Origin of the sequence: Tomitella fengzijianii, assembly GCF_007559025.1 — a bacterium.
GTDB lineage: Bacteria > Actinomycetota > Actinomycetes > Mycobacteriales > Mycobacteriaceae > Tomitella > Tomitella fengzijianii.
Map to the genome: position 1 here is coordinate 1 of NZ_CP041765.1, position 57508 is coordinate 57508.

Sequence of the window (57508 nt, forward strand, 5' to 3'; positions counted from 1 at the left end):
ATGTCGGCGATCGTCGGACGCAGTCGTTGCGCACCCCAGTGCGACGAGCGCGTTCTTCCTGGTCACCGCCGCGCAATGACCGCTGAAGGACATCAAGGATGCCAGGGGAGGACGAGGTTCTGTGGAGCAAGACCCGAACGCTCTGTCACGGGTGTGGCCGATCGTCGTCTCCGAGCTCACCTCCGCAGCCCGTGACGAGGGTTCGCCTGCCATGCCCGGCCTGCCGCTGAGCCGGCAGCAACGCGCGTGGCTGCTTCTCGCCAAGCCGATCACGCTCGCCGGAGGTTTCGCACTCCTGTCGGCACCGTCGAGCTTCGCGCGCGACGCCATCGAGCGCGTCCTGCGTCAGCCCATATCCGACGCCCTCGAACGCCACCTGGGCGACCCGGTGGAGATCGCCGTCCGCATCGACACCGCTCCCGACGACGATCCGGGGGCGGACCGGCCGCGCGAGGATCCCTCGCACGCGGCCGCCGAGATGCCCGCACCGTCGGACGGTGCGGGCATGTGGGCGGCGAATCCCGCCGAACCGCACTACACCGACACCGCCACGCTGCTGCAGGGACGCCGCGATGAACTCACCGCGGAAGCGGAGGAGGACCTGATCGCGGAGGAGCAGGAGGCAAGGGAAAGCTTGGACCGCACCTGGCCGTCGCACTTCAACACGCCGGCCCCCGAGGCCGCCGGCAGTGCCCGCGAGGCGGGACTGAACCCCAAGTACACCTTCGACACTTTCGTCACGGGCCCGTCCAACCGCTTCTCGCACGCGGCCGCCGTGGCCATCGCGGAGGCGCCCGCCCGCGCGTACAACCCGCTGTTCATCTGGGGCGAGTCCGGACTGGGCAAGACGCACCTACTGCACGCGGCCGGCCACTACGCCAAGCGGCTGTTCCCCGGGCTACGCGTGCGCTACGTGTCCACCGAAGAGTTCACCAACGACTTCATCAACAGCATCCGCGACGACCGCAAGGTCGCCTTCAAACGGCGCTACCGCGAAACCGACGTGCTGCTGGTGGACGACATCCAGTTCATCGAGAACAAAGAGGGCATCCAGGAGGAGTTCTTCTACACCTTCGAGGCCCTGCACAACGCGAACAAGCAGATCGTCATCACCTCGGATCGGCCGCCGAAGCAGATGGCCACCCTCGAGGACCGGCTGCGCACCCGCTTCGAATGGGGACTGATCGCGGACGTCCAGCCCCCGGACCTCGAGACGCGCATCGCCATCCTGTCCAAGAAGGCCCAGATGGACTCCATCGAGGTGCCCGACGACGTCCTCGGTCTCATCGCCGGCCGCATCGAGCGAAACATCCGCGAGCTCGAAGGCGCGCTGATCCGGGTGACGGCGTTCGCGTCGCTCAACAAGCAGCCTCTCGATATCCGCCTGGCCGAGGTGGTGCTGCGCGACCTCGCCCCCGAGACCGCCACCGTCGAGATCACGGCGGCCACCATCATGGCGGTGACGGCCGAGTACTTCGACACCACGATCGACGAGCTGTGCGGTCCACGCAGGGCCCGACAGATCGCCTCCGCTCGGCAGATCGCGCTGTATCTGAGCCGGGAGTTGACCGACCTGTCGTTGCCCAAGATCGGCCAGGCTTTCGGACGCGACCACACCACGGTCATGTACGCGGAGAAGAAGATCCGCGGCGAGATGGCCGAGCGTCGGAAGGTCTACGACCAGGTCCAGGAACTCACTGCGCGAATCAAGCAGCGCTCCAAGCTCTGAGGCCCACCGCCGGTCCACGCCGCCGCGCGCGCCCGTGCGGTCCAGGGGCGCCGCGTACAGGCGCGCCACCGCGCCGCGCACACACGACGCCCCGTACGCCCCGTACGTCCTGCGCCACGGGCAACGCGGCCCGGCCCCCTGACCGCCGCCCGATCCGTGATTCACACCACGAACACCCGTCGCGGCACGCCCCGGAATGGTGAATCAGGGGCTCGTGTGACTCCGGTGACGAGTTTGCACACCTGTGGACAACCATGGGGATAAGTCTCCAAGCCTGGGGAAAACTTGGGGACCGGACTGGAACAACTTTTCTCCGTCCACAGCCGCCCCCCTTCGTCCACAACTCCGTCCACCGCGCGGTACACACCGCCGGAACCGCTCCCAACAGGTATCGAGCAGGGTTGTGCACAAGACTCACAGGACCTACTACTACTGCTTAGATCTCTTTCAAGGGGGAAACTACAAAACAGCCTGTGTGGAAACTCCACCCCGGCGACCCTTCAGCCGGTTCCGGTGGCGGCCGGTGCCCGCGCTTTACGGCAGACCCCGGACGACCTACGGTGGAGTTCCCGGACCGGCTCTCGGCGCCAGCGCCATCGGCTAATCTGGGTTCGAGAACAGGTGTGCCCGGCGCACCCTCAAGAAGCCCGAACCGCCCCGCGCCAACGCTCTGCGCCGTACCCGTCGCGGGGTCGAACGCACCACCGAGCTGGACCACCGAACGATCACCGCGCAACATCAGCGGTGGCAGTACGCACCACGACTGACGCGCAACACCGCCGGCCTCGGCCGCCACACTGGAAGGATTCCCGGGTCTGATGGAGCTAGCCGGCATGAAATTCCGGGTCACCCGAGATGACTTCCAGGACGCCGTCACCTGGGTCGCGCGCAGCCTGCCTGCCCGCCCCACGGTTCCGGTACTGCGCGGGATCCTGCTCGAAGCCACCGAGCAGGGCGTGACCGTCTCCGGGTACGACTATGAGACCTCCGCGCGCATGCAGGTCCCCGCCGAGGTGTCCGAACCGGGCACGGTCCTCGTCTCCGGCCGACTGCTCGCGGACATCACCAAAGCGCTACCGAGCAAGCCCGTCGACGTCGCCTTCGACGGCACGCACCTCACCATCGTGGCCGGTCGGGCCACGTTCTCGTTGCCGATCATCCCCGTCGAGGACTACCCGCAGCTGCCCACGCCGCCGGCGCACACCGGTGCGGTCCCGTCCGAAGAGTTCGCGCAGGCCGTGGGCCAGGTCGCGGTCGCCGCAGGCAAGGACGACACCCTGCCGATGCTCACCGGCATCCGCGTGGAGATCGAGGGCGACAAGGTGGTCATGGCCGCCACCGACCGTTTCCGGCTCGCGGTGCGCGAGTTCGAGTGGAAACCGGCGACCCCGGAACTCGAGGCCGCGGTCCTAGTGCCCGCGCGCACGCTGGCCGAGGCAGCGAAGACCATGACCGCCTCCGCGTCCGCCGACATCGAGATCGAGATGGGTGACGGAAGCTCGGTCGGGGCCGAGGGGATGCTGGGCGTCACCTCGGGGCCACGCCAGACCACCGCGCGGCTCCTCGACGCGGAGTTCCCCAAGTTCCGTCAGCTGCTGCCCGCCACGCACACCGCGGTAGCGGCGGTGGAGGTGGCGCCGCTCACCGAGGCCATCAAGCGTGTCGCCCTCGTGGCCGAGCGCGGCGCGCAGGTGCGCATGCAGTTCTCCGAGGACGGGCTGGTCCTGGCCGCCGGCGGGGACGATTCCAGCAGCGCCGAGGAGTCCTTGCCCGCCGAGTTCGCGGGCGAGCCGCTGACCATCGCGTTCAACCCCGGCTACCTGCAGGAGGGGCTCGGTGCAGTGGGTACCGAGCATGTGCATCTGGGATTCACCAGTCCCAGCCGGCCCGCCGTGCTGTGTCCGGCGGCGGAGGAGTTTCCCCAGGCGGACGATTCGGGCGCGTTCCCCGCATCGAGCGGCAGCTACACCTACCTGCTGATGCCAGTGCGTCTGCCGGGCTGACCGCGGCGGTGTTCGTCCGTCACCTGCGGCTGCAGGATTTCCGCTCCTGGGAGTCGCTCGACCTCGAGCTCGACCGCGGCGTCACCGTCTTCGTCGGTGCCAATGGCCGGGGCAAGACGAACATCCTCGAGGCCGTCCAGTACCTGTCGACGCTGTCATCGCACCGGGTGTCGTCGGACCAGCCCCTCATCCGGGCCGGCGCCGAGTCCTCGTTGATCGCCGCGACGGCCATCAACGAGGGCAGGGAACTCTCCGTGGATCTCACGATCCACGCGGGTCGTGCGAACAAGGCGCGCCTGCGCCAGAGCCCGGTGCGCCGGACCCGCGAGATCCTGGGCGTGGTCCAGTCGGTGCTCTTCGCGCCGGAGGATCTGGCGCTGGTGCGCGGTGATCCTGGCGAGCGACGGCGCTTCCTGGACGAGCTGATGACGGTCCGCCGGCCGCGGCTGGCGGGAGTGCGGGCCGATTACGAGAAGGTGTTGCGGCAGCGATCGGCCCTGCTGAAATCGGCGGGTCCCGCCATGCGGGCCGCCGGCCGCGGCTCCGGCGGGGAGAGCGCATTGGCGACCCTCGAGGTGTGGGACGGTCACCTGGCCGCGTATGGCGCCGAGATCATCGCCGCCAGACTGGAATTGGTCCGCGAACTCGCACCGCATCTGACCGGGTCTTATGCGTCGATCGCGCCGGAATCCCAGGCTGCGTCGCTCGGCTATCGCTGTAGTCTGGCCGAGGACATGCCCCCCGCGCAGCCGTCCGCACCGCTCTCCGATGCCGCGGCCGGATTGGAGAAGGCGATGCATGAGGCGCTGGCGCGGGTGCGCGAGCGGGAGATCGCGCGCGGGGTGTGCCTGGTGGGCCCCCACCGCGACGATCTCGAGTTGAGGTTGGGCGAGCATCCGGTCAAGGGCTACGCGAGCCATGGTGAATCGTGGTCCTTCGCGCTGGCGATGCGCTTGTCCGCGTTCCAGCTTCTGCGGCAGGACGGCACCGAGCCGATCCTCATCCTTGACGACGTGTTCGCCGAGCTCGATCGGCGGCGGCGCAACGCACTCGCCGCGGTGGCCCGGCAGACCGAGCAGGTGCTGGTAACCGCCGCTGTCGCCGAGGACGTTCCCGATGAGCTGCGCGGTCGCCGGTACGTCGTGTCGATCCGGGACCGCGGGGATCTCGGGCGCACGTCGACGATCTCGGCGTCGGCGGGCGACGGCGACGCCGCGGCCGGGAACGGATCGCCCGATGCCGACGAGACGGAGGAGACCGGTCATGACGGCTGACTCGGAGGGCAACGGCCTGTCCGCCGGCGACGACGGGCCGCCGCGCGGTGCCGATCTGGCGCGACGCGCGCTGGAAGAGGCGCGCGCGCGGGCGGCGGCGCAGGGTAAATCCGTGGGCAAGGGCATGGCCTCCCCCCAGAGGCGCCAACAACGCAAGCCATCACGCCGCCGCTGGTCCGGGCCGGCGGCCGACCCCCGTGACCCGCAACCGCTGGGGGCTCTCGCGGCATCCCTTGCCCGACGTCGGGGATGGAACCGGCACGTGGCGGAGGGGCGGGTCCTCGGGTGCTGGGACGAGGTCGTGGGTGCGGAGATCGCCGACCACGCGGCGCCTACGTCGCTGAGCGACGGGATCCTGCACGTCACGGCCGAATCGACGGCCTGGGCTACACAGCTCAGGATGGTGCAGGCGCAGATCCTCTCGAAGATCGCCCGGGCGGTGGGCGACGGCGTGGTGACGAAGCTGGAGATCCGTGGACCGAGCGCGCCGAGCTGGCGGCACGGCGCCCGGCACGTCAGCGGGCGGGGGCCGCGTGACACCTACGGCTGAGGCGTCGCCGACCGCGTGCGGTGCCCAGAGTGGTCTGCCCGGGCGGGGCCGTATCCGGTCGCATCGATGATCACGTTCGTGCCGCAGTGGCGGCATCAGGGGTGTGTGAGTGGCCTCGCAGGGCGGCCGAGGCAGTAGACTGGAGGGGTAATGGTGCCGTCATGTCCACCACCCACAGCCGGGCGCCCTTCGCGGGGTGCGATCGGGGCCCGGGATCTCCGGCCTCCGAGCGCGGCCGGGACGGCGCCGCCACGGCGGCGTCCCGTGCGGGTGGTGGACGTGTGTGTGCGGCTCGACCAGAAGGAGTGCTAGCGACCAGTGGTTGCCAACGATTCAGACACGGCGTCATCCAACGGCTCGGCGGGCGATTACAACGCCTCCTCCATCACCATCCTCGAAGGGCTCGAGGCGGTCCGGAAGCGTCCGGGCATGTACATCGGGTCCACGGGTGAGCGCGGGCTCCACCACCTGGTCTGGGAGGTGGTGGACAACTCCGTCGACGAGGCGATGGCCGGCTATGCGTCTACCGTCAACGTGACGCTGTTGGCCGACGGCGGCGTCGAGGTGACCGACGACGGCCGCGGGATCCCGGTGGACATGCACTCCAGCGGCGAACCCACCGTGCAGGTCGTGCTCACCCAGCTGCACGCGGGTGGCAAGTTCGACTCCGATTCGTACGCGGTCTCCGGCGGCCTGCACGGCGTGGGCGTGTCCGTGGTGAACGCGCTGTCGAGGGTGCTCGAGGTGGAGATCGACTACGACGGGTTCCACTGGGACCAGCAGTACAACAAGTCGATTCCTGGGCCGCTGAACAAGGGCGAGGCGACCTCCCGGACCGGCACCACCGTGCGGTACTGGGCCGATCCCGACATCTTCGAGACCACGGTCTACGACTTCGAGACGGTCTCGCGCCGACTGCAGGAGATGGCGTTCCTCAATAAGGGGCTGACGATCGTCCTCACCGACGAGCGTGTCGCGGAGGAAGAGGTCACCGACGAGGTCGTCGGCGACGTCGCCGACGCGCCCAAGAACGCGGCCGAGGAAGCGGAGGAGGCCGAGGAGAAGGCGGTCGCGCCCAAGGTCAAGCGCCGGATCTTCCACTACCCCGGCGGGCTGATCGACTACGTCAAGCACATCAACCGCACCAAGCAGTCCATCCACCAGTCGGTGCTGGCCTTCACGGCCGCCGGCGACGGGCACGAGCTCGAGGTGGCGATGCAGTGGAACTCAGGCTATTCGGAGTCGGTGCACACCTTCGCCAACACCATCAACACCGCGGAGGGCGGCACCCACGAGGAGGGGTTCCGTTCGGCGCTGACCTCTACGGTCAACCGGTACGCGAAGGACCACAAGCTTCTCAAGGACAAGGACCCGAATCTCTCCGGCGATGACATCCGCGAGGGCCTTGCGGCCGTGATCTCGGTGAAGGTGACCGAGCCGCAGTTCGAGGGACAGACCAAGACGAAGCTCGGCAACACCGAGGTGCGGTCGTTCGTGCAGAAGGCGTGCAACGAGCACCTGGAGTACTGGTTCGAATCCAACCCCGCCGAGGCGAAAGTCATCGTCAACAAGGCCGTCTCCTCGGCGCAGGCCCGGATGGCCGCCCGCAAGGCGCGTGAGCTGGTGCGGCGCAAGACCGCGACAGACATCGGCGGACTGCCCGGCAAGCTGGCGGACTGCCGCTCCAAGGACCCCAGCAAGTGCGAGGTCTACATCGTGGAGGGCGACTCGGCCGGCGGTTCGGCCAAGTCGGGCCGCGACTCGATGTACCAGGCGATCCTGCCGCTGCGCGGCAAGATCATCAATGTCGAGAAGGCCCGCATCGACCGGGTGCTCAAGAACGCCGAGGTGCAGACCATCATCACGGCGCTCGGCACCGGTATTCACGACGAGTTCGACATTGCAAAACTCCGGTATCACAAGGTCGTGCTCATGGCGGACGCCGACGTGGACGGCCAGCACATCTCGACGCTGCTGATGACGCTGCTGTTCCGGTTCATGCGTCCGCTGATCGAGCACGGGCATGTCTACCTGGCGCAGCCACCGTTGTACAAGCTCAAGTGGCAGCGCGGCGTCGCGCCGGACTTCGCCTACTCCGACCGCGAACGCGACGGGCTGCTGGAGGCCGGCCTGGCGGCGGGCAAGAAGATCAACAAGGACGACGGCATCCAGCGATACAAGGGCCTGGGCGAGATGGACGCCAAGGAATTGTGGGAGACCACGATGGACCCGTCGGTCCGCGTGCTCCGGCAGGTGACGCTGGACGACGCCGCCGCGGCCGACGAGTTGTTCAGCATTCTGATGGGTGAGGACGTCGCGGCGCGGCGCAGCTTCATCACCCGCAACGCCAAGGACGTTCGATTCCTCGACGTGTAGCGAACTGGCCCCCACACAGCGACCCCGGCTCGCCGGAATGCGAGCCGGGGTCGCTGTGTATGTAGGTAGGGCTTCTGATCGTCACGTGACGAACGGGCCCCGGATGCCTGCTATAGGTGGCATCCGGGGCCCGATCGTGGGGAGGTGTTCGATCAGCTGGCGGACAGCGCGCCGAGGGAGCCGAAGAGGTCGAGCGAGCCGAGCAGACCGCCGCCGGCCTGCGCGAAGGTCAGCGTGCCGTCGTTGTCGACGACGGTGAAGCTCTGCTGCGCCCCGAGAAGTCCGTCCTCGTAGTTGAAGCAGGCGGACACGATGGAGTAGTCGCCCGCGGTAAGGTCCGCTGCGTTGAGAACGCTGGAGTCGGTGTCCGCTCCGGCGTTCGTGTCGAGCTGGAGGACGTCGTTCTCGTCGACGTCGTTCTCGCCGTCGTATCCCATTCCCTGCGAGATCATCAGCTTCATCTCGTGGTCGTCGACGCCCTCGAGCGCGTCGTTCGGCACGACGTAGGCGCGGCACAGGACGTCGTTGACCGCTTCGCCGCCGCTCTGCGTCAGCGTGATCTTGTTGGTCGCGCCGTCTTCGCTCACCTCGGTGGTGACCGTGCCGGCCACGCCCTCGTAGGCGCTTCCGCCGAGGCTGCCGAGCACGTCCAGGCTGCCCAGTGAACCGCCGCCGAGCGCGGGGAGGTCGATCGCGGCAGCGGCGCCCGCAGCGGGGATGGCGAGCGCGACGGCAGCGACGAGCGCGGCGCCGGAACCGGCGATGCGGCGAATCTTGTGGGGCATAGGTGATCTCCGTTCGGTAGAGCAGACCGGCAGGACCCTCGCATCACCGTGCGCACTTGCACGGCGGACAGGAGCTTGTGACCGATCACACTTCGTGGCTTCTACTCGAATGTAAACGAGAGTTCAGTGGCTTTCATAATTGGATGAGGGAAATGATCCCGATTGAATGACATCAGATTGGAGGTATCGCAAGGGCTGCGCGGGGTCGGCGGGCGGCGGGACACCGGGGCGTGTGCAGCGTCCCCCTGTATTGTGACCACGCGAAACGGCGCCGCGCGCATAGGGTGTCAGTCATGACAGACAGCTGGCAGACCGCGTCCATCGGCGTCCGCGACTTCGCAAATCCCGTGTCGGACAGGTGGCTCGAGGACTATGTCTCCGGTGACGTGTTCGAGTACGGGTCGATCACCGTCACCGAGGCCGACATCCTGGAGTTCGCGCACCGGTACGACCCGCAGTCCATCCACATCGATGAGGACGCGGCGCGCGAGGGGCCGTTCGGCGGGTTGATCGCCAGCGGGTGGCAGACCGCGTCGGTGTTCATGCGGATGTTCGCGGACAACTTCCTCACCGCGGTGGGGAGCCTGTCCTCGCCGGGTATCGACGAACTGCGCTGGACCGCCCCGGTGCGCCCCGGCGACACGCTGCGGATCCGGGTGACGGTGGACGAGTCGCGCCGCTCCCGGTCGAAGCCCGACCGGGGGATCATCCACACCACGGGCGAGATGTTCAACCAGGACGGCACGGTGGTGCTCACGCTGCGCGCGATGAACCTCATCGCGGCGCGTCCCGTGTGAGGGCGCGGCGCTGTTTCACGTGAAACGGTTTCACGTGAAACAGCGCCCGGCGCCGCGCGGGACGGCGACTGGCCAGTGAGACTCGCATCACTGCGCTGCGGCGTGCGACGCACAATGTGACGAAGCGCAGCCGCTGGGGCCGCGTGGACGTCTTACAAGGGGGTTCCTCCCGATGGAACGCACACATGTGGTCTCCGCCGTCGACGGTCTGACGTTGCAGGCCTATCGGTGGCCGGCGGAGAAGCCCAAGGCCACAGTCCAGTTGGCTCACGGGCTCGCGGAGCACGCGCAGCGCTACGACCGGCTCGCTCGAGTCCTCGTTGCGGCCGGATACGACGTGTGGGCGCACGATCACCGCGGACATGGGTCCTCGGTGAGCGACGCGGTGCCGCACGGTGGTTTCGGTGAGGCCGGATGGGCCGGATTGGTTGCGGATCTGGTTCAGGTCAGCGGCATGATCGCCGATGCGGTGCCCGGGGTGCCGCACTTCCTCGTCGGCCATTCGATGGGTTCATTCGCGTCGCAGTTCGTGCTGCTCGACCATTCCGCCGACTACGTCGGTGTGGCGCTGAGCGGCACCACCGCGCTGGACATCGCCGCCGCCGCGATGCCGGAGCCGGGATCCGAGGCCGCGGAGGACGCGAATCTCGATGCCTACAACGCGGGCTTCGAGGGGGACACAGGCTACGAGTGGCTCAGCCGTGACGCCGACGAGGTGGCGAAGTACGTCGCGGATCCGCTGTGCGGGTTCGACGTGCGGCCGGACCTGCTGCCGGGCATCTTCGGGGCGAGCGTTCTGACGGGCGACCAGGAGGTGCTGGCGAAGATCAGCCCGGACGTCGCGATCCTGGTCCTCAGCGGCGAGGACGACCCGCTCGCCGGCAAGGGCTACATGCCGACGACGGTGGCGGACCGATACCGCGCCGCCGGGGTCAAGGACGTGGAGTTGGAGATCTACCCGGGCGCACGGCACGAGATCTTCAATGAGACCAATCGTGACGAAGTCACCACCCGCCTCATCGGATGGCTCGACGCGCACGTGTGAACGGCTGCCGACGGTCACCGGAACATTGCCGGGCCTCGGCCGCCGGCACTGCGATCGCGCGCATCCTGTGCACGATGAGCCGCGCGAGCGCCGGGTGGTCTCCGATGGGATCGGCGACGACGTCGGCCCCGCAATCGGTGATCCGAGAGTGGAAGAGACCCTCGGATAACAGGTAGGGCGAGACGGCGACGCGTCGTGCACCCGCCGACCGCAGCCTCTCGACGGCGGCCTCGATGGCCTTCGATCCGTCCGCGCACAGTGCAGTGCTGACGGGGACGTCCAACGCGTCGGACAGCAGGCGCCCGGCGCGGCGGACGTCCGCGCGGGCACGTGGATCGGACGAACCGACGGCCGCCATGAGGACGGCGTCCGCCTCCGCCCGTCCGGCCTCGCGCAGGCGCAATGCCTGGACCGCGGCGAGAACCGGATCGGGTCCTATCGCCCCCGCAATGCGAAGGGTGCGGCGCGGCCCGGCCGCGGCGGCCTGCCGCGGGAGGTCCGTGCGCACATGAAACCCGGATGCGAGGAAGGCCGGGACCACGATGGCGTCCGCGGCGGGGGCGGCGTCCAGAACGTCCGCCAGCGTCGGAGATGCGACGTCGGCGAAGGCGAGGCGCACCGCCGCCGGAGCGGCGGCCGCCACTTGGTCGGCGAGCGCGGCCATCGTGGCGAGCCCCCGCAGGTCCCGTGTGCCGTGCGCCGCGATGATGAGCGACGGTGCGGTCATGGCGTTCACCGGGCCCGTGCGTCTACGTCGGCCCGGGTCGCCGGGCCCACGTGCACCACACCGTCGACCACGCGGACCGGGTGGACGGGAAGACCGGGCCGGGCGTCGTCCAAACGCCGGCCGTCGACCAGCGAGTACACGTCTTTGAGCAACGGCGATGCGACAGTCGGCTCACCGCCGCGGTCCCCGACGATCCCGCGCGACATCACGGCCGCCCGCCCGACGGGGTCGATGTTGCCGACGGCGTGCACGCTCCCGTCGGCCAACAGGAACAGCGCCGCCTGCGTGCCGCCGCGCAGCAGCACGGCCACGCCGCGACCGGGCAGGAGCCGGTGCACCGCGCATGCCGGGGTCCAGCCGCCGGCGTTGCGAGGCACGGACGGGCCTGGGGTCCGCGCGGCCCCGGCGACTGGGCGGGCCGGCGCATCCAGCACCGCAGTTGGTGCGAAATCGGTGGTGCGAGTGGAGATCATCGTCTGCTCCCTGCTTCCGCTCGGGCCTGCGCGGCCCCACGATCTGTTGCGACTCCCACGCTATGGACCGGCCGTTTCGTCCCGGTTACGCGCGCGTTGGGTTGCGGTAAGCATTTCCTCGGTGCGGCAGAAGGATTCACGTGCGTGCAACAGGGAAGTCGGGCATGCCCACGAGCACCGGCACCTTGCGCGGGCCCGATTCGTCGAACGCGACGGTGGGATCCGGCTCGCCGGGCGCGTTGACGAAGGACACGAATCGCTCGAGGGTGCCGGGGTCGTCGAGCACGGCGGCCCACTCGTCGCGGTACCCGGCGACGTGCGCCTCCATCGCCGCCTCCAGCCCCGCGGCGATCCCCAGGGCGTCCTCGCACACCACTTGCCGCACGTGCTCCAGGCCGCCGTCGATCTCGTCGAGCCAGCGGGCGGTGCGCTGGAGCCGGTCCGCCGTGCGGATGTAGAACATCAGGAAGCGGTCGATGCAGCGGACCAGCGCGTCGTCGTCGAGTCCGCCGGCGAGCTGCTGCGCGTGGGCCGGCGTCTGCCCGCCGTTGCCGCCCACGTAGAGGTTCCATCCGTTCTCCGTGGCGATCACCCCCACGTCCTTTGATCGGGCCTCCGCGCATTCGCGCGCGCACCCGGATACCCCCAGCTTGAGCTTGTGCGGCGATCGCAGTCCCCGATACCGCAGTTCCAGGCGCACGGCCATCGACATGGAATCCTGTACGCCGTACCGGCACCAGGAGGATCCCACGCAGCTCTTGGCGGTGCGCAGCGACTTGCCGTAGGCGTGGCCGGACTCCATCCCGGCGTCTACCAGCCGGCGCCAGATCTGTGGGAGCTGCTCCACCCGTGCGCCGAAGAGGTCGATGCGCTGGCCGCCGGTCACCTTGGTGTACAGGTCGAAATCGCGGGCCACTTCGCCGATGACGATCAGCTGTTCGGGCGTGCACTCGCCGCCCGGCATGCGCGGGACGACGGAGTACGTGCCGTTCTTCTGCAGGTTCGCCAGGAAGTGGTCGTTCGTGTCCTGCAACGCCGCCTGCTCCGCGTCGAGGATGTGGTCGGAGGAGGTGGAGGCCAGGATCGACGCCACGACCGGCTTGCAGATCTCGCATCCGGCGCCGCGGCCGTACCGTGCTAGCAGTGCGGAGAATGTTCGCGTGCGAGTGGCTCGGACGATCTCGAACAGCTCGGCGCGAGAGATGTCGAAGTGCTCGCACAGCGCCTTCGGCAGTGCGACGCCGGACGACGTGAGGAGCTGCTTGACCGCGGGAAGGCAGCCGCCGCAGGTCGACCCCGCCCCCGTGCGTGCAGTGACCGCGGCAAGGTCGCAGGCGCCGTCCGCGATGGCCGCGGAGATGCGCCCTTTGGTCACGGCGTTGCACGAGCAGATCTCGGCGTCGTCCGGGAGCGAGCCCGCCCCCGCCGTCGACGCGGCCGGCGAGATCAGCGCGGCCGCGTCGTCGGGAAGCGGCGATCCGACCAGTGGGCGGAGGGTGGTGTAGGCGGTGGCGTCGCCGACGAGGATTCCGCCGAGCAGGGTCGACGCGTCGTCCGAGACCACCAGCTTGGCGTAGGTGCGCTTGGCCGCATCGGACAGCACCACCTCGAGCGCCCCGTCGCCGATGCCGTGCGCGTCGCCGAAGCTCGCCACGTCGACCCCCAGCAGCTTGAGCTTGGTCGAGGTGTCCGCCCCCGGGAACACGCCGTCGCCGCCGAGGAGCCGGTCGACCACCACGTCGGCGGTGGCGTAACCGGGCGCGACGAGGCCGTAGCAGGTGCCCTCGACCGCCGCGCATTCGCCGACGGCGTACACCCCGGGGGCGCTCGTCCGCATCGCGAGGTCGGTCTCGATGCCCCCGCGTGGCGCGAGGGTGAGTCCGGCCTCGCCGGCCAGCGCGTCCCGCGGCCGGATTCCGGTGGCGAACACCACCAGAGTGGCGTCGAGCACAGTGCCGCCGGACAGGTGCACCGCCAGCCGGCCGCCGGCGGGCTCGATCTCCTCGGTGCCCAGGCCGGTGTGCGCGTGCAGGCCGAGCTCGGAGACGAGACGGCCCAGCAGCGCGCCGCCGCCGGCATCGACCTGCGCGGATAGTAGCCGATCGCCCCGTTCGACGATGTGCGGGACGAGGCCGAGCGAGCGAAGCGCATCGGCCGCCTCCAGGCCCAGCAGGCCGCCGCCCACGACCACCGCCTGCTCGCCGCCGTGGCCCTCGGTGGCGGCGCGGATCGCGTCGAGGTCGTCGATTGTGCGGTAGACGAAGCAGCCGGGCAGGTCGTTGCCGGGGATCGGCGGACGGAACGCGTGCGACCCGGTGGCGAACACCAGCGCGTCGTACGTGTGGATAGCCCCGGACGCGGAGCGCACCGAGCGGGCGGCGGTGTCGACGGTGGTGGCGGCGTCGCCCACGTGCAGGTCCACCAGGGGGTCGTCGGCGAAGTCGTTGCCCTCGAGCGCCAGCGGGCCCGGGTCCCACCCGCCGACGTAGGACGACAGGCCGACGCGGTCGTAGGCGGCCCACGGCTCCTCGCAGAGCACGGTCACCGACCAGGCTCCAGCCTCGTCCCGCCGGCGCAGGTTCTGGACCAGTCGGTGCCCCACCATCCCGTGGCCGATCACGACCAGTGTCTTCGCGCTCATGCGGCGTCTCCCTCCGTTGCGTTTCCGTTCCGTCTGTCCGGAGCGCCTTCATCCGCCGGACCTGTCCGCCCGCGCGTGTTCCAGAGCCCGCACAGGCCGGCGACCGCATCGCGGCATCCGCCGCACCCGGTCCCGGCGCGGGTTGAACGTGCGATCGCTTCGCTCGTCGTGGCCCCACCCCGCCACGCCTCGGCGATCCGGCCGCGGGTCACCGAATTGCAGCGGCACACCACCGCTCCGGGGCCCGCGTCCTCCGGAAGCGCGGCGCCCCCGGCGGGCGCGCGTCCGACGAGCAATGACATCCGGTCGGACGGAACCGGACCGCGCGAGTCGAACAGCTGCGTGAACGCCCCGGCCACGCCGGGATTGCCGAGCGAGAGGGCACCGACGAGCCGCCCGGCGCGGACGACGGCCTTGGCGTAGCGCCCGCGCGCCGGATCCGCGAGAGTGAGCACCTCGTGCAGTTCGTCGTGGCCGGAGACGTCGACGCGGCCCATGGCGACGAGGTCGATGTCGTGCGCCTTGAGCCGCGTGACCTGCGCGCTGCCGGAGTAGCGGGCGCCGCCGGCGCCGCACAGCCGCCCGGCGAGAACGGAGGTCTGTTCCCACGCCGGTTGGACCAGCCCGTAGACCACTCCGCGGTGCTCGCAGCAGTCGCCCGCCGCCGACACGTGCGGCGCGCTGGTGCGCATGGCGTCGTCGACGATGATCCCGTCCGCTACGTCGATGCCGGCGGTGCGAGCGAGATCGGTGCGGGGACCGGTGCCGGCGGCGAGGATCAGCAGATCGGTGGCGATGCGCGACCCGTCGTCGAGTACGAGCTCCGCGCCGGTATTCGCGCCGGGCCGGCGGAACTCGGCGGCGCGCCGGCCGACGACCAGGCGGGCGCCGAGCCCCCGGACCGAACGGGCGAGGACGGCGCCCCCGTCGGGATCGAGCTGGCGGTCCATCGGGTAGTCCTGCGGGTGCACCAGCGTCACGGACGCGCCGCGCATCAGCGCGCCGCGTGCCGCCTCGATCCCCAGGAGTCCGGCGCCGACGATCGTCACGGACGCCCCCGGGCGCGCGGCAGCGGCGATCGCGTCGCAGTCGTCCAGGGTCCGGAACGCAGCGACGCCCGGCCCCGGTGCGCCGTCGTCGCGATAGGCGCCGTCGATGTGCGGACGCTTCGGAGTGCTTCCCGTCGCCAGGACCAGCTCGTCGTAGGCCACCGGCGGGTGCCCGCCGTCCAGACCGAGGGTCCTGCGGGCGACGTCGATGCCCGTCGCGCGGACTCCGGTGCGCACGGCGACACGATCCCCGGGGCCCCAGGCGCCGGTGCGCATGCGCGTCTGGTCGGCGCCGATGCTGCCGGCGAGCACGTTGGTCAGCAGGATCCGGTTGTACGCGGGATGCGGCTCGTCGCCGATGACGGTGATGCGCACCCGCGCGCCGCGCGGATCGTGGGCGCGGATCTGCTCGACGAGCCGGGTCCCGGCCATGCCGTTGCCCACCACCACGACGTGAATGGGATCCGGATCCCCTACGGCAGTGCGTAATACGGTCATTCGGCGGCCTCCAATCGCACTGCGCACACCTTGAACTCGGGCATGCGGCTGGTCGGATCGAGCAAGGGGTTGGTCAGCAGGTTGGCGCGGCCGCGGCCCGGGAAGTGGAAGGGGACGAACACGGTGTCGGTGCGCATCGCATCGTCGACGCGCACCCGGGCCGTCATGGCGCCGCGGCGGCCGACCACGCGCGCCAGCGCCCCGTCACGCACGCCGCTGCGGTCCGCGGTGTCGGGGTGGACCTGCACGAACGCCTCCCGGGCGACGTCCACGAGCTCGGTGATGCGGCGGGTCTGGGCGCCGGATTGGTACTGGGTGAGGATGCGTCCGGTGGTGGCGTACAGCGGGTGCTCGTCATCGGTGGCCTCGCCCGGGCCCCGGTGGTCCGCGCCGGCGAAGCGCGCGCGCCCGTCGCCGGTGGCGAAGCGGTCGAGGAACAGGCGGGGAGTGCCGGTGTGGTTCTCGGCGGGGCAGGGCCAGTGCAGCGCCTCGCCCCGTTCGAGGCGGGAGTAGCTGATGCCCGCGTAGTCGGCGGCGCCGCCGGAGGAGGCGCGGCGCAGCTCGTCGAACACCGCCCGTGGCTCGGTGGGGAACATCTCCGCAGGCCGGCCCAACCGCACCGCGAGGTCCGCGAGCACCCGCAGCTCGCTGCGGGCGCCGGGCGGCGGGGATACGGCGCGGCGGCGGCGCAGCACCCGGCCCTCGAGGCTGGTCGTGGTGCCGTCCTCCTCGGCCCACTGGAGCACCGGCAGCACGACGTCGGCCATCGCGGCGGTCTCGGACAGGACGAAGTCGCTGACCACCAGCAGGTCCAGCGAGCGCAGGCGCTCGACCACGTGTGCGGACCGGGGGGCGGAAACGGCGGGGTTTGCGCCGTGCACCAGCAGCGCGCGAACGCCACGGTCCATGCCCGCGCGGTCGAACAGCTCGTAAGCGGAGACACCGGGTGCCGGCAGCGACGATGCGGGCACTCCCCACACGCGCGCGACGTGGTCGCGGTCCAGCGCATCGGACAGGCGCCGGTAGCCGGGGAGCTGGTCGGCCTTCTGCCCGTGCTCGCGGCCGCCCTGGCCGTTTCCCTGCCCGGTGACGGTGCCGTAGCCGCGGCCCCGCCGCCCCGGGAGCCCCATGGCCAGGGCGAGGTCGATGACGGCGGACACGGTGTCCGTCCCGTGCGCGTGCTGCTCGGCCCCGCGGCCGGTGAGGACGTAGGCGCCGGTGCCCGCGTCGCGTGAACGGGCGAGGATCCGCACGGCGCGGCGCAGTGCGTCGGCGGACACGCCGGTCACCGTCTCGACGCGGTGGGGCCACCACCGGGCGGCCGCCGACCAGGCGTCGTCGAAGCCGCGGGTGCGCGCGTCGATGAACGCGTGGTCGATGTACCCCTCGGTGACCGCGATGTGGAGCATGCCCAGAGCGAGGGCGGCGTCGGTGCCCGGTGCGAGGGGCAGATGGATTCCGCCGGACTCCTCCGCCGCCGCGGCAGTGGGGGTGCGGCGCGGGTCGACGACGACGAGCCCGCCCGCGGCGGCGGCGCACCGCAGGTGCCCCAGCAGCGGCGGCATCGTCTCGGCGATGTTCGCGCCGAACAGGATGATCGCCCGCGCATCCGTCAGGTCGGACACCGGGAACGGGAGCCCGCGGTCGATCCCGAACGCGCGGGTGGCGGCGGCGGCCGCCGACGACATGCAGAAGCGGCCGTTGTAGTCGATGCTCGCCGTTCCCAGGGCGACGCGGGCGAACTTGCCCAGCATGTACGCCTTCTCGTTGGTGAGCCCGCCGCTGCCGTAGACCGCGACCGCGTCCCGCCCGTGCCGCCGCCGGGTCCGCCAGATGCCCTCGGCGACGGCGTCGAGCGCAATGTTCCAGGTGGCAGGACGCAGAGTGCCCGCGTCGTCCCGGATGAGCGGCGTGCGCAATCTGTCCGGGTGCGCCAGCAACTCCGCGCTGGTCCAGCCCTTCTGGCAGAGCCCGCCGCGGTTGGTCGGGAAGTCTCGGGCGGTGACCGCGGCGCGGCCCGGCACGTCGCCCGAGACCGTCATCGCGCATTGGAGCCCGCAGTACGGACAGTGCGTGGCGGTCATGCCCCGGCTCCGTCCATTGCAAGGTGATGGTGGGAAATGTTGGGAGAGAACGGTTTTGACGGCGTTTGCATGGATCCTCCCGGCTGGTGGCAGGACCTCAAACTAGCGAGCGCGTATTGCGGTGCGGCTGCTCCGATGTGAACTGATCGTTACGGTCTGCCGGTTCGTGTTACGGCTGATCGCCCTCGGATCGCGGCGCGGACCCGGCGGCCGGTCTACCGGGGGTTTCGCAGGTTCGACGGCGAACCGGCTCCGATGAGCGGCACGGGGGACGTGCCGCATCGCCCACTACCAGCGTGGACGGGCGCCCGCCTATAGACTTGAGCGGTTGCGCCAGGTTCACGCATGCCGCGGGACGGCACGGCACGACAGGACCGGGCTGGACAGAAGAGGAGCCAATGACCGACACCACGTTGCCGCCGGAGGGTTCGCACGACCGGGTCGAACCGGTGGACATTCAGCAGGAGATGCAGCGCAGCTACATCGACTACGCCATGAGTGTCATAGTCGGGCGCGCGTTGCCCGAGGTGCGCGACGGTCTCAAGCCCGTGCACCGCCGCGTGCTCTACGCGATGTACGAGTCCGGCTTCCGGCCCGACCGCAGCTACGTGAAGTCGGCGCGCTCGGTGGCCGAGACGATGGGCCACTACCACCCGCACGGCGACTCGGCCATCTACGACACCCTGGTGCGCATGGCCCAGCCGTGGTCGCTGCGGTACCCGCTGGTGGACGGGCAGGGCAACTTCGGCTCCCCGGGCAACGACCCGGCAGCCGCCATGAGGTACTGCGTCACCGCGGACGCGCGCGTGCGGGTGACAACGGGTGCGACAGTGCGGATCGGCGACATCGTCCCCGGGGCACGCCCGCACAGCGACACGCCATTGCGGGATCTCAAGGTCCTCGACCGCCACGGCGGGCCGGTGGCCGCGGACATGCTCTTCCACTCGGGCGACCACGAAACGCAGACCGTCACCACGGCCGAGGGGTACACGCTCTCGGGCACCACCAACCACCCGGTGCTGTGCCTGGTCGATGTCGCCGGGGTGCCGACGCTGCTGTGGAAGCTCTTGTCCGAGATTCGCCGCGGCGACCGTGTCGTCATCCAGCGCACGCCGGCGCAGGAATTCGGGCCGGGCGACTGGCGGGAAACGGCCGCGGCGCTGCTCGCGGGGGCATTCGTCAGCGAGGGGTTCGTCTCGGAGGGCCGGGCCGGGTTCAACAACCTCGACAGGGATTATTTCGGCCTCGTCGTCGGCATGTACGACGCGCTGATCGGCGGACGACGCTACGTGTCGAGCCGTCGTATCGCATCGGGCTCGCTTCTGCATGAGCTCGACATTCAGAATGTCGAGCAGCTCCGGGCATCCGTGTTGGGCGAGATGGTGGGCGTGCGGAGCGCGGAGAAATACATCCCCGAGTTCGTGTGGCGCGCCGGACCCTCCACCAAGCGGACGTTCCTCGAAGCGCTGTTCACCGGTGACGGCTCCTGCTCGGAGATCCCGCGCAACACGGTGCAGATCTCCTACTCTACGTACAGCGCCCGGCTGGCCCGTGAGGTGCAGCAACTGCTCCTCGAGTTCGGGGTGATCAGCAAGCGCTACCGGCATGCCACCGGCGAATTCAAGGTGGCCGTCACCAACCGCCGCGACGCGGAGCTGTTCGCGCGGCACATCGGCTTCGGCGGCGACAAGCAGACCAAGCTCCGGGCGATCCTCGATGCAGCGGAGCAGGGCAGCCCCGCCGCCACGTCCCGGTCGCTGAGCCACGATCACGTCCCGGGGCTCGGTCGGTTCCTTCGTGAACACGGCGCCGCCGACCGGCGCAATCGTGACTGGTTGCGCCGCCACAACGTCGACCGCATCGCCCGGTGGGAACACCGGCGTGACGAGATCGAATCGCACATCACGGAGCCGGACGCCCTCGCCATCGCGCGTGAGCTCACCGACGGCCGCTTCTACTTCGCCGAGGTCGCGGACGTCGCGGACAACGGCGTGCAACCCGTGTACAGCCTCCGCGTGGATTCCGATGATCACGCGTTCCTCACCAATGGTTTCGTCAGCCACAACACCGAGGCCCGGCTGACTCCGCTGGCGATGGAGATGCTCCGCGAGATCGACGAGGAGACCGTCGACCTCATCCCCAACTACGACGGCAAGACGCAGGAACCCACGGTCCTGCCCAGCCGGTTCCCCAACCTGCTCGCCAACGGCTCCGGCGGCATCGCGGTGGGCATGGCCACCAACATCCCGCCGCACAACCTGCGCGAGCTGGCCGAGGCGGTGTTCTGGTGCCTCGACAACCCGGAGGCGGACGAGGAGTCCACGCTCGCCGCGATGATGGAACGGGTCAAGGGGCCGGACTTCCCGACGTCGGGCCTCATCACCGGCACGCAGGGCATCGAGGACGCCTACCGGACGGGCCGCGGCTCGATCAAGATGCGCGGCGTGGTGGAGATCGAGGAGGAGCCCAAGGGCCCCACGATGATCGTCATCACCGAGTTGCCGTACCAGGTGAACCCGGACAACCTCATCAGCTCGATCGCCGAGCAGGTGCGGGACGGCAAGATCGCCGGCATCTCCAAGATCGAGGACCACACCAACGACCGCATCGGCATGCGCATCGTCGTGACCCTCAAGCGTGACGCCGTCGCCCGCGTGGTGCTCAACAACCTGTACAAGCACAGCCAGCTGCAGACGAGCTTCGGCGCCAACATGCTCTCGATCGTCGAGGGCGTGCCGCGCACCCTGCGCCTGGATCAGATGATCCGGCTCTACGTCACCCACCAGCTCGAGGTCATCGTCCGGCGCACCCGGTACCGCCTGCGCAAGGCCGAGGAGCGCGCTCACATCCTGCGCGGACTCGTCAAGGCGCTCGACGCGCTCGACGAGGTCATCGCGCTGATCCGCGCCTCGCAGACGGTCGACATCGCGCGCGCCGGCCTGATCGAGCTGCTCGACATCGACGAGATCCAGGCCGACGCCATCCTGGCGATGCAGCTGCGACGCCTGGCAGCGCTCGAACGGCAGAAGATCGTCGACGACCTGGCGGAGATCGAACGCGATATCGCCGACCTCAAGGACATCCTGGAGCGGCCCGACCGCCAGCGGCAGATCGTCAAGGACGAGCTGGGCGAGATCGTCGACAAGCACGGAGACGACCGGCGCACCCGGATCGTGCCCGCCGACGGCGACGTCAGCGCCGAGGACCTGATCGCCCGCGAGGACGTCGTGGTCACCATCACCGAGACCGGCTACGCCAAGCGCACCAAGACCGACCTCTACCGCTCCCAGAAGCGCGGCGGCAAGGGCGTGCGCGGGGCCGACCTCAAGCAGGACGACATCGTCGCGCACTTCTTCGTGTGCTCCACGCACGATTGGATCCTGTTCTTCACCACGAAGGGCCGCGTCTACCGGCTCAAGGCGTACGAGCTGCCGGAGACCTCGCGCACCGCGCGTGGCCAGCACGTGGCGAACCTGCTGTCGTTCCAGCCGGAGGAGCGGATCGCGCAGGTCATCCAGATCAAGACCTACGAAGACCAGCCCTACCTGGTGCTGGCCACCAGCGCCGGGCTGGTGAAGAAGTCGCGGCTGAGCGACTTCGATTCCAACCGCAGCGGCGGCCTGGTGGCGATCAATCTGCGCGGCGAGGACGAGGTGGTGGGCGCACGCCTGGTCTCGTCCGAGGACGAGCTGCTGCTGGTGTCCAAGAAGGGCCAGTCCATCCGGTTCTCCGCGGCCGACGACGTGCTGCGCCCCATGGGCCGGGCGACCTCCGGCGTGCAGGGAATGCGGTTCAACGACGACGACGCGCTGCTGTCGATGAGCGCCGTCAGCCGCGGCACGTTCCTGCTGGTGGCCACCTCCGGCGGCTACGCCAAGCGCACCGCGATCGAGGACTATTCGGCGCAGGGACGCGGGGGCAAGGGGGTGCTGACAATCCAGCACGACCCGAAGCGCGGCGACCTGGTGGGCGCGCTGATGGTGGACCTCGACGACGAGGTGTACGCCATCACGTCCAGCGGCGGCGTCATCCGCACCCTCGCCAAGCAGGTCCGCAAGGCCGGACGGCAGACCAAGGGCGTGCGCCTGATGAATCTCGGCGACGGCGACACGCTCCTGGCGATTGCACGCAACGCCGATGAGCCCGAAGATGTTGTGCAGGACGCCACCGAAAACGACGCACCCGAGGAGTCGTAAGTGAGCCCTGACGAGACGCCGGCCCCCCGCCCCGGCTCGGGCGGTACGCCCGAGCGGCCCCGGACTTCCACGACGGATCCCGGCCAGGGGCAGGATCCGGCGCAGCGGGCGCGGGCCGAGGAGGCCGAGCGGATGCGGGAGCGCGTGCATCAGCGTGAGATGTCCGAGGAGCACGCCAAGCCCGCGGGCGAGCCGAAGAGGGACTCGGGCCCGCAGTCCGGTGCGTCGAAGGGGACGCCCGGTGATGCGAAGGGCGCGGGGGCCGGCGCGCCGCGGAAGGGGCGCACCATCGCCTCCGCCAGTGCCAGCGTGCCGCGGCGTACCGAGCAGCAGTCGTCCAAGCGGCCCATCATCTCGGGCACCGCGGCCGCGAAACTGCTGGGCAAGGAGCCGCAGGAGGCCAGGCCCGCGCCGGAGACGACGGACGCACCGACCTCGCGGACATCCGCTTCATCGGCCACCAAGGGCGGTGCTGCGGCGGCCGGTAGATCCGCGAGCGGGATCGACGGCCCCACGAGCCACATCGACCGATCGAGCCTCGCGGCGACGGAGATGCCGGACCTGGGCAATGTGCGGCATCCCGCGCCCGTGGACACGAAGCTCGAGCCCGAGTCGCATCAGCGCACGGCGGTCACCGTGGGCAAGCGGCGCGGGCGCGGCCCCCTGCGCGCCTCCATGCAGCTGCGGTCCATCGACCCCTGGTCGGCCCTCAAGGTGTCGCTGGTGGTCTCCGTGGCGCTGTTCCTGGTATGGATGGTGGCGGTCGCCATCATCTACGTGGTGCTCGACGGCATGGGCGTGTGGGACCGGCTCAACAGCGGTGTGTCCGACATCATCTCCACCGAAGAGAGTAGCTCCGCGCTAGTCGGGCCGGGGCAGGTCTTCGGCGTGGCGGCGATCCTCGGGATCATCAACATCGTGCTGCTGACGGCGCTGAGCACGCTCGGCGCCTTCATCTACAACATGTCCTCGGAGATGGTGGGCGGCGTCGAAGTGACGTTGGCCGACCGGGACTGAGCGGGTGTGTGACCTGCGCGAACGCGGGATGCCGGCCACCGATTTGGGAACCGGCGAAGGCGTACGGTAGTGTCTGGATTCGTTCGAGGGCCTATAGCTCAGGCGGTTAGAGCGCTTCGCTGATAACGAAGAGGTCGGAGGTTCAAGTCCTCCTAGGCCCACCCTCGGCGCCGACGAAGGGACACCGGTCGTGCGGTTTCTCCTCCCCGCCGGTGCTGTGGTCGCAGCCGTCGTCGGCTACGTCGTGTTCCTCCGCGATCGACGGGAAACCTGGCACCGGCTGTAGACTGTGCCGGATCACGTGACGGCACACCCACGGGGACTTAGCTCAGTTGGTAGAGCGGTAGCTTTGCAAGCTTCAGGTCAGGGGTTCGATTCCCCTAGTCTCCACCACGGCACTGCACGGAATGGTGCCCTGCGGTTCGGCGCTGAGCGCCACGCTCGTCGGCGGCTCGAGCAGTTCGACGGGCGGGCTTCCCTTCGCTGATGGATCGAGTCGGCCGGCGCCCGGGGTCCCCGGGTCATCTGCCAGCCTGCTGCGAGTAGAACTCTGCGAGGTGGCGGCTGCCCGCTGGGGTGCCGACGCAATCATGGAGCATGCTCCAGGTGGCGAAGGCCGCGGAGTCGGCGAGGCGCGAATTGAACACGCCTGCCAGCCGCAGTACGGGCGGGACGATTTGCGGCGGTATCCGCACGGTCCTCGTCTTCTTGCCAAGGGCCGTGAACGCGGCCTCTGCCAGGCCGGCCCAGGTGAAGACGTCGGGCCCACCCACGTCCCACGTGCCGTTCTCTCCCGCTTCGGCGCGGTCGACTATGTAGGACGCCAGGTCTGCGCCATGGATCGGATTGATCCGCCCCGCAGGGCGCAGGATCGGTACGACGCCGCGGCGCGCCGCCGAGAACATCTCCATCATGTCGGAGAAGTACCCGGTGGGGTTGATGCGCTGCGACACGATGGGGGCGAGGTCGAGGGTCTGCGCGAATGCGGTCTTCGCCCTCGTGATGCGAGCGGGGCACTGCTCGCCGTCGATCACATTCACGTAACTGAACGATGTTGCGCCGTGCTTGATCGCGGAGCGCAGGACGGCGAGATTGGCGAGGTTGTCGACGGTCCACGGGTCGGCGTTCTGCCGCGTCACGCCGAGGGCGGAGATGACGTGGTCTGTGCCCTCGGCGATGCCGTCGGTGATCACAGGGTCGGTGATTTCGCCGACGATGAGTTCGGTCGTCGATCCCCCAAGCGGGGGAGCATCCCAGGGCCCGGGCCTTTCCGCACGGTAGCGATCGCGGGTGATGGCCCGCACATGGTGTCCGCGTGCCTGGAGCTCGGCAACGATATGGCGGCCGAGGTATCCCGTGGCGCCAATGACGAGTGTGGTGGCCATCGAGACTGTTCCCTCCGCCGCGGATGCGCCCGTCGACGCCGCAGATCGCGCCAGTGTAGGGCCTCTGACGCCTGCCCACAGGCGTTTCCCGGAGTTTCGCCTGCTGACGCGGCTGCTGCAGCTTCGCCACCGCAGCGGTTGCGGGTGCGCCGCACCGCGGCCACGCCGCCGGGCAGACGGAGGAACACCTCGGACAATTGCGTCCGGAATACGTACGTATTAGTCTGATCACACTGGAGTTGGCCGACGGCACCCGGAGTTCGGTTCCGAGGCAACGACAGTGCGACCGGAGTTCGCCGAGTCACCGTGACCGCACCGGCCATCGACGACAATGACGACAGGATGGGTTCCCATGAGCGAGAGCGTCACCACAGCCGACACGGGGCGTGTTGCCAGCGCGTCAGAGCGACATCCCCGCGGAGAGCGGAATCCCCACCGCATCACCGTGCGCCCGGTGGACTGGCATGCACGCGCCTATGCCGGCGAACTCGTGCTCGCCGACAGCACGGGATGCGTCGTGGTGCAGGAGTCCGGCCATCCCGACCGGCTCTACTTCCCTCGAGATGACGTGCACTGGGATCGCCTGACGAGCAGTGATACCGAAACGTCCTGCAAGTTCAAAGGCGCAGCGGAGTACTTCACGGTCTCCGCCGGCCGGACGGCGGACGCGATCACGGACGCGGCATGGGGATACCCGGTGCCGGTGGAGGGCATGGATGCGCTCGCGTCGCGAGTGGCCTTCTATCACGAGAAGATCCGTGTGGTCGTGGTCGAGCAGTGGCCGGACGGTTCGATCGTCGAGACGGACTTCCCGATCTGGGGCGACGTGCGCACAGTGCTGGGGATGATGGCGGTCGAACCGTCCGGGCGGCACCGGTTCGCGGTTCCTGTCGGCCCGGAGACCGAGCGCGACGTCGTCGAGGGTGGGCAGTCGCTGGGTGCATTCCTCGTCGCTGCGGCGAAGACGGAACCGGACAAGCGGATCATCTCGGCCACAGCACATTTCATGCGCCCTGTGTCTTTCGTCAAGGAGACTGCCATTGAGACGCGGTTCGTGCAGCGTGGGAAGTCGTTCAGCACCGTCGCCGTGGATCTGGCGCAGGACGGCGACGCCAAAGTCACCGGTCTGGTTCTCCTCGACGGCGGCGCCGATCCGATCATCGCCCATGATGCGCCGATGCCGGCGGTGCCCGGGCCCGCAGAGTCCGTGCCCTGCGATTTCGGTCTGACCGGTCGGGAGATCCGTGCTGTCCACGGCGCATACCTCGCGGACCGCGACGAGGTCGGCGACCCGGAGATCTGCGCGTGGATCCGGTACCGCGACCTTCCGTCGAGCGAAGCGTTGCGACTCGCGATGCTGGTCCAGCCGGTGACGCACTGGACGATCGCGGCATCGATGCGCCCGCACGCCGGCGTGGGCGAGACGTTGGCCCACGAGGACCTGTCGACCGGCGTGATGACGACGACGATCAACATCCATGCGGACTACGATCCGCGCAAATGGCATCTGTACGTGAATCCCAGCGTCTACGCGGGCCGGGGCCTGGTGGGCGGTCGCGGCCTCATCTTCAGTGAAGACGGCAACGTGGTGGGTTCCTATCTGGTCCACGCCATGGTGCGGGGGCGGACGATCGATCCCCGCAGGCTCGATGGGGGCCGGGAGAACGCATTCATGTGATCTCGGCCTGACCTCGGTGCGGGCGACGGCGGTGTCGCAGCGATCGCTCAGCGCAGAAACGACCGCATGAGGACCGTGATGAGGTCCGACGCGTGGTTCCGAAGATTCTCGGCGAACTCCGGCGACTCGCGATTCGGGGAGAACGCCCAGTGCATGTTCATACTTCCCAACACGATGTCGGGGAGGAGCGTGGCAGGCAGATCCGGATGAACCTCACCGCGGTCGATCGCACGGCGCGTGACCGCGCGAACGGCTTTGCCGCGGGGAGCGATGACGATCTCGTCGTAGAGGCGGGCCAACTCCGGATTGCTCGCGCAATCGGCGGGAAAACGGCTGCCGGCCTGCGGCAGGAACGGCGTCGCGTACCAGGTGAGCCACTGTTCGACGAAGTCGCGGACGTCGTCCTCGAACGATCCGAGGTCGCGGGCGGTAGGAAAGTGGGTCCGGTTGAAGGCGGTGACCAGAAGCAATTCGCGCGTCGCCCAGCGCCGATAGATCGCCGGTTTGCCCACGTTGGCGACGCGGGCGACCTTGTCGAACGTGAAACCCCGCCAACCTTCGCGCGCATACACTTCGATGGCGCCGGAGAGCAGACGGGGGTCGAGGCTCGGGTCCCGCCGTCGTCCTGCACGCCGGGCTTCACCTGTACTCACGCCGGCCATTCTCGCAGACCGCGGCGCGTAGTCTCACCGCTTGCGATGCAAGTCGGATACGACGCCGGCCATGAGCCGGTCGTGCGCGGGATCGGAGGGTAGCGCGAGGGTGGCCCCTACGGCGATGCCGACGTCGCGGATCGGGGCGAGTCGAGCGGTGATGGTCTCCGCAAGCCGGTCATAGCGTGCCGTCGGGATGACCGCGTCGAGCACCCCGTCGGTGACGACATGGGGGAGTCTGCCCCAATCCTCCGCGCGGACCAGCGACGCGAGCTGCTCCTGGAGCCCCACGAGCCCGCACCGTTCGAGGGCGCCGCGGTAGGCGGGTGTGGAGTAGAGGAACGCGAACAGACGGCGGCGGCGCTCGCGCTCAGCCGCCACGTCCGTGTCGGTTGCTCCGGTGATCACCTGCAGCCCGGCGACGAGCTCGAAATCGCCTGTCGACCGGCCGGTCTCCGCGGCGCCGGTGTGCAGCGCGGGCAGGCAGACGTCGGCGAGGAAGCGCGGGTCGGAGTTGGTCGGGTGGGTGACCAGTCCGTCCGCGACGGCACCGGCGACGGTCAGCATGCGCCGGCCGACACCGCCGAGGTAGATCGGCGGCGCCGGGGTGTCGTCGTCGGGCCCGGGGTTGAAGTACGGCTGCATCCGGGTGAACCGGTAGTGCTCGCCTTGATACGAGTGCAGCTCGCCGGTGTGGAAGGTGTCGAACGCCGCCCGGAGCACTCCGATGTACTCGCGCATCCTGTCTGCGGGCGCCGACCACGGCATTCCGTAGCGTTCCTCGACGTTCTGGCGGACCTGGCTGCCGAGCCCGAGGTGGAAGCGGCCGCCGGAGATCTTCGCCAGATCCCACGCGGTGTATGCGGTGAGCAGGGGGCTTCGGACGAATGCGAGCGCCACGGAGGTCCGCACGACGATCCGCTCGGTCGCCTGCAGCGCGGCGTGGGCGAGAAGGAACGGGTCGTGGATGGTTTCGGAGACGTGGATGCCGTCGTAGCCTGCCGCCTCGGCGCGGCGGGCGAGCGCGGCCACCGCAGTGGGGGGCAGTGCTGCGTCTGTCCCGGTGTAGACCTTCATGGGGTGGTTCTATCCGCCGGGCAGGCCCAGGTGTCCACCGCTGATCGCAGGGTGGGAGGACCAGCAGCGGCCCGCCGATGACCGTCGAGCGGCGCGGCTATCTCCCCGCCGACCAGGGCGAGGTGGTGCTCGTCCGGCAACTCCGCCGGTACGGCGCCTCCCGCGAAGCCGGACCCGCCGGGGGATTCAGTGCGCGTCATTCGTTTCCCCGCTGTTGGTGGCGGATGCGTTCCCTGATGCGGCGCAGCAGCTTCTCGTCCAGCACGTCGATGGCGACGGCGTCGTCCGAGGGCGGGGTGGCGGTGCGGACCTCTTGGTGGAGGTGCTCCATCCGGCGGTCCAATTGCGCGGCGACCTCGGCCGCATCCGACAGGTCGGCCGTCAGGTGTGCGGGGACGGCGCCTTCGTACTTGTAGTAGATCTTGTGCTCGAGGCTCGCCCAGAAGTCCATGGCGATCGTGCGGATCTGCACTTCCACGATGGTGGGGACGGGGCCCGTCGTGAGGAACACGGGGATCTCGAGGATGGCGTGCAGGCTCTTGTAGCCGTTGGGCTTGGGATCGGCGATGTAGTCCTTGATCGTGACCACCCGCACGTCGGCCTGTGCGGTGAGAGTGTCGAGGATGCGGTAAGTATCGGCGATGAAGCTGCAGGTGATCCGGACCCCGGCGATGTCGGTGATGCCGGCGCGGATGGCTTCGGGGGATAGTTCGATGCCGCGGCGCAGGACCTTGTCGAGGATGCTCGGCGTCGACTTGACGCGGGAGCCGACGTGTTCGATGGGGTTGTACCGGTGCAGGTGGAGGAACTCCCGGCGCAGGATCGAGACCTTGGTGAGAACCTCGTCGACTGCGAACTGATGCTCCATCTGCATCCGGGCGAGCGGATCTCGTATGCGGCGGATGAACTCGATCATCGACGGGTCTGCGAGGCGGTCGGCGTCGTCCATCGGCGCTGGGATGTTCGGGTCCGTCAAGGGGTGCTCCTGGGAGATCGGGTGCATCGGAGTGATCGGCACGCACCCGCCGCGGCTGCGGCGTGAGGCGGTGTGACATTCGGGGTGTCAGTCGGGGATGAAGCCCAGCGGCATCAGGCCCAGAACGGAATGGGTTTCTCCGATGAGCGGCCCGGCTGCCACGCGCATCGCATCGTCGTTCACCCCGCCGAGGAAGACCGTTCCGAGCCCGAGCGAGGCGGCGCACAGGTGGACGTTCTGGGTGACCGCGCCGGTTTCGGCCCAGCAGTACCGCGCACCGCGTCCCGGACCCTGGGCGTGGAACGCCCTGTCGGCTGCGTCGAGGTCCGCTGCCAATACCAGGACGGCTGGGCAGTGCGCGGCCCACCCGGCGTCGAGCGTGGACTGCGCTAAAGCGCGCCGATGGTCCCCGCCGGCGCCAGGTGTGAGCGAGTGTCGGGCGCTGTCGAATCGGTAGGCGCCTGCACGCAGATCGTCGACGCGCCCGACCGCGACGAACACGTTCACCGGGTAGAGGGAATGCGCGGAGGGGTAGCCGCGACTCCCATCCGCGCGTTCGCCGACGGCGGCACTGAGATGCCGGACGAGGAGCGACGCGGGGATCGGCGCGGCGGAGATCGACTTGGTGGACATCCGGGCGGCGAGGAGTGCGTTGACGACTCCGATGCCGGGAGGCGGGCGCACTGGGCCGGTCACCGTGTCGGTCCCGAGCATCGGCGATTGCTGTCAGGCGCGGGCGGTTTCACGTGAAACCGCCGAACTCGGCAGCGCGGACCGCTGGATCCGGCAATGCCGCCGCCGCTGCCGCCGCACGGGGAACGGCGGCGATCATCCCGCCGACCCGGTGGACGGTTGGCCGTGCAGCGCCTGCCGGATCCGCGCGCACACGGCGTCGGGGTCGGTGGACGACACCAGCAGGCGTGACCATTCCGAGTCCTCGAGCGTGATGACCACGCCGGAGGTCCTGTAGACCGCGACGAAGTCTCTGTCTCCGCTTGATCGCCACGTGCCGAGCGCGATCACCCGCGGCAGCCCGGTCCCGGGGGCGCGGAGTCCCCGCAGTTCCCCCCACATGAGGTCGGACGGCGCGATCGACGCCACACAGTGCAGTGGCACCCGCACTGAACGGTGCATGGCACCGGCGACCTCGAGCGGGGAAAGCCGCAATACCAGGTCGTCGCCGATCACCTTGAGATGCGCCATACCGCTTTTCTACCACCGGAACCCGGCGGGATTCAGGTTTCCCGTCGCCAGAGCCCGGGATCGACTCGGCACGGCGTCCGGTCCGATACTGTCGTGCGCAACACGGATGGGAAACCCGATGAGTAACCATGGCGCCGGGCGCGGCGCCGGTGGACCGGAGAGGCGCGGATGGGAAGCGTGAGCGGCAAGGTCGCGGTGGTGACGGGTGCGGCGTCGGGGATCGGGCGCGAGCTGGCGCTGGAACTGGCGCGGCGCGGCGCGAAGCTGGCGCTGGCCGACGTGGACGACCGCGGGCTGGCGCAGACCGAGGGGCAGGTGCGGGCGCTCGGTGCCGAGGCGTCCGGTTCACACCTGGATGTGAGCAGCCGCGCGGATTTCGAGACCTTCGCGCAGGATGTGGTCACCCGATTCGGCGTGGTGCACCAGATCTACAACAACGCCGGCATCTCCGGCGGCAGCCACTCGATCCTGGACTCCGACTACGCGGTGTTCGACCGCGTCCTGGGCATCAACCTGTGGGGCGTCATCCACGGCACCAAGACGTTCCTGCCGCACCTCATCGCGTCGGGCGACGGCCACGTCATCAACATATCCAGCCTCAACGGCATCATGGCGCAGCCGGAGCTGGGGCCGTATTGCACGGCGAAGTTCGGTGTCCGCGGATTCACGGAGACGCTCCGCGCGGAGATGCTCGCCGACCAGCGGCCCGTCGCCGTCACCGTGGTGCACCCCGGCGGCGTCAAGACGAACATCGCGTCCGCGGCCCTCGCGCAGGCCGAGTCGCGCGGCGAGGTGCCGACGGACCGGGACCGGGTCCGGGTGCGCACCTACAACGACAAGCTGCTGAAGTTGCCCGCCGACAAGGCCGCCCGCACGATCGTCGACGGCGTGGAGGACGACCGCGCACGCGTCCTGGTCGGCAACGATGCCAAGGCTCTCGATCTGCTCGTGCGCGCGGCCCCCCGCTTCTACACCGGCCTCATCGCCAAGTACACGGAGAAGATCTTCGGCTGAGGAGGCCGCGCGCGGGAGGCGTCAAGGCGCCGGGTCGATCCGGACGTAGCAGCAACCGGTGCGCGGTTCGAGCAGCGTCGAATGGCATGTTCGACAATGTCCGTATCGTCGGCCATGCACCCTGCGCGTCGCCCCGAGGATCTTCCGGCGACGTCTCCACGTGGTGCGCGCCCATCGACCGTGCGGATGCGAAGCTGGAGCGGGTATGAACAGGTGGCTGGTGCTCGCCGGCGCCATCGGGGCCGAGGTGCTCGGCACCATGTCGCTGCGCGCGGCCACCGAGCACGCGGCGTGGTACGCGCTGGTCGTCGCCGCGTATATCACCGCCTTCGCACTTCTGTCGTGGCTGCTGCGGTCGGGATTGCCGATCGGCGTCGTCTACGGCATCTGGGGTGCAAGCGGCGTCGCCCTCACGGCCGTGCTCGCCACCGTGATCTTCGGCGAGACGCTCAGCGCCGCGGCGATCGCCGGCATCGCGTTGATCATCGTCGGGGTGGTGCTGGTCGAGACGGGGTCGCCCGATTCCGGCCGGGACGCGTCCGAGCGGGTCCCGTGATGGCGGGCGTGTGGCTGGCGGCGGCCATCGCCGCCGAACTGTTCGCGACGTTGTCGCTGCGCGCCTCCCGTGGGCTGGTGAAGAAGGCGTGGCTGGTTCCGGTGGTGTCCGGCTACGTCCTGGCGTTCGGGTTTCTCGGCGGCGCGCTGAGGGCCGGGATGTCGATCGGCGTGGCCTATGGCATCTGGACGGCCGCCGGCATCGCGATGGTGGCACTGCTGGCCCGGGCGATCTGGGGCGATCCGCTGACCAGGCGCATGCTCGTCGGCATCGGGGTGATCGCCGCGGGCGTCGTGCTCGTCGAGGCCGGCTGACGCTGTCGGCCACCGCGAACGACTACCGATCTGCTCCGTTTGCGCAGGTGGTGACGTGTGTCACTCGGATGATCGGATGCATCGGTGCACCGCGTACCCGGCGCGGAGGATGCCGCGCGCCCCGTTATCGTGATACCGACAGGAACAGTAATCTTCGCGTCTGCAGCGCCCGCAGTGCTGCGGACGAGGCGCTCCGCCGGAGCCGGGCCGCGGGCGCGAAGACCGCAGACGGACGACGCGCGGGGGCCAGATAGTGAGTTCGGAATCGTTCACCCTGCTCGAGACGTCCGTCGCGCGCCGCCGGACCCTGGGGGTGGTCCTGATCGCGTTGGTCATCGGGTTCGTGGCGGTGACGGTGTTGCAGTACAACAAGGCGTTCACGACGTATACGAGCATCTATCTGGTGACCGACAGTGCGGGTAATGCGTTGCCCGAGCGTGCGGATGTGAAGGCGCGGGGGGTGATCATGGGGACGGTCGGTTCGACGCAGGCGCACGGGGACAAGGTGGTGCTGCGGTTGGATCTGGATCCGGAGCTGGCGCGTGAGGTGCCGCCGGAGACGACGGCGCGGTTGTTGCCGAAGACGTTGTTCGGCGAGCGGTATGTGGCGTTGCAGGTCCCGAAGGGGTCGTCGGGGCACGTGTCGGAGGGGGACACGATCTATCAGGATGAGTCGGGCAATGCGGTGGAGATCGGGCACATGCTCGATACGGTGTTGCCGATTCTGCAGGCGGTGCCGCCGCAGGATCTGTCGGTGACGTTGACGGCGATCAATCACATGCTCGAGGGGCAGGGGGATGCGATCGGGCGGGGGATCGAGCAGCTCGATGAGATCACCGATCGGGTGGTGGACCGGTTGCCGGATGTGAAGGCGGATATCCGGGGGATCGCGGATTTCGCGCGGACGTATTCGACGGCGGCGCCGGATCTGGTGGATGCGCTCGATAATCTGCGGACCACGAGCAAGACGGTGGTGGATATGCAGGATCGGATCCATGATCTGTTGCTGGCGGGTGCGGATACGGCGCGGGCGGCCTCGGATCTGATCGATCGGACGCGCGGGGATTTCGTGGCGGTGTCGGCGCAGTCGGTGCGGCCGTTGGAGGTGTTCGCGGACGCGTCGCCGGCGTTCGGCTGCACCCTCGAGGAGATGGACAAGCTGCACGACCGCGCCAAGGGCGTCGTGGGTGCCGGCACGGAGAACCCCGGCATCCGGGTGACGCTCGAGCTGGTGAACCCGCGGGGCCGCTACCTGCCGAACCAGGACGAGCCGCGATGGTTCGACTCCCGCACGCCCCGCTGCTACCCGGTGGTGCCCGGCCAGAACTTCCCCGCGCCCATCGACGGCCCGCTCGACGACGGGTCGTATCAGCCGCCGGTGATCAACACGGGCGGGGCGCCCACGCTGTATCCGCCGGATCCGATGTACGCGGCGGAGCCGGCGTCGCAGTACCGGGGTTCGCAGTCCGAGCAGGACGCGTTGGCGCAGGTGTATGCGGCGGCGTCGGGTGCGGATGCGGCGTCGATTCCGGGGTGGACGACGGTGATCGGTGCGCCGTCGCTGCGCGGCAACGAGGTGGCGTTCAAGTGAGGCGCGGGCTTCACGGCGGGGAGTCGGCCCCGACGGCCTCCTCCATGGAGCCGACGCCGCTGTAGCCGAGCACGTCCTCGTCGCGGACGCTGACGTTCCCCTCGCGCACGGCCTGGTCGATGCTCGCGCACAACGCATAGCAGCTGAGGGTGCCCGCCGCCGAGCGTTCACCGGCGGCGCGGGCCACCTGGAACCACTTGCACCGTTCGACGGCGTCGCCGTGCCATTGGACTGCGGTGTGCTGGCTGTTGCGCTTGTGCACGCCCACCCGCGCGCCGCACTCGCCGCAGGCGACCGGTTGCATCGACATCACGCGGACCTTCCTTCGTTCAGCGTTCAGTGTGCGGATTCGGCTTCGCGCTTGGCGAGGTTCTCCGCGATCTGTGCGCGCCAGGCTTCGTTGGCCTTGGTGGGGTCCATCTCGAACTCGAAGCGGTCCGTCATGTCGGCGGTGACGTCGGCGCGGTCCACGTAGAACTGCTCGTACCAGCGGCGCAGCTGGTAGATCGGCCCGTCCTCCTCGCACAGCAGCGGATTGTTGATGCGGGCCTTGCTGCGCCAGATGGCCACGTCCTGTTCGAAGCCCTTGGTGATGAATCCGACGTTGGACGCGGTGATCGCCTCCGCCTGGCCCTCGGGAATGTCGGGGGTCTTGCGCACCGTCGCGCCGTACTGCAGAACGAACTTGTCCGGCGTGACCGGGTAGTGGCAGTTGATCAGCTTGGTCTCCACGTCGTAGCCCGTGTAGTGGTAGCAGAGCTCGTCGACCATGAACGAAGGGCCGTAGTAGGAGGCCACCGAAGAATTTCCCTGGGACACCTTGGCGCGGTCCACGCCCGGCGGCAGCATGTCCTCGCGGCCCTCGCCGTTCATGTACTGCGTGGCGGTGACGCCCTCGAAGACGTTCTTGAAGTACGTGGGCAGTGAGAAGTGGATGTAGAAGAAGTGGGCGAAATCGACGACGTTGTCGACGATCTCGCGGCAGTTGGTGTCGATGATGATCGTCTTCCACTGCCACTCGGTCCACTCGTCGTCGCCGGTGCGGATGACGGGGATGTACTCCTCCGGCTTGCCGCCCTCCGGGTCGTTCCACACGAAGAGCAGCTCGTCCTGCTCCATGGTGGGCCAGGCCTGGGTGCGGGCGCGCATGGGCACACGCTTGGCATAGGGGATCTGCTTGCACTTGCCGTCGCCGCCCCAGCGCCAGTCGTGGAACGGGCAGGCGACCTCGTCACCCTTGATGGTGCCTTGCGACAGGTCCCCACCCATGTGCCGGCAGTACGAGTCGAGGACGTTGAGCTTCCCCTCCGTGTCCTGCCATACGACGAGCTTGCCGCCGAACGCCTCGACGGAGTGGGGTTTGCCGTCGCGGTAGTCCTGGGCCAGGCCCAGGCAGTGCCAGCCGCGGGCGAACCGCTCCGGCGGCGCCTCCTTGTCGATCATGCGCGCACTTGCCGAACCGTCTGCTGAGAGCGTCATTGCACGTGTCCTTCCCGCCGTCACCGAGATCGAACTGTGGTAAGCACCACACTATGCGCATGTGTGTCGTGAACGCACTCGCCGAGACGCGATCTCCCGCCCGACGGGACGGGCGGTGCGCGGCGGGTCACCCGCCGGCGATGGCGCCGACGATGAGGAACGGCTCGCGCCCGTCGGCGACGGGCTCCGGAAGCCGGGTGCCTGGCGGGTCTAGGGAGAAGTCCTGCTCGCAGGCGAAGTAGCGCACGTAGGGGCGGCGCGCGCCGGCGTCGTGGTCGCGGATCGCTCCGCGCAGCACCGGATACGCCTCCTCGACCGCGTCCAGCACCGACCCGATCGTCACCGGTGCGATTGCGGGCAGCGTCAGTTCACCGTCCACGTCGGCCAGCACGCACAGGTGCCCGGGCAGCACCACCCGCACCCGGGTGTCCTCCCGGGTTTCGGCGCCGTCCGCGGTCGGTGGAGTCACGGCAGCGTCTGCACCTCCACGGACAGCACCGCGGGCAGGTCGTGGACCACCGCATCCCACGTGTCGCCGGAATCGCGCGAGGCGTACACCTGGCCGCCGGTGGTGCCGAAGTAGACGCCGCAGGAGTCGAGTGAATCGACCGCCATCGCGTCCCGCAGCACGTTGACGTAGCAGTTCTGTTGCGGCAAACCCGCGGTGAGCGGTTCCCACTCGGTGCCGCCCATGCGTGAGCGGTACACGCGCAACCGGCCGTCGGGCGGCACGTGGAACTCGTCGCTGGTGATCGGCACGACGTACACCGTCTCCGGCTCGTGCGCGTGCACCTGGACGGGGAAGCCGAAGTCCGACGGCAGATCGCCGCTGATCTCGTACCAGTTGTCGCCGGCGTCGTCGGTGCGCATGACGTCCCAGTGCTTCTGCATGAACAGCGTGGACGGGCGGGACGGGTGCATCGCGATCCGGTGCACGCAGTGGCCGATCTCGGCGTCCTGATCGGGAAGGTGGCCGGAGTTCAGCCCGTGGTTCGCCGGAGTCCACGTGGCGCCGGCGTCGTCGGTGCGGAACACGCCCGCCGCCGAGATCGCCACGAACATGCGCGCCGAGTCGGTGGGGTCGAGAACGATGGTGTGCAGCCCCAGGCCGCCGGCCCCCGGCATCCAGTCCGATCCCCGGCACGCACGCAGGGAGGGGGACTCGAGCCAGGTGGCGCCGCCGTCGGCGGAGCTGAACAGCGCCGCGTCCTCCACCCCCGCCCACACGAACTCCGGGTCGGTGGGCGAAGGCTCGAAGTGCCAGACGCGGGTGAACTCCCACGGACGCGGGGTGCCGTCATACCACTGGTGATCCCCGACGGCGCCGGCGTAGGCGAACTCGTTGCCCACCGGGGCCCAGGACGCACCGCCGTCGTCGGAGCGCTGGACCTGCTGGCCGAACCAGCCGGTGGACTGCGAGGCCCACAGCCGGTCGGGATCCGCCGGCGACCCGGCCACGTGGTAGATCTCCCACCCGGCGAAGAGCGGACCGTCGACTTTCCAGTCCGTGCGCGCGCCGTCGGCGGAGAGGATGAACGCGCCCTTGCGCGTGCCCACCAGTACTCGGACGCTGCTCATGAAGGGCCTCCGACCCGTTCGGACCGTCGTCGAGGATGGTGCCGACCCTACCGCTCGTCACGCGCAATGAACAGAGTCGATCGCCCGTCCGCGGGCTCACTCCTCCGGAGGCCGGGTCTCGGTGACGCCGGTCCCCGCGGAGTCGGGGTCTTCGATGGTCCCGACCTTGGCCACGTACCGGGCCTCCTTCTTCGTGGCGACGGTGGGCGTCGCGCCCGGGAGGCGCCGGTTCGCCGATTCCGGCGTGAAGTACACGGAGACGGCGCCGATCACGCCGGCGGCGATGAGGATGTACGCGGGTATCAGAGTGTCGCCCGTCAGCGAAATGAGGCCGGAGGCGATCAGCGGGGTCGTGCCGCCGAATGCCGACACGGAGATGTTGTAGGCGATCGCGAGCGCCCCGTACCGCACGCTCGTCGGGAACAGCGCGGGCAGCACGGACGGCTCGGTGCTGTTGAGGCACAGCAGCATCAGCCCGACGAGCAGGACGCCGAGGAAGACCACGAAGACGCCGGCGTCGGCGCCCATCAGCGCCACGGCGGGCACCGACACGACGACGAGCAGGCCGCACCCGGTCCACATGATCGGTTTTCGGCCGAACCGGTCGGACAACCGCGCGACGAACACCACGACCAGAGCGAGGATCAGCAGCACGACGGTGACGATGATGAGGGCGTCCGTCTGCGGGACGTCGACGATGTCGCTGAGGTAGGTGGGCAGGTAGCCGCTGAGCATGTAGTTGGTGACGTTGAAGGTCAGCACCAGCCCCATGCACACCAACATCTGCGGCCACTGGTCGATGATGGTCCGGCGGAGTTGATGCGCCGCGCCCTGTTCGGTAACGCGGTCCTCGGTCTTGAGGTTCTGGTAGGCGGGCGTCTCCTCCAGGCGCAGCCGCATGTAGAGGGCGATCAGCCCCATCGGCGCGCCGATCAGGAACGGGATCCGCCAGCCCCAGGACTGCATGGCGTCGTCGGAGAGTCCCGCGGTGAGCCCGGTGACCAGCACGGCGCCGACGACGTAGCCGGTCAGTGTGCCGGTGGGCAGGAAGCCGCCCAGCATTCCGCGCTTGCGGTCCGGCGCGTGCTCGTCCACGTAGGTCATCGCGCCGACGTACTCGCCGCCCGTGGAGAAGCCCTGCAGCAGGCGGGTGACGAGCAGCAGGATCACCGCCCAGACGCCGACGCCGCCCCAGAAGCCGTGATCGGAATACCCGGGCAGCAGTCCGGTGGTGGTCGTCGCGACCGCCATGATCGTGATCGTGATCGTGAGCACCCGCTTGCGGCCGATCCGGTCGCCCAGCGGGCCCAGGACGGCGCCGCCGAGGGGGCGCACCACGAACGACGCCGCCAGGATGCCGAAGGTGCCCACGATGTTCGCCGCGCCGGATCCGTTGCCGGGGAAGAAGACGGTGGCGATGACCGTCGCCAGGTACGCGTAGACGCCGAAGTCGTACCACTCCATGAAGTTTCCGACCGCGGTGCCGGTGATGGAACGGCGCATCGCGGACGGCGCGCTGACGGTGATCTGGGATAGCCGCCACTTGCGGCGGCGTCTGCGTGTCGGCGCGTCGTGGGACTTCGCGTCCCTGTCGGCCATGCTTCAACGCTACGCCGGACTGCGCATGCGCCAGGGGGCGACGGATCCGGATGCCCTCGGACGGGTGCAGTTCGACCTGGTGCTTTTGCCGATATGGCGCCCGGTGCCGCGGTCCGAAATGCCGCCTACGGTTGACCCGGGCCGGAGGCAGGGCAAGCATGGACGTCACGTGGCGGGCGGATGAGCCCGCGGCGGGAAGAGCGCTCACGGGAGTCGTCGGCGAGTCCGGCGTGGTTACGAACCCGATAACCGGGTACCCCGTGCAGCGTGATCACCACCGGTGGTCGACAGCCGAGCGGACGCGGTCGGCGCCACCGGAGGCCCTGCACTACCGGGAGGAGCCCTGATGAGTTCCGACAAACCCACCACCACCGATGCCGGGATACCGGTGGAGAGCGACGAGCATTCCCTGACCGTGGGGCCGGACGGCCCCATCGTGCTGCACGACGCCTACCTGATCGAGCAGATGGCGCAGTTCAACCGCGAGCGGGTGCCGGAGCGGCAGCCGCATGCCAAGGGCGGCGGGGCGTTCGGGCATTTCCAGGTGACCGGGGACGTCTCCGCCTACACCAAGGCCGACGTGTTCCAGCCCGGTAGGCGCACCGAGATGCTGGCGCGATTCTCCACCGTGGCCGGCGAGCGGGGCAGCCCGGACACGTGGCGCGACCCGCGCGGGTTCGCCCTCAAGTTCTATACGTCGCAGGGCAACTACGACATGGTCGGCAACAACACGCCGGTGTTCTTCATGCGCGACCCGATGAAGTTCCAGCACTTCATCCGCTCGCAGAAGCGCAGGGCGGACACCAACCTGCGCGACCACGACATGCAGTGGGACTTCTGGACGCTTTCGCCGGAGTCGGCGCACCAGGTCACCTGGCTGATGGGCGACCGCGGCATCCCGCGGACGTGGCGCAACATGAACGGCTACTCCAGCCACACCTACATGTGGGTCAACGCGCAGGGCGAGCGGTTCTGGGTCAAGTACCACTTCAAGACCGACCAGGGCATCGAGTACCTCACGCAGGACGAGGCGGACCGGCTCGCGGGAGCGGACGGGGACTTCCACACCCGCGACCTGTACCGGGCGATCGAGCGCGGGGAGCACCCCAGCTGGACGCTGTACATGCAGATCATGCCGTTCGGGGATGCCACCGGCTATCGGTTCAACCCGTTCGACCTGACAAAGGTGTGGCCGCACAGCGACTACCCGCTCATCGAGGTCGGCAGGATGACGCTGGACGAGAACCCGACGGACTACCACGCGCAGATCGAGCAGGCGGCCTTCGAGCCGAACAACATGGTCCCCGGCATCGGCCCCAGCCCCGACCGGATGCTGCTCGGCCGCGTGTTCGCCTACGCCGACGCGCACCGCGCCCGCATCGGTGCGAACTACCGGCAGCTGCCGGTGAACCATCCGAAGAACGCGCCCGTGCACTCGTATTCGAAGGACGGCGCGATGCGCTTCTACAACGCGTCCGACCCGGTGTACGCGCCGAACTCCAAGGGCGGGCCGTCCGCGGACACGGCACGGTTCGGCGAGCCTGCCGGGTGGCCCGCCGACGGCGAGCTCACGCGCACGGCCGCGTCCCTGCACGCCGAGGACGACGACTACGGCCAGGCGGGGACGCTGGTCCGCGAGGTGATGGACGACGCCGCCCGCGAGCGGCTGGTGTCGAACATCGCCGGCCACCTGCTGGATGGCGTGTCCGAGCCGGTGTTGCAGCGGGCGTTCGAGTACTGGCGCAACGTCGACGGCGGCATCGGCGAGCGCGTGGAGGCTGCGGTGCGCGGCGGAAGGTGACGCGGTGGAAGGTGACGCGGTGGACAGTGACGCGGCGGCGGGCGGTGAGTGTCAGGCCCGGCCCGTCCGCGCCCGGTGCCGATCAAGGAACCGTCCGCGCGCCTCCGGGTCGAGCGCGATGTCGATGCCGGTGAACGCCAGCGCCAGGGCCCCGTCCACGATCGTGTCCTCCGCCGCGGGTGACACCGCATCGGCGGCGAATCCCGCTGTGTGCGGATGGTTCTCGGCGCCCCGGATGGCGATCATCGGGTGGATGCCGGGAAGCGCGCGGGTGACGTCGCCCATGTCGGTGGACCCCACGGTGCGGGTGCCCCGCTCCGCGGGCGCGCGGCCGAGCGCGGTGGCGTTCGCCGCGTAACTGCGCGCCAGAGTCGGGTCCGGCTCGAGGGCGGCGTAGGGCGGCTGCGTCTGCTCTATCGTCAGCTGCGCGCCGGTTGCGAGGGCCCCGGCCTCGAAGCAGGCGGTGACGCGTCGCCGCAGGTCGTCGAGCGCGTCGGTGGTGGCGGCGCGCACCTCGCATGCGACGACGGTGCGCGCCGGGATGATGTTGGTGGCCTCGCCGCCCTCGCGCACGAACAGCCCGATCCGGCTGTCGCCGGTGAGTTGCTGGCGCAGAAGTCCGACGGCCACCTGAGCGACCACGGCGGCGTCGGCGGCGTTGACGGCCTCGTGGGGCGCGGCCGAGGCGTGCGCGGGGCGACCGGTGTAGGTGGCGGCGAAGCGGGCGACGGCGGGGGTCGCGACGTCCGCGGGGTGCACCTCGAACGCCTCCGGGTGCACCATCATCGCCACCGTCACCGCGTCGAACACGCCGCGTTCGAGCAGTCGGATCTTGCCGCCGCCCTGTTCCTCGGCGGGGGTGCCGATCACGGCCACCCGGATGCCGAGATCGTCCGCGACGTCGGTGAGCCCCAGCGCGGCGCCCACCGATGCGGCGGCGATGACGTTGTGCCCGCACGCATGCCCCAGCCCCGGCAGCGCGTCGTACTCCGCGCACAGGCCCACCGTGAGGTCGCCGTCGCCGAAGGTCGCGCGAAACGCCGTGTCGAGGCCACCAGCGCCGTGCTCGACGGCGAACCCCTCGGCGGCCAGCAGTTCGCCGGTCAGCCGCGCCGCGCGGTGCTCGTCGAACGCGAGCTCCGGGGCGGCGTGGATCGCGCGGCTCAGCGCGATGAGGCGGCCGCGCGCTGCGTCGATGCGGCCACGGGCGCGGGCCTTGAGGGCGGCCGGGTCGTCGGTCGATGTCACGGGCGCCATTGTCTCTCCTCTCCAGCCGCCGCGCCGTCAGCCGCCGTGGCGGGGCGCCGGGCGCGACACGACGGCGGCGCGGACGCCGGGCACCGCGATGAGCACCGCGCCGAGGGCGATCAGCGCGTACGGCCACCACGCGCGCTCGTCGACGGTCGGTGCGGCGGGCGGTGATGCCGGGGCGGCGGACGTCGACGTGGAGGACAGTGCCCCCGTCGCGGCCTTGACGTTGTCGGAGATGCCGCTGACCATGTTGCCCACCGGCTCGACGCCCTCGGTGAGCTGCCCCGTCCCGTCGATCAGCGCCTGCCCGCCGTCGTCGAGCAGCACGAGCCCGTCGTACAGCTGCTGCGCGCCGCCGGCGGCCTGCGTCATGCCGGCCACGAACTGGGCATTCGGGTCGTTGAGCTCGTAGGAGAGCTGCCGTGCCCCGCCCTGCAGCTGGTCGAGCCGGGCCATCGTCTGCGGCCCCAAGCCCTCCTTGTTCACCGTGTCGACGAGGGCGCGGAGGTCGCCGGCGGCGCCCTGCGTCACCGGTCCGGGCTGCGATCCGAGGGTGTCGGCCAGCGTCGAGAGCCGTGCGGTGATCGTGCCCTGCATGCCGGCGAACGTGTTGAGGCGGTCGACCACCTCGTCCACGCCGCCGCTGATCTGCGCGGCGCCGTCGCCGAGCTGGTCGACGCCGCCGTCGAGCTGATCCAGCCCCGCCGACAGCTGCCCGCCGCCCTCCCGGGCCTGGGTCAGCCCGTCGGCCAGCTGGTGGGCGCCGTCGTCGAGCTGCCTGCTTCCGTCGGTGAGCTGCTCGACCCCGTTGTTCAGGAACGACAGCGGCAGGTTGGCCTGCCGCAGGCTGCTGCGCGCGTCGCCGAGCCCGCCAGACGGCTGCGGCTGCTCCGGGGAGCTCGCATGCACCACGGGGTCGTCGTTGTATGCGACGGCCGCCCCCGTGCCGACGCAGGCGAGCCCGGCGAGCAGCACCGCGGCGGGGATCAGGTGGAAACGCATGACGACGAAGATACGCACCCGAGGTGAGAACACCCTGAGTGACCGCGGTCGTCGCCGGGGAGCGGCGGCGTGTGCCGGTTCGCGACGACCAGGACACCGCGGCCTGTACGGCGATAGCGTGGCGGGTGTCAGGAGGACGCCATGGACGTGATCGAGGCGATGCGGACGACCGGCACCTGCCGGTACTACAGGGACGAGCCGGTGCCGGAGGAGGTCCTGTATGCGGCGTTCGAGGCGGCCCGCTTCGCGCCGCAGGGCGGAAACCGTCAGCCCGTGCGCTGGATCGCGGTGCGCGACCGGGCGTTGAAGGCGACGCTGGGGGACGCGTACCTGCGGCTGTGGCGCGAGGAGTTCGGCCCGTCGGACACTCGCTTGCCGGAATCCGACCGGCGCCGCAGGGCCCTGGAGCCGTCGCGGCATCATGCCGAGCACTTCGCCGACGCACCCGTCATCCTGGTGCTGTGCGCGCGGGAGGCGGCGCTGAAGGTGACGGACGCGGACCTGCGGCGCACCAGCGTGGTGGGCGGCGCGTCGATCTATCCGACGATGCAGAACCTGTGCCTGGCGCTGCGCGATGCGGGGGTGGCGACGACGGTGACCACAATGCTGTGCCGGGAGGAGTCGGCCGTCCGTGAGCTTCTGGGGATCCCGGACGAGTACCTCACGGCGGCGTACGTGTGCGCCGGCTATCCGGCGCGGCCGTTCCCGACGAACCTGCGGCGCCGGCCGGTGGAGGAGTTCGTCTTCGCCGATCGGTTCGGTGAGCCGCTGTACGGGTGAGGGGTCGGGCGGCCCGCGCAGTGTCTCCCATCGGGATGGATCCTGATCCCCAGGCGTGGCTTAGGGTGACGCCCATGAGGCAGGGGTCGGTGAAGGTCGGCGGCGTGGTCGCGCTCTGCGCGCTGGCGGCATGCGGCTTATCGGCCTGCGGTTCCGATGACAGCAGTGGGGCCATGGTCGACGGCAAGTGGTTCATGCAGACCGGTTCGCAGGTGGAGGGGATCGTCACGGCCACGGCGGGGGAGGACGCCGTCGGCGGGTTCATGCTGACCGATGTGGAGTTCCGCGACAGCGACGACGAGGTGCTCGCGAGCACACAGGGGCCCGCGATGGTGTCGTGGGCGGATCAGCAGTTCGCCGTGCCGGTGGATGCCGTCGTGCCCGGCGACGCGACGGTGGCGTCGATGACCGTGACGACGCGCGTGAGTGACGAGAAGTTCTCCGACTTGTGGAGCCGGATCGAAGCCGCCGACTCGTATGAGATCACCGGCGACGGGCCCCGAGAATTCACGGCGCGGTTCCTGCTGCATGGCCTTCCCGACGAGACTCAAGTGGGGTCGGGCGTCACGATGAACCTGGGAGTGGCGTGCTACGACGCGGCCGGTGGGCTGATCGGTGGCACCGCGGAACAGGTCCCGGTGCCAGCCACGGGCGGGCTACTCCGGGTGGACGCGCAGGTCGCCGCCGACGGGCGACCGGACACGTGCCGGGCGTTCCCGGGACATCTCTGACGCTGAGACTCGCTGCGAGCGGGCCGTCTTTGCACTGGCTTGAGCTACCACACGCGTGCATGGGCGAAAGACTCGCCGCCCGGAAGACGCGAATCGGTGATGCATCGGCGTAGACCGCATTAAGTTAGTCGTATGTCCAGGTTACTTCGCGTCCGGCGGTCGCTGCTGCTGACCGGCGCGTTCGTGTTGTTTCTCGCCGTCCTGCCCGCGACGGGCGCCGCCGCGGTGCCTCCGGCGCAGTCCACGGGCGGGTGGACGATGCCCCGGCTCACCGTGGAGGGCCAGGCGATCACGGACGTCGACGGCCGCGCGGTGCTGCTGCGCGGTGCGAACTTCAACAAGCTGGCCGAGTACGCCCAGAACGATCCGCCGCTGCCGACGGTGGTGCCGATGGACGGCACCGAGTTCGCGCGGATGGCGCGGCTCGGCTTCAACGTGGTCCGGCTCAACCTGTCATGGTCGGCGCTCGAGCCGGCTCCCGGCGCCTTCGACCAGGCCTATGTGGACCGGATCCGTGACGCAGTGCAGCGGGCTAAGGAGCACGGCATCTACACGGTGCTGGACATGCACCAGGATGCCTGGGGGCCGGCGGTGGGCACCCCCGACGGTGTGGCCTGCCCACCGGGGATGCAGCCGGGATTCGGCTGGGACGGCGCCCCCGCGTGGGCCACCCTGACCGACGGCTGGACCACCTGCACGATCGGCGACCTGCGGGAGTCCGCCCCCGCCGTCGCCCGCGCCTTCCAGAACTTCTACGACAACGTGAACGGCATCCAGGACCACCTGGTCGCGACGTGGGCCAGGCTCGCCGCGGAGTTCAAGAACGAGCCGGCGGTGGCCGGCTACGACCTGCTCAACGAACCCAATCCGGGGCTGCGCGGCCCGGTCGCCGCGGCCGATCAGCTCGGCCGGTTCTACCAGCGGGCGATCGGCGCCATCCGCGCGGCCGAACAGGGCGGGTTCGAGCACCTGGTGTTCTTCGAACCCAGCGCGATCTGGTCGGGGATCGGCGTCGACGCGCTGCCGCCCCCGCAGTACCTGACCGATCCGCTGCTCGTGTTCTCCCCGCACCTCTACGCCGAGTCCATCCTGCTGAGCAGCGATTTCCCCACGATCGACCAGGGCTTCGAGTTGGCCATGGCTGCCGCCGACGTGTACGGCGCGCCCATGTGGACGGGTGAGTGGGGCTGGTGGGGCGATCCCGCCGTCGAGGCCGCCCAGGTCGACAGGTTCGTCGACGATCTCGATCGGTACCGGACCGGCGGCGCCTGGTGGTCGTGGGTGCAGGCGTGCGGCGACCCGCACGCGGTGCGGGACGGCAATACCGAGAAGCCGCAGGGCAACCTCAACGCGATCGACTGCCCATCGGGCGCCCCGCTGGGACTTGTGGAGGACTTCGCCCGGCCGCTGTCGCGGGCTTATCCGCGGGCCGCGCCCGGGCTGACCGAGGTGGAGGACGGCGGCTTCGCGGGGACGGGCGCCGGCCTGGTGGAGGCGTGGTACCCGGGGGCGGAGCGGCCGCGGCTGACCACCACGAACGTCGACGGTGTCGATCTGGCCCGGATCGACGGTGGCTGGCGGCTGACCGGCGAGGCCACCGGCGACTACTCGGTTGCGACGCAGGCGGGATAGTCCGACGCGATGGGGCGCCCGCGCTCGTGCTGCGCGGACGCCCCGTCACCGTCGTCAGTGCGGACGTGTCGCCGAACCGCTACTGCGCGATCCAGGTGTTGCCCAGCAGCATGATGCCGTCGTTGCTCGGCATCGCCCCGTGGACGTTCGGCTGCCAGGCGACGAAGTTCGCGCCCCAGCCCAGACCCAGGTAGGGCACGTCGTCGTGGATCTTCTGCTCCACGGCATTCAGCGCCGCCTGCTTCGCGTCGTGGCCTACCGCGGTCCGCGCGGCATCGAGCAGCGCGTCCATCGCCGGGTCGCTGTAGCCGACGAGGTTGTTCGGCGAGGTGCTGCGCAGCGCCGCGTCGATGCGCAGCACCGGCACCGCGTCGGAGATCGCGCCCGACCCGTAGGTCAGGTCGAAGTCGTGGTCGACGTAGAGGCGCTTGACCATGTCGGTGATCGTGGCGGTGTACTGCACGTCCACGGTGAAGCCCACCGCGTTCAGCATGGCCTGCGTTGCCGTGGCGATGGCCTGGGCGGCCGGGCTGTTCACGCTCACGTAGGTGAGTTTGCCGTCGAAACCGTTCGCCTTGGCGGCGTCGACGAGCTGCTTGGCCTGCGCGGTGTCCTGCGTGAACGCGGGCACGTCGTTGTGCCACTCGGACCAGTCGGCGAAGATCTTGGTGGTCGGGTGGCCGTCGCCGTTGAACGCGTGCTGGTTGATCACCTCGGGGTCGACGGCCAGGGCGATCGCCTTGCGGACGTTCGGATCCGCGCCGGGATGGCCCGCACGGTTGTTGATCTGCAGCATGTCGCTGAGGTTCAGCGGCTCGTAGAAGCCGGGGTATTTCGCCTTCGCGTCCGAGATCCATTCCGCGGTGCGCAGGAACGACATCTGGACGCCGCCGGAATCCATGGCCTGGATCTTCGGCTGGCCGCCGGCGATGTCGACGAATTTCACGGTGTCCAGGTGCGGCTTGCCGTCCCAGTAATCCGCGCGGGGCGTGAGTTCGAGTGAGCTCGCGGGGGCGAACTTCTCGACGGTGTACGGGCCGGCGCCGATGGGCCGGAAGTTCTCCGGGTCGGCGTAGGCGGCCGGCGCGAGGATCATGCCGTGACCGAACGTGAGCAGCGCGGGGAACTCGGACCACGGGGCTTTCAGCGTGAACGTGACCGTCTGCGGGTCGGTGGCGACCATCGACGCGACGCCGGCCAGCCACTGGTCGCTGTTCACGCCGTGGCCCTCGTTGTAGCGGTTGATGCTGGTGACCACGGCGCCGGCGTCCAGGGGCGTGCCGTCCGAGAAGGTGACGCCGTCGCGGAGCGTGAGGATCCAGGTGAGGTGGTCGTCGCTCTCGGTGAGCGATTCCGCCAGCTGCGGCACGTACTCCTTCCTTTCGGCGTCGTAGCGCACGAGCAGGTCGTAAATGTTGGCCATTTCCGTGCCGCCCGTGGACCCGGCCACCTGCGTGACCAGCGGGTCCAGGCTCGACGGCATCGAGTAGCCGGCAAAGCTCAGGGTCCCGCCGTCGACCGGGCCGCCGGCGTCCGGCTGCTCGCCGACGATGCCCGCCTTGGTGACGGCGGCACCGTCGGTTCCGCCGGTGCCGCCGCCGGAGCCGCCGGTGCTTGCGCATCCGGCGAGCAGGGCTGCGCTCGCGATGAGCGCGGCGGAGGCGGCTATGGTCCTGCGCCGCACGAGATGTCGTTTCATGGGGGTCTCCTTGCTCGGTGTGGCAATGCCGTGGCGGCCGCCGGCGGGTCAGAGGATGTTGAAGCGGTCGACCACGCGCGCACCGGGGATGAGCACGTAGCGGATCTTGAAGTTGAAGCTGTTGCGGTACCGGGCCGTCTCCGGCTCGGTGATAGGCAGGACGACGTCGCTCATCCGGTCGTCGGCCAGGGCGTTCGCGAGGTTGCGGCCCAGCAGGGGGCCCAGGAACACGCCCCAGGTGCCCAGGTTCATCAGGGCGAGGACTCCGTCGTCGACGCGGAAGATCTGGGGGTAGTCGGCGTGGTAGACCGACGACGAGCTCGCGGTCATCCCGGTCCAGTACGACTCGAGGCCGATGTCCGCGTCGCGGGTGACGGGGAACGTGCGGTGAAGGAAGTCGAGCGTGTGCCGGAAATACGTCTCGGCCTTGTCGGCACCGCGTGGCCGGGGGATGGACGCCGTGATCAGCCGGTTCCGCTCGTCGATGACCATGGGGACCAGGCCGGCGGGGAACTGGGTGAACGCCGCGCGCGACGGGTTGACGGCAGCGAGGACGTCGTCCGGCAGCGGCGTGGTCGCCATCGCGTAGGCCACCAGCGGGTACTGCGTCTTCGCCAGGTCCGGGTAGAACTGGTTGCCGGCGTGCCCGTTGGTGCAGAGGACCACCTGGTCGGCCAGCACGGAACCGTGGAGCGTGCGTACCCGCCGGCGCCCGTTCTCCTGCTCGACGGAGATCACCGGCGAGTCGCCATACACCCGGGCGCCGGCGTTCACGGCCGCGTCTGCGAGCCCGCGGGTGAACAGGTAGGGGTTGACTGATCCGCCTTCGCCCCAGTGCAGGCCGTAGGAGTATTCGGTGGTGCCGAGCAACCGGGTCAGGTCGGCCTTCCCCACCACGTCCACGTCGTAGCCGTATCCGCGCCACACCCGGGCCTTCTCCTCGAGCTCCCCGTAGCGGCGGATAGCGCCCTCGACCATGCCGGTGGCCTGCGCGTCGCAGGCGATGCCGTGCTTGTCGGCCAACTCGTAGACGATGCCGCGGCCCTCGATCACCGTGTCCAGCAGGCGTTGACCCTTGTCCGGCCAGTCTTCGGTGGGGTCGAGTGTGGCCAGGTAGGGCTGCACGTGGCCCGCGTTGCGGCCGGACGCGCCGTCGCCCGGCTGGGCGGCTTCGACGACGGCGACGTCGATCCCGCGCTCGGCCAGGTGCAGCGCGGTGGAGCTTCCGGCAAGGCCGGCGCCGACGATCACGACGGAAGCCTCGGTGTCGCCGGTGAGCGGTGCCATCGGCGGCGGCAGGGTCTCGGGGGCCCAGCCGACGCTGCGGATAGGCACGTCCCCGCGTTCGTAGTCGGAGCGGTTCAGCCTGGTCCGGTGGGATGTCATCGTCGGTCCTCCCCGTGCGCCCGTGCGCATCTGTGCGGTGATTCAGACGCACTGTAAACGATATCCAGGCGACAACACAACAGTTGTTATGTTGAATAGGACGTGTTCAGGGCGAGGAGACAACGGTTGTTATGCTGACCTGCCCGGCGTGGACGCCGGTGTGGCCGACGCGGAACGGAGCGAGATGACGCAAGCAACCACGGACGATCCGCGCCGCCGGGTGGCCGACGCCGCGTGCGCGCTGGTGGCCGAGGGCGGCCTGGAGCACGCGACGATGCGACGGGTCGCCGCGCGCCTGGGGACCACGACCGGGTTCATCTCGCACTACTTCGCGGACAAGGACGAGCTGCTGCAGGCGGCGCTCAGCGCCGCGCTCGACGACGTCACCCGCAGGGTCACCGAGACCGGCGCGTCCTCGGGGCTCGAGGAGTGGCTGGGGCTGGTCGAGCAGGCGCTGCCGCACGACGAGGCGTCGGAGCGCTTCTGGCGGGTGCTCGTCGCCTTCGAGGCGGCAAGCCTGGTGAGCGACAAGCTGTCCCGCGTTCTGCAGACCTACGCCGCGGACGGCGAGTGGCGGCTGGCCGAGTTGCTGTCCACCGCGTTGCCTCAGGGGCTTGAGGACGACGCGGTGCGCAGGACGGCGCGGGCGGTCTGGGTGGTGGTCGACGGGATCGGCACCACCGCGGTGACCAACCCGGGCGCGCTCTCCGCGGGGCAGCGGTCCGCGGTGCTGCGGTCATCGGTGCAGGCCCTCATCGAGGAGGCGACGGGTGCGGGTGCGTGATCGGTGCGGATTCGCTATCCGATGCCGGAGGGCATGGCCTTAATTCAATGACAAGAGTAGGGTACGGGGCGTAACCGCGCGCCGCCTGCCCGTGTGGCCCGAGAGCCCGCATCGGCTGAGCCTCCAGTACGGGTGCCGCCGCAACTCTCCAGTTCAAGGAGGAATCATGGGATCGGAAGTCGTCTTCGGCAGCCTCAGCGACTGGATCACCGACAACATGGACACGAGCCCGTTCGCCCGGGCCTCCGCCGTGTTGTGGATACCGATTTTCGCGCTGTTCCAGTCGCTGTGAATCGGTCGGCGGCACTCTGTCGCCTACCCCCGGGGCACGCGGCTACCCGTTGCCGGCCAGCGCCGCGAGCCCCAGGCTGATGTACTCGGGCACGGCGGCCGCGGCGTGGTCCTCTCCGGCCGCGGCGCCGGCCCGGGTGCGGTGCGCGATGCCGGCCGCGATCACGCCGATCTTGAAGTAGGCCAGGCCCATGTAGAAGTCCCAGTGGGGCAGGTCGGCGCCGGTGGCAAGGGCATAGCGCTCTGCCAGGTCCTGCGGCTGCGGGATACGCGGCTGCGTCCACGCCGCGGGAAACCCGAGCACGCTGTCCAGCGCGGCATGCCGGTAGGCGCACATCATCGCCACGTCGGAGATCGGGTCGCCCAGCGTGGACAGCTCCCAATCCACCACGGCGACGATCCGGCCGGAATCGCGCGGTGCGAGCATCACGTTGTCGATTCGGTAGTCGCCGTGCACGATCGACGGCGCCGGCGATGCGGGGATCCGTTCCAGCAGCCGGTTTCCCAGCACCTCGACGTCCCGCAGGTCGCCGGTGGCCACGTACTCCCACTGGCGCAGCCAGCGCTTGGCCTGCCGCTCGAGGTAGCCGTCGGGCCGGCCGAAGTCGCCCAGCCCGGCGGATTCGTAGTCCACCGCGTGCAGCGCCGCGAGCACCCGCATCATCTCGTCGGTGCAGACCGCGATGTCCGCGTCCGGCAGCGCGGCCAGCTCGTCGGCCGTCCGCACCACGTCACCCTCGACGAACCCCATGACGGTGAACGGCGCACCGATCACGGACTCGTCCTCGCACAGTCCCACGGCGGGGGCCACCGGCACGCCGCTGCCGGCCAGCCCGCAGGTCACCCGGTACTCGCGCGTCATGTCGTGCGCCGACGGTGTGAGCCCGGCCAGCGGGGGCCGGCGCACCACCCAGGCGGTGCCCGCCTCGTCGGCGACCCGGAAGGTCAGGTTGGACTTTCCGCCCGCGAGCCGGGTCGCGGTCAGGCCTCCGCGGACCTCCGCCCTGGCGCCGATGTACGCGCGGAGGGCGTCCAGGTCGAGCGCGCGAACGGTGTCGTCGGTCGCGGGGCCGCTCATCGGGACACCTTCTCCCCGGTACGCGGGTCCTCGCGGTTCCGGACCTCTTCCCGCGCACGTGCCGCGCGCCGCACGGCGCGTTTGGCGATCGACCAGCGATGGACTTCGGAGGGGCCGTCGTAGATCCGGAACGGCCGCACCTCGCTGAGCAGGCGGGCGAGCGGGAGGTCCGCGGACACCCCCATCCCGCCGCACAGCTGGATGCTGCGGTCGATCACCCGGTGGACGGCCTCGGCGCCGTACACCTTCGCGATCGAGGTGGCCGTGGTGCCGAGGTCGCCGGCGTCCAGCTCGGCGCAGGCGGTGAGCAGCAGGGCGCGCGTGGCGGCGATGTCGATCTCGTTGTCCGCGATCATCTTCTGCGCCATGCCCAGGTCGCCGAGCCGCTGCCCGAACAGCCTGCGCTCGGCGCTGTATCCGAGCGCGATGTCGTGGGCGCGGCGGGCAGAACCCAGCCACCGCATCACGTGCGTCATGCGGGCCGGGCCCAGCCGGACCTGCGCGTACCGGTAGCCCTCGTCCACCTCGCCGAGCACCGCGTCGTCGGGAAGCCGCAGGCCGTCGAACGTCAACTCGCAGTGGCCGCCCACCATCGAGCGGTCGATGGTGGGGATGTGCCGGCCCACGCGGATGCCGTCGGCGTCGGCCGGCGCCAGGAACATCGTCGCCCCGCCGAGGTCGCCCGCGGTGCCCGAGGTGCGCGCCATGACGATGAAGAATCCGGCCCCGTCGGCCCCGGTGATGAAATGCTTGGCGCCGTCGATCCGCCAGCCGCCGGGCACCCGCTCGGCCGTGGCGGCGAGCGCCGCGGGGTCGGCGCCCGCTCCGGGTGCCGGCTCGGTCATCGCGAAGGCCGAGCGCACCTCGCCGCGGCACAGCGGCGCCAGGTACCGCTCCTTCTGATCGGCGGACGCGATGTGGGCGAGCATGTGGATGTTGCCCTCGTCGGGGGCGGCGATGTTCATGGCGAGCGGCCCGAAGACCGAGTATCCGGCCTCCTCGAAAACCGGCGCGCGGTCGCGCATGTCCATGCCCAGGCCCCCGTATTCGACCGGAGCGTGGGGCGCGAACACGCCGGCATCGCGGGCGAGCTGCTGGATGTGCACCCGGAAGGCGTCCCCGCCTGCGGCGGCGACATCGCCGTCGTGCTCCTGCTCCAACGGCAGGATGCGGGCGCGGACCAGCTCCCGTGTCGCATCGGCGACGCGTCGCGCCTCCGTGGTGGGGGTCAGTTCGATGGCCATGGGCCCTCCTCCTGTGCAAGGCGACGGCTGGGGCGTCCCGTCGACCGGACCACCCGAGCGGGCGGCCGGCCGGGCCTAAGGCCGACCGAACGATCGCTCGGTAATGTTCACAGGTTGTCACCGCGCAGCGCGCACGTCAATAGCCGGGCCTGCGGGGGCTTCGCGGGTCAGGCCCGGGGGAGCTCCACGCCGGCGATGCGGCGCGCGATCTGGAGCTGGCGCGCGACGACTTCGTCCGGGGCGAGCGAGCCGGCGGGGTCGTACCAGCCCGCGAGCGCCACGCACAACGACGCCGCGGCGCGGGCGGCATCGTCGACGTGCCGGCAGCGGAACGTCCCGTCGGCCACGCCCTGCTCGATGATCCCGGCGATCATGCGCTGCTGTTCGTCGCGCTGCGCGACGTGCCGGCGCAGGACCGTGTCGTCCATGCTGCGCATCTCGGTGGACGCGACGAACGCGTCGTCCCGCCGCTGCATGTGGAACCGCAGCAGGCATTCCATCACGTTGTCGAAGCGCCCGAGTGCGGAGCCGTCCGAGTCGGCGTCCGCGGCGCGGGAGTGCGCGAGCATGCGATCCATGGCGCTGCCGACGAGCGCGCTGAGGATGGCCTGCTTCGACTTGTGGTGGTGATACAGCCCCGGCACGGACAGGCCCGCCGCGTCCGCCACGGCGCGTATCGACGTCGCGTGATAGCCGTTGCGGGCGAACAGCTCCCGCGCCGCCCGTAGCGTGGGGGTGAGCCCGTCGTCGGTGAAGTCCCGCCAGTCCGTCACCACCCGAGGATAGCGAGCGAACGATCGGTCGGGCAACGGGCTGTCCTGGGGCGCGGAAGTCGGTCTCCGCGCTTGCCGGCGGGTTTCAGGAGATGAAAACCGAGAGTCCGGGGAGCACGCCGTGCGCAACGGGCGGCGCCTGATAGGCGGTGCGGAAGTGCGTCACCGTCGCGACGACCGGCCCGCTTCCCGTATCGACGGTCGCGGAGGTGGGCAGGGTCGCCGGGAAATCGGGCGGGAGGTTGGGGGTGCCGCCGGACTCGATCAGCGACTGCCAGTACCGCAGCGGAACGTCGCCCGAGGCGCCCGTCTGCAGGTTCTGCCAGTGGACCACGACGAAACGCGAGGCGTGCATGTAGTAGTAGGGGAACGGCCGGGGGACGGAGAACGTCGTCTCGCCGGGCGCCTGGCCGTCGGTGGCGGCCACCTGGATCAGCGGGAACATGCCCTCGGGGGTCGACGCGGGTCCGATGTCGGGCCCGCTGATCACGGGGGTCTGGATCAGCGTGTGGACGGGATCGGCGGAGGCCGTGCCCGCCGCTCCGACGCCCACCGCCCCCGCGGTCAGGAGGGCGGCCGTGCCCGTCGACGCCGCGGCGCGCAGGAGAGTGCGTCGCATGGTGTACTCCTTACCTCTGCCCGGCCGCCGCGTCGGCTGTGCCGGGGTGGTGGTCGTGTAATCCGGGTATCGTCCCGCAGCCCGCTGGGGTTAGCAGCCCGAATCGGATACAAGCCGGTCGACTGCCTGATTTCGACGGCACCCGGCGGGCCACGCGTGCGGTGCGGACGCGACAATGGGTGTCGCGCCGTGCGCCCGCGCGGCGCCGACGAGGGGAGCACGGCACCGATGAGCCCGCAGACGCCCATGACCGACGGCGTGGTGGTCCACCTTCCGGAGTCCGACCCGCAACGCCAGGCGACGGTGCTCCGCAACACCACCAATCTGATCCGCGCGCTGGGCCCGGGCACCGTGGTGGAGGTTGTCACGCACGGTCCCGGCGTGGAGCTGTGCACGGGCGAATCGGGACTGGCCGACACCGTCGCCGCGCTGCAGGGCGAGGGTGTGACCGTCTGCGCCTGCGCCAACACCCTCACCGCCCGGAAGCTGTCCGAGGACGACCTGATGCCCGGCGTCGCCGTCGTCGACTCGGGGGTGGCGCACCTGGTGCGCCGGCAGCGCGAGGGGTGGTCCTACCTGCGGCCGTGAACCGCCGGGCACAGGCGCAGTGTCGCCACGAAGGCTCTGCCGCCTGACGGGCTCTGCCGCCTCACAAGAAGTGCGGCACAGCCTTGACCAGCATCGTCACGCCCGTGGCGCCGAGAAGGGTGAGGACCAGGGCGCTGAACACGGAGGGGTTGATGCGGCCCCAGCGGCGCAGCGCCGTGCCCGCCGCCAGGCCGACGAGGGTCACCAGCGCGATCACCGAACCCAGCCACAGCAGCTGCGCGGTCATCAGGCCGTTCACCGACATCTGGCCGATGCGCTCGGCGAAGACCAGCGTGAACACCAGCGACATGCCGCCGATGTAGCGGCGGGCGTCGCGCTCGAAGGTGTGCAGGTAGGCGGGCAGCAGCGGCCCCATGTTCACCGCGCCCAGGAGCACGCCCTCGGCGACGCCGACGGCGCCCAGGGAGACGGGGTGCGCGGTGCCGGTGGCGGGCCGGCCCTTGCGGGCGACCGACCAGATCACGTAACTGACCAGCACGACGCCGATGATCACGCCCAGCAGCTGCTTGGCCGGGAAGTTCTTGAGGATGAACACGCCGATCACGGAGCCCACCAGGGCGGCGGCGACCAGAGACCAGTGCTGGCGGAGGTACTGCCAGCCGGTGCCCGTCTCGCCGACCTGGAACAGATTCATCACCAGGGCGGGCACGGCGAGCACGATCACGGCCACCGACGGGTCGATGAGCACCGCGGCCAGCGGCGTGGCGATGAGGGCGTATCCGAAGCCGGAGAGCCCCTTGACCGCGGCGGCGACCAGCGCGATCGCGACGAAGGCCATCAGGTGCGCCATGGTGAAGCCCTCGTTGAGGCCCTCGGTCAGCGCCTCCCGGCTGGTGCCCGGGAACAGCACGATCGCCGGGATCAGCACCAGCAGCACGGCGAGCGTCATCATGGTGCGCCGGTAGTCGAAGAATGCGCGAAGGCGGCCGCGCGCGGCGGGCTCGGCGGCCGGTGCGGCCGGGGCGGCAGCAGTGTCGACTGGGGGACTGTCGACGGGGACGGCGCCGGCGGCGGGATCGGTCTCGGAATCGGAGACGGCAGCGGTGGTCACGGGGGTACCTCGGGATCTCGGGGAACGCGCCGCGGGCGGGGGCCGGGCGGCGGGGGGCTCAGCGAGAAGCGGTACAGCCGGCGCTGCTCACGCGCAGCAGGTCCACATGGCGCCGCATGGTCAGCCGCACGCCGCAGCCGTGTCCGCGGTGCGGGACGGTGGTGCGGCGCATGGGGACCTCATTGCGTACGAGTGGTGTGTGACCGGGCCGGTCGGAGAGTGACCTGCGGATCAGTATAGGGCCACGCGGCCCGGTTTGGGGTGAGCGGTCCTGTCAGCGGGAGATGGGCGCGGTCCACAGGCCCGTGAGCGCATCGACGAGGTCGGTGGCGAGCTCCTCCCATGTCCCGGCGTCGTCATTGACGGTGGTGCCGGCCCAGTGCCATCGCCCCGCGCCGTCGGTGTCGGCGGCCAAGTCCAGGTCCCGTTCCCTCTCGGAGCACATGTGCACCAGGAGTTGGCGTGCCATGTCGGCGCGGGTGCGCCGGATCCGGGGCGGGATCGCGTCGGCCGTGGCGCGCAGGCCCATGAGGTTCTCCTGGAGCGACGCCGACGAGAGCGCGTCCTCGTAGATGAGGGCGCGCAGGGCGGGGTCGGTCATCACCTGCGCGTTGAAGCGCGCGTACCAGGAGGGTGCGCCGAGTGCGGCGAAATGCTCCGTGGACGGGAGGACCAGGCACCGGATCCAGTCCCGGATGTCCGCGGAGCCTCGGACGCTCGCGAGCATCGGTGTCCGCCTGGCCTCGATGTCCTGTGCGTGCTTGCGGATGATCGCCCGGATCAGGTCGGTCTTGGTGCCGAAGTGGTACGCGACGGCGGTGTTGTTCGCCTGCCCGGCGGCCTCGCCCACCTGCCGGTTGGACACCGCGGAGACGCCGCGCTCGGCGAAGAGCCGCTCGGCCGCCGTCATGATGGCGGCGCGGGTGGCGGCGGTGCGGGTGGTGCGCGCGCCGGGAGCGGGCGGGGCGGTCGCGGGGGTCATGGGGCCGATTCCTTCCAGTGCGCCGGAGGGCGTTTCCGGTCCGAGAGTTCCGTCACCCTACCCCGGCGACGGTTGTTCTAAGTCAGGTGACTGATATAGCGTCGCGCAAGTCACTTGACTTAAAATGCCGCCGCGGCCGATCGGAACGCCGGTGGCGTAGATCAGATCGGATACTTATGGCTCCACGCACCGGGCTCGACGCTCACGGCGCTTCCACCGACGGCCGAGAGTCCAAGAACTCCGCCATCGTCGCGGTCCTCGCGCTCGGCGGCATCGTCGTCGCACTGATGCAGACCTTGATCATCCCGATCATCCCGGATCTTCCGGACCTCGTCGGGGCGTCCGCGGGTGACACGGCCTGGGCGATCACTGCAACGCTGCTCGCCGCCGCCGTCGCCACCCCGGTGATGGGCCGGCTCGGCGACATGTACGGCAAGCGCCGCCTCCTGCTGGTGAGCCTGGTGGTCCTCGTGGTGGGATCGCTCCTCGCCGCGTTCGCGTCCACCCTGGTGCCGCTGGTGATCGGCCGCGCCCTGCAGGGCTTCGCGTCCGGCGTGATCCCCCTGGGCATGAGCCTGATGCGCGACATCATGCCGCCGAAGAAGCTCGCCGGCGGCGTGGCGGTGATCAGTGCGTCGCTCGGCGTCGGCGGCGCGCTCGGCATGCCCCTCGCCGCGTTCATCGCCCAGTACGCGAACTGGCACATGCTCTTCTGGGTGTCCGCGGGCCTCGGTGTGCTGGCGTTCGTGCTCACCGTGATGGTGGTGCCGGAATCGGACCTGCGCGCCTCCGGATCGTTCGACTACGCCGGTGCGGCGGCGCTGTCCGCCACGCTGGTGACCCTGCTGCTGGCGATCTCCAAGGGCGCCGATTGGGGCTGGGGCTCGGGCCTGACGGTGGGCCTGTTCGTCGCCGCGGCCGTGCTGGCGGTGGCGTGGGTGCTGTGGGAGCTGCGTGCCACGCGTCCGCTGGTGGATGTCCGGGTGGCGGCGGGCAAGCAGGTGCTCATGACCAACACCGCCTCGGCGGTGTTCGGCTTCGCGATGTTCGCGCAGTCGCTGGTGGTGCCGCAGATCATCCAGATCCCCGAGTTCACCGGTTACGGCCTGGGCCAGTCGGTCTTGGTGGCCGGTCTGGCGATGGCGCCCGGCGGCCTGCTGATGATGGCGATGGCCCCGGTCTCGTCCCGCATCACGATGAGCGTGGGCCCCAAGTACACGTTGGTGACGGGTGCCGTCGTCGTCGGCCTCGGCTACCTCATGGGCGTGTTCTGGATGAACTCGGTGTGGCAGGTCGTGGTGATCTCCGGCATCATCAGCGCCGGCATCGGGCTGGCCTACGCGGCCATGCCCGCCCTCATCATGGGTGCCGTCCCGGTGGAGGAGACCGGCGCCGCCAACAGCTTCAACACGCTCATGCGCTCGTTGGGAACCTCGTTCGCCAGCGCG

At 70.0% G+C, this 57508-nt stretch carries 50 protein-coding genes and 2 tRNA genes (1 of these 52 cut by a window edge); 24 read left to right on the forward strand and 28 right to left on the reverse strand.

The features are described from left to right. Positions 1 to 121 precede the first annotated feature (121 nt). The 5 genes from dnaA to gyrB all read left to right on the forward strand — a co-directional run bounded on the left by dnaA (position 122) and on the right by gyrB (position 7932). On the forward strand, positions 122 to 1729 hold the full coding sequence (gene dnaA / locus FO059_RS00005; RefSeq protein WP_143905283.1) for a chromosomal replication initiator protein DnaA: 1608 nt from the start codon (positions 122 to 124) through the stop codon (positions 1727 to 1729). Positions 1730 to 2562: 833 nt separating this feature from the next. Next, positions 2563 to 3732: a DNA polymerase III subunit beta gene (dnaN, locus tag FO059_RS00010; protein ID WP_199257105.1), complete on the forward strand. Its 1170-nt coding sequence runs from the start codon at positions 2563 to 2565 to the stop codon at positions 3730 to 3732. Between the two features lie 8 nt (positions 3733 to 3740). Beyond that, positions 3741 to 5006 carry a DNA replication/repair protein RecF gene (gene recF, locus FO059_RS00015; protein WP_143905287.1) on the forward strand — a complete coding sequence of 422 codons (1266 nt, stop codon included), beginning with the start codon at positions 3741 to 3743 and terminating at the stop codon, positions 5004 to 5006. Further along, positions 4996 to 5556 carry a DUF721 family protein gene (locus tag FO059_RS00020; RefSeq protein WP_143905289.1) on the forward strand — a complete coding sequence of 187 codons (561 nt, stop codon included), beginning with the start codon at positions 4996 to 4998 and terminating at the stop codon, positions 5554 to 5556. Before recF ends, FO059_RS00020 begins: the two co-directional genes overlap by 11 nt. A 318-nt stretch (positions 5557 to 5874) precedes the next feature. After that, the gene (gene gyrB, locus FO059_RS00025; RefSeq protein WP_143905291.1) at positions 5875 to 7932 is read left to right on the forward strand and encodes a DNA topoisomerase (ATP-hydrolyzing) subunit B; all 2058 of its coding nucleotides are present in this window, start codon (positions 5875 to 5877) and stop codon (positions 7930 to 7932) included. A 152-nt stretch (positions 7933 to 8084) separates the two neighbouring features. Here gyrB and FO059_RS00030 read toward each other — a convergent pair whose 3' ends face one another. After that, complete coding sequence (locus FO059_RS00030; protein ID WP_143905294.1) at positions 8085 to 8717, reverse strand: hypothetical protein; 633 nt, start codon at positions 8715 to 8717, stop codon at positions 8085 to 8087. A 293-nt stretch (positions 8718 to 9010) separates the two neighbouring features. Here FO059_RS00030 and FO059_RS00035 point away from each other — a divergent pair, with 293 nt between their 5' ends. After that, a complete protein-coding gene (locus FO059_RS00035; RefSeq protein ID WP_143905296.1) occupies positions 9011 to 9514 on the forward strand; it encodes a MaoC family dehydratase in 504 nt (167 codons plus the stop codon). A gap of 172 nt (positions 9515 to 9686) precedes the next feature. Beyond that, on the forward strand, positions 9687 to 10559 hold the full coding sequence (locus FO059_RS00040) for an alpha/beta hydrolase (protein ID WP_143905298.1): 873 nt from the start codon (positions 9687 to 9689) through the stop codon (positions 10557 to 10559). On the opposite strand, the gene FO059_RS00045 is transcribed toward FO059_RS00040, so the two are convergent. The 5 genes from FO059_RS00045 to FO059_RS00065 form a co-directional block, all read right to left on the reverse strand. Further along, a complete protein-coding gene (locus tag FO059_RS00045; RefSeq protein ID WP_143905300.1) occupies positions 10531 to 11286 on the reverse strand; it encodes a sirohydrochlorin chelatase in 756 nt (251 codons plus the stop codon). The two genes, FO059_RS00040 and FO059_RS00045, sit on opposite strands and share 29 nt — an antisense overlap. Before the next feature lie 5 nt (positions 11287 to 11291). Then, positions 11292 to 11663, reverse strand: a complete 372-nt coding sequence (gene nirD / locus FO059_RS00050; RefSeq protein WP_233266985.1) for a nitrite reductase small subunit NirD — start codon at positions 11661 to 11663, stop codon at positions 11292 to 11294. 232 nt (positions 11664 to 11895) lie between these two features. Next, positions 11896 to 14400: a nitrite reductase large subunit NirB gene (gene nirB, locus FO059_RS00055; protein WP_143905304.1), complete on the reverse strand. Its 2505-nt coding sequence runs from the start codon at positions 14398 to 14400 to the stop codon at positions 11896 to 11898. Continuing rightward, positions 14397 to 15899: an FAD-dependent oxidoreductase gene (locus FO059_RS00060; protein WP_235671099.1), complete on the reverse strand. Its 1503-nt coding sequence runs from the start codon at positions 15897 to 15899 to the stop codon at positions 14397 to 14399. Before FO059_RS00060 ends, nirB begins: the two co-directional genes overlap by 4 nt. 44 nt (positions 15900 to 15943) lie before the next feature. Beyond that, positions 15944 to 18031, reverse strand: coding sequence for a molybdopterin oxidoreductase family protein (locus FO059_RS00065; protein ID WP_143905308.1), 2088 nt, complete (start codon positions 18029 to 18031; stop codon positions 15944 to 15946). 398 nt (positions 18032 to 18429) lie between these two features. Between FO059_RS00065 and gyrA the strand changes: the two genes are divergently transcribed. The 4 genes from gyrA (at position 18430) to FO059_RS00085 (ending at position 23637) form a co-directional block, all read left to right on the forward strand. Continuing rightward, entirely contained in the window at positions 18430 to 22227 is a 3798-nt protein-coding gene (gene gyrA / locus FO059_RS00070) for an intein-containing DNA gyrase subunit A (RefSeq protein ID WP_143905310.1), read from the forward strand. Next, complete coding sequence (locus FO059_RS00075) at positions 22228 to 23244, forward strand: DUF3566 domain-containing protein (RefSeq protein WP_233266986.1); 1017 nt, start codon at positions 22228 to 22230, stop codon at positions 23242 to 23244. A gap of 87 nt (positions 23245 to 23331) precedes the next feature. After that, positions 23332 to 23405, forward strand: a tRNA-Ile gene (locus FO059_RS00080). A 156-nt stretch (positions 23406 to 23561) separates the two neighbouring features. Continuing rightward, positions 23562 to 23637: transfer RNA gene (locus FO059_RS00085), tRNA-Ala, on the forward strand. 128 nt (positions 23638 to 23765) lie between these two features. Here FO059_RS00085 and FO059_RS00090 read toward each other — a convergent pair. Next, the gene (locus FO059_RS00090; protein ID WP_143905312.1) at positions 23766 to 24629 is read right to left on the reverse strand and encodes an NAD(P)H-binding protein; all 864 of its coding nucleotides are present in this window, start codon (positions 24627 to 24629) and stop codon (positions 23766 to 23768) included. 454 nt (positions 24630 to 25083) lie between these two features. Here FO059_RS00090 and FO059_RS00095 point away from each other — a divergent pair, with 454 nt between their 5' ends. After that, positions 25084 to 26307 (forward strand): DUF427 domain-containing protein, encoded by a 1224-nt coding sequence (locus tag FO059_RS00095; protein WP_158726650.1) that lies wholly within the window; start codon positions 25084 to 25086, stop codon positions 26305 to 26307. A gap of 47 nt (positions 26308 to 26354) precedes the next feature. On the opposite strand, the gene FO059_RS00100 is transcribed toward FO059_RS00095, so the two are convergent. The 5 genes from FO059_RS00100 to FO059_RS00120 all read right to left on the reverse strand — a co-directional run bounded on the left by FO059_RS00100 (position 26355) and on the right by FO059_RS00120 (position 30216). Then, positions 26355 to 26969, reverse strand: coding sequence for a TetR-like C-terminal domain-containing protein (locus tag FO059_RS00100; protein WP_143905316.1), 615 nt, complete (start codon positions 26967 to 26969; stop codon positions 26355 to 26357). A gap of 24 nt (positions 26970 to 26993) precedes the next feature. Then, the gene (locus tag FO059_RS00105) at positions 26994 to 28037 is read right to left on the reverse strand and encodes a TIGR03617 family F420-dependent LLM class oxidoreductase (protein WP_143905318.1); all 1044 of its coding nucleotides are present in this window, start codon (positions 28035 to 28037) and stop codon (positions 26994 to 26996) included. A gap of 196 nt (positions 28038 to 28233) precedes the next feature. Beyond that, positions 28234 to 28986, reverse strand: a complete 753-nt coding sequence (locus FO059_RS00110; RefSeq protein ID WP_143910287.1) for a GTP pyrophosphokinase — start codon at positions 28984 to 28986, stop codon at positions 28234 to 28236. Positions 28987 to 29100: 114 nt separating this feature from the next. After that, the gene (locus FO059_RS00115; RefSeq protein WP_143905320.1) at positions 29101 to 29727 is read right to left on the reverse strand and encodes a SagB/ThcOx family dehydrogenase; all 627 of its coding nucleotides are present in this window, start codon (positions 29725 to 29727) and stop codon (positions 29101 to 29103) included. Positions 29728 to 29841: 114 nt separating this feature from the next. Further along, on the reverse strand, positions 29842 to 30216 hold the full coding sequence (locus FO059_RS00120) for a hypothetical protein (RefSeq protein ID WP_143905322.1): 375 nt from the start codon (positions 30214 to 30216) through the stop codon (positions 29842 to 29844). Positions 30217 to 30384: 168 nt separating this feature from the next. Here FO059_RS00120 and FO059_RS00125 point away from each other — a divergent pair, with 168 nt between their 5' ends. The 4 genes from FO059_RS00125 (at position 30385) to FO059_RS00140 (ending at position 33691) form a co-directional block, all read left to right on the forward strand. Beyond that, positions 30385 to 31230, forward strand: coding sequence for an SDR family NAD(P)-dependent oxidoreductase (locus FO059_RS00125; RefSeq protein WP_143905324.1), 846 nt, complete (start codon positions 30385 to 30387; stop codon positions 31228 to 31230). A 205-nt stretch (positions 31231 to 31435) separates the two neighbouring features. Next, positions 31436 to 31786, forward strand: a complete 351-nt coding sequence (locus tag FO059_RS00130; protein ID WP_143905326.1) for a DMT family transporter — start codon at positions 31436 to 31438, stop codon at positions 31784 to 31786. Continuing rightward, positions 31786 to 32100: a DMT family transporter gene (locus FO059_RS00135; RefSeq protein ID WP_143905328.1), complete on the forward strand. Its 315-nt coding sequence runs from the start codon at positions 31786 to 31788 to the stop codon at positions 32098 to 32100. Before FO059_RS00130 ends, FO059_RS00135 begins: the two co-directional genes overlap by 1 nt. A 253-nt stretch (positions 32101 to 32353) precedes the next feature. Further along, positions 32354 to 33691, forward strand: a complete 1338-nt coding sequence (locus tag FO059_RS00140) for an MCE family protein (protein WP_235671100.1) — start codon at positions 32354 to 32356, stop codon at positions 33689 to 33691. 10 nt (positions 33692 to 33701) lie between these two features. Here FO059_RS00140 and FO059_RS00145 read toward each other — a convergent pair whose 3' ends face one another. The 5 genes from FO059_RS00145 to FO059_RS00165 form a co-directional block, all read right to left on the reverse strand. Then, positions 33702 to 34001 carry a hypothetical protein gene (locus tag FO059_RS00145; protein WP_143905330.1) on the reverse strand — a complete coding sequence of 100 codons (300 nt, stop codon included), beginning with the start codon at positions 33999 to 34001 and terminating at the stop codon, positions 33702 to 33704. Positions 34002 to 34027: 26 nt separating this feature from the next. Next, positions 34028 to 35170 carry a Rieske 2Fe-2S domain-containing protein gene (locus tag FO059_RS00150; RefSeq protein ID WP_143905332.1) on the reverse strand — a complete coding sequence of 381 codons (1143 nt, stop codon included), beginning with the start codon at positions 35168 to 35170 and terminating at the stop codon, positions 34028 to 34030. Positions 35171 to 35297: 127 nt separating this feature from the next. Next, positions 35298 to 35639, reverse strand: coding sequence for a MoaD/ThiS family protein (locus FO059_RS00155; RefSeq protein WP_199257173.1), 342 nt, complete (start codon positions 35637 to 35639; stop codon positions 35298 to 35300). Continuing rightward, a complete protein-coding gene (locus FO059_RS00160; protein ID WP_143905334.1) occupies positions 35636 to 36748 on the reverse strand; it encodes a WD40/YVTN/BNR-like repeat-containing protein in 1113 nt (370 codons plus the stop codon). Before FO059_RS00160 ends, FO059_RS00155 begins: the two co-directional genes overlap by 4 nt. Before the next feature lie 96 nt (positions 36749 to 36844). Continuing rightward, complete coding sequence (locus FO059_RS00165) at positions 36845 to 38251, reverse strand: MFS transporter (RefSeq protein WP_143910290.1); 1407 nt, start codon at positions 38249 to 38251, stop codon at positions 36845 to 36847. 442 nt (positions 38252 to 38693) lie between these two features. Between FO059_RS00165 and FO059_RS00170 the strand changes: the two genes are divergently transcribed. After that, positions 38694 to 40148, forward strand: coding sequence for a catalase (locus FO059_RS00170; RefSeq protein ID WP_143905336.1), 1455 nt, complete (start codon positions 38694 to 38696; stop codon positions 40146 to 40148). A 51-nt stretch (positions 40149 to 40199) separates the two neighbouring features. Here FO059_RS00170 and FO059_RS00175 read toward each other — a convergent pair whose 3' ends face one another. Then, complete coding sequence (locus tag FO059_RS00175) at positions 40200 to 41405, reverse strand: amidohydrolase (protein WP_143905338.1); 1206 nt, start codon at positions 41403 to 41405, stop codon at positions 40200 to 40202. Positions 41406 to 41432: 27 nt separating this feature from the next. Next, positions 41433 to 42401, reverse strand: coding sequence for a hypothetical protein (locus tag FO059_RS00180; RefSeq protein ID WP_143905339.1), 969 nt, complete (start codon positions 42399 to 42401; stop codon positions 41433 to 41435). 141 nt (positions 42402 to 42542) lie between these two features. On the opposite strand from FO059_RS00180, the gene FO059_RS00185 reads away from it, so the two are divergent. From FO059_RS00185 to FO059_RS00195, 3 genes are all read left to right on the forward strand, one after another. Continuing rightward, positions 42543 to 43181 carry a nitroreductase family protein gene (locus FO059_RS00185; RefSeq protein ID WP_143905341.1) on the forward strand — a complete coding sequence of 213 codons (639 nt, stop codon included), beginning with the start codon at positions 42543 to 42545 and terminating at the stop codon, positions 43179 to 43181. A gap of 74 nt (positions 43182 to 43255) precedes the next feature. Further along, positions 43256 to 43912 carry a hypothetical protein gene (locus FO059_RS00190; protein WP_143905343.1) on the forward strand — a complete coding sequence of 219 codons (657 nt, stop codon included), beginning with the start codon at positions 43256 to 43258 and terminating at the stop codon, positions 43910 to 43912. 132 nt (positions 43913 to 44044) lie between these two features. Then, positions 44045 to 45544, forward strand: coding sequence for a glycoside hydrolase family 5 protein (locus FO059_RS00195; RefSeq protein ID WP_143905345.1), 1500 nt, complete (start codon positions 44045 to 44047; stop codon positions 45542 to 45544). A gap of 79 nt (positions 45545 to 45623) precedes the next feature. On the opposite strand, the gene FO059_RS00200 is transcribed toward FO059_RS00195, so the two are convergent. Next, on the reverse strand, positions 45624 to 47243 hold the full coding sequence (locus FO059_RS00200; RefSeq protein WP_143905347.1) for an ABC transporter substrate-binding protein: 1620 nt from the start codon (positions 47241 to 47243) through the stop codon (positions 45624 to 45626). A gap of 48 nt (positions 47244 to 47291) precedes the next feature. Then, the gene (locus FO059_RS00205) at positions 47292 to 48629 is read right to left on the reverse strand and encodes an NAD(P)/FAD-dependent oxidoreductase (RefSeq protein WP_143905349.1); all 1338 of its coding nucleotides are present in this window, start codon (positions 48627 to 48629) and stop codon (positions 47292 to 47294) included. 184 nt (positions 48630 to 48813) lie between these two features. Between FO059_RS00205 and FO059_RS00210 the strand changes: the two genes are divergently transcribed. Next, positions 48814 to 49413, forward strand: a complete 600-nt coding sequence (locus FO059_RS00210) for a TetR/AcrR family transcriptional regulator (RefSeq protein ID WP_158726860.1) — start codon at positions 48814 to 48816, stop codon at positions 49411 to 49413. Between the two features lie 166 nt (positions 49414 to 49579). Further along, on the forward strand, positions 49580 to 49705 hold the full coding sequence (locus FO059_RS18865; RefSeq protein ID WP_268892907.1) for a hypothetical protein: 126 nt from the start codon (positions 49580 to 49582) through the stop codon (positions 49703 to 49705). Positions 49706 to 49747: 42 nt separating this feature from the next. Here the strand turns inward: FO059_RS18865 and FO059_RS00215 are convergent, their stop codons facing one another. From FO059_RS00215 to FO059_RS00230, 4 genes are all read right to left on the reverse strand, one after another. Then, on the reverse strand, positions 49748 to 50782 hold the full coding sequence (locus FO059_RS00215) for a phosphotransferase family protein (RefSeq protein WP_143905352.1): 1035 nt from the start codon (positions 50780 to 50782) through the stop codon (positions 49748 to 49750). After that, positions 50779 to 52026 carry an acyl-CoA dehydrogenase family protein gene (locus tag FO059_RS00220; RefSeq protein WP_143905355.1) on the reverse strand — a complete coding sequence of 416 codons (1248 nt, stop codon included), beginning with the start codon at positions 52024 to 52026 and terminating at the stop codon, positions 50779 to 50781. The genes FO059_RS00215 and FO059_RS00220 overlap by 4 nt, the downstream gene beginning before the upstream one ends. Positions 52027 to 52193: 167 nt before the next feature. After that, positions 52194 to 52799, reverse strand: a complete 606-nt coding sequence (locus FO059_RS00225; RefSeq protein WP_143905357.1) for a TetR/AcrR family transcriptional regulator — start codon at positions 52797 to 52799, stop codon at positions 52194 to 52196. 85 nt (positions 52800 to 52884) lie between these two features. Continuing rightward, positions 52885 to 53418 carry a hypothetical protein gene (locus tag FO059_RS00230; RefSeq protein WP_143905358.1) on the reverse strand — a complete coding sequence of 178 codons (534 nt, stop codon included), beginning with the start codon at positions 53416 to 53418 and terminating at the stop codon, positions 52885 to 52887. A 228-nt stretch (positions 53419 to 53646) separates the two neighbouring features. Between FO059_RS00230 and FO059_RS00235 the strand changes: the two genes are divergently transcribed. Beyond that, complete coding sequence (locus FO059_RS00235) at positions 53647 to 54006, forward strand: DsrE family protein (protein WP_143905360.1); 360 nt, start codon at positions 53647 to 53649, stop codon at positions 54004 to 54006. A gap of 61 nt (positions 54007 to 54067) precedes the next feature. On the opposite strand, the gene FO059_RS00240 is transcribed toward FO059_RS00235, so the two are convergent. The 3 genes from FO059_RS00240 to FO059_RS00245 all read right to left on the reverse strand — a co-directional run bounded on the left by FO059_RS00240 (position 54068) and on the right by FO059_RS00245 (position 56060). Continuing rightward, positions 54068 to 55078 (reverse strand): sulfite exporter TauE/SafE family protein, encoded by a 1011-nt coding sequence (locus tag FO059_RS00240; RefSeq protein WP_199257172.1) that lies wholly within the window; start codon positions 55076 to 55078, stop codon positions 54068 to 54070. Positions 55079 to 55136: 58 nt separating this feature from the next. Further along, complete coding sequence (locus FO059_RS18990) at positions 55137 to 55250, reverse strand: putative leader peptide (protein ID WP_372497948.1); 114 nt, start codon at positions 55248 to 55250, stop codon at positions 55137 to 55139. Between the two features lie 102 nt (positions 55251 to 55352). Further along, positions 55353 to 56060: a TetR/AcrR family transcriptional regulator gene (locus tag FO059_RS00245; RefSeq protein ID WP_143905362.1), complete on the reverse strand. Its 708-nt coding sequence runs from the start codon at positions 56058 to 56060 to the stop codon at positions 55353 to 55355. A 176-nt stretch (positions 56061 to 56236) separates the two neighbouring features. On the opposite strand from FO059_RS00245, the gene FO059_RS00250 reads away from it, so the two are divergent. Beyond that, positions 56237 to 57508 carry the 5' portion of an MFS transporter gene (locus FO059_RS00250; protein ID WP_143905364.1) on the forward strand. 255 nt of this gene lie beyond the right edge of the window, so 1272 of the gene's 1527 nt are visible here — the first part of the coding sequence; its start codon is at positions 56237 to 56239; its stop codon lies beyond the right edge, outside the window.

Bases quoted from the DNA above. Each gene is read 5' to 3' on its own strand.
- dnaN (WP_199257105.1), top strand. From the start codon at position 2,563: ATGAAATTCCGGGTCACCCGAGATGACTTCCAGGACGCCGTCACCTGG.
- FO059_RS00020 (WP_143905289.1), top strand. From the start codon at position 4,996: ATGACGGCTGACTCGGAGGGCAACGGCCTGTCCGCCGGCGACGACGGG.
- FO059_RS00030 (WP_143905294.1), bottom strand. From the start codon at position 8,717: ATGCCCCACAAGATTCGCCGCATCGCCGGTTCCGGCGCCGCGCTCGTC.
- FO059_RS00035 (WP_143905296.1), top strand. From the start codon at position 9,011: ATGACAGACAGCTGGCAGACCGCGTCCATCGGCGTCCGCGACTTCGCA.
- FO059_RS00040 (WP_143905298.1), top strand. From the start codon at position 9,687: ATGGAACGCACACATGTGGTCTCCGCCGTCGACGGTCTGACGTTGCAG.
- FO059_RS00045 (WP_143905300.1), bottom strand. From the start codon at position 11,286: ATGACCGCACCGTCGCTCATCATCGCGGCGCACGGCACACGGGACCTG.
- nirB (WP_143905304.1), bottom strand. From the start codon at position 14,400: ATGAGCGCGAAGACACTGGTCGTGATCGGCCACGGGATGGTGGGGCAC.
- FO059_RS00065 (WP_143905308.1), bottom strand. From the start codon at position 18,031: ATGACCGCCACGCACTGTCCGTACTGCGGGCTCCAATGCGCGATGACG.
- gyrA (WP_143905310.1), top strand. From the start codon at position 18,430: ATGACCGACACCACGTTGCCGCCGGAGGGTTCGCACGACCGGGTCGAA.
- FO059_RS00090 (WP_143905312.1), bottom strand. From the start codon at position 24,629: ATGGCCACCACACTCGTCATTGGCGCCACGGGATACCTCGGCCGCCAT.
- FO059_RS00100 (WP_143905316.1), bottom strand. From the start codon at position 26,969: ATGGCCGGCGTGAGTACAGGTGAAGCCCGGCGTGCAGGACGACGGCGG.
- FO059_RS00105 (WP_143905318.1), bottom strand. From the start codon at position 28,037: ATGAAGGTCTACACCGGGACAGACGCAGCACTGCCCCCCACTGCGGTG.
- FO059_RS00110 (WP_143910287.1), bottom strand. From the start codon at position 28,986: ATGGACGACGCCGACCGCCTCGCAGACCCGTCGATGATCGAGTTCATC.
- FO059_RS00115 (WP_143905320.1), bottom strand. From the start codon at position 29,727: ATGCTCGGGACCGACACGGTGACCGGCCCAGTGCGCCCGCCTCCCGGC.
- FO059_RS00120 (WP_143905322.1), bottom strand. From the start codon at position 30,216: ATGGCGCATCTCAAGGTGATCGGCGACGACCTGGTATTGCGGCTTTCC.
- FO059_RS00125 (WP_143905324.1), top strand. From the start codon at position 30,385: ATGGGAAGCGTGAGCGGCAAGGTCGCGGTGGTGACGGGTGCGGCGTCG.
- FO059_RS00130 (WP_143905326.1), top strand. From the start codon at position 31,436: ATGAACAGGTGGCTGGTGCTCGCCGGCGCCATCGGGGCCGAGGTGCTC.
- FO059_RS00135 (WP_143905328.1), top strand. From the start codon at position 31,786: ATGGCGGGCGTGTGGCTGGCGGCGGCCATCGCCGCCGAACTGTTCGCG.
- FO059_RS00145 (WP_143905330.1), bottom strand. From the start codon at position 34,001: ATGTCGATGCAACCGGTCGCCTGCGGCGAGTGCGGCGCGCGGGTGGGC.
- FO059_RS00150 (WP_143905332.1), bottom strand. From the start codon at position 35,170: ATGACGCTCTCAGCAGACGGTTCGGCAAGTGCGCGCATGATCGACAAG.
- FO059_RS00160 (WP_143905334.1), bottom strand. From the start codon at position 36,748: ATGAGCAGCGTCCGAGTACTGGTGGGCACGCGCAAGGGCGCGTTCATC.
- FO059_RS00165 (WP_143910290.1), bottom strand. From the start codon at position 38,251: ATGCGCCGTTCCATCACCGGCACCGCGGTCGGAAACTTCATGGAGTGG.
- FO059_RS00170 (WP_143905336.1), top strand. From the start codon at position 38,694: ATGAGTTCCGACAAACCCACCACCACCGATGCCGGGATACCGGTGGAG.
- FO059_RS00175 (WP_143905338.1), bottom strand. From the start codon at position 41,405: ATGGCGCCCGTGACATCGACCGACGACCCGGCCGCCCTCAAGGCCCGC.
- FO059_RS00180 (WP_143905339.1), bottom strand. From the start codon at position 42,401: ATGCGTTTCCACCTGATCCCCGCCGCGGTGCTGCTCGCCGGGCTCGCC.
- FO059_RS00185 (WP_143905341.1), top strand. From the start codon at position 42,543: ATGGACGTGATCGAGGCGATGCGGACGACCGGCACCTGCCGGTACTAC.
- FO059_RS00190 (WP_143905343.1), top strand. From the start codon at position 43,256: ATGAGGCAGGGGTCGGTGAAGGTCGGCGGCGTGGTCGCGCTCTGCGCG.
- FO059_RS00195 (WP_143905345.1), top strand. From the start codon at position 44,045: ATGTCCAGGTTACTTCGCGTCCGGCGGTCGCTGCTGCTGACCGGCGCG.
- FO059_RS00200 (WP_143905347.1), bottom strand. From the start codon at position 47,243: ATGAAACGACATCTCGTGCGGCGCAGGACCATAGCCGCCTCCGCCGCG.
- FO059_RS00205 (WP_143905349.1), bottom strand. From the start codon at position 48,629: ATGACATCCCACCGGACCAGGCTGAACCGCTCCGACTACGAACGCGGG.
- FO059_RS00210 (WP_158726860.1), top strand. From the start codon at position 48,814: ATGACGCAAGCAACCACGGACGATCCGCGCCGCCGGGTGGCCGACGCC.
- FO059_RS18865 (WP_268892907.1), top strand. From the start codon at position 49,580: ATGGGATCGGAAGTCGTCTTCGGCAGCCTCAGCGACTGGATCACCGAC.
- FO059_RS00215 (WP_143905352.1), bottom strand. From the start codon at position 50,782: ATGAGCGGCCCCGCGACCGACGACACCGTTCGCGCGCTCGACCTGGAC.
- FO059_RS00220 (WP_143905355.1), bottom strand. From the start codon at position 52,026: ATGGCCATCGAACTGACCCCCACCACGGAGGCGCGACGCGTCGCCGAT.
- FO059_RS00230 (WP_143905358.1), bottom strand. From the start codon at position 53,418: ATGCGACGCACTCTCCTGCGCGCCGCGGCGTCGACGGGCACGGCCGCC.
- FO059_RS00235 (WP_143905360.1), top strand. From the start codon at position 53,647: ATGAGCCCGCAGACGCCCATGACCGACGGCGTGGTGGTCCACCTTCCG.
- FO059_RS18990 (WP_372497948.1), bottom strand. From the start codon at position 55,250: ATGCGCCGCACCACCGTCCCGCACCGCGGACACGGCTGCGGCGTGCGG.
- FO059_RS00245 (WP_143905362.1), bottom strand. From the start codon at position 56,060: ATGACCCCCGCGACCGCCCCGCCCGCTCCCGGCGCGCGCACCACCCGC.